Origin of the sequence: Streptococcus nidrosiense, assembly GCF_042140045.1 — a bacterium.
Lineage (GTDB): Bacteria > Bacillota > Bacilli > Lactobacillales > Streptococcaceae > Streptococcus > Streptococcus nidrosiense.
This window is the reverse complement of sequence record NZ_CP152419.1, coordinates 1181663-1239333: the sequence shown is the minus strand read 5'-3', so window position 1 is coordinate 1239333 and position 57671 is coordinate 1181663. Positions and strand designations below refer to the sequence as shown.

General features: G+C 38.8%; 55 protein-coding genes, 1 pseudogene and 1 other annotated feature (1 of these 57 cut by a window edge). Of the genes and pseudogenes, 15 read left to right on the top strand and 41 right to left on the bottom strand.

What is annotated here, in order from left to right:
* Positions 1-213 carry the 5' portion of an rRNA maturation RNase YbeY gene (gene ybeY / locus AAFQ93_RS05880; RefSeq protein WP_000275150.1) on the bottom strand. The gene continues 285 nt to the left of window position 1, outside the view, so 213 of the gene's 498 nt are visible here — the first part of the coding sequence; the start codon lies at positions 211-213; the stop codon falls past the left edge of the window.
* Positions 214-317: 104 nt separating this feature from the next.
* On the opposite strand from ybeY, the gene AAFQ93_RS05875 reads away from it, so the two are divergent.
* Both AAFQ93_RS05875 and AAFQ93_RS05870 read left to right on the top strand, forming a co-directional pair.
* Positions 318-1973, top strand: a complete 1656-nt coding sequence (locus tag AAFQ93_RS05875; RefSeq protein WP_375554912.1) for an NFACT family protein — start codon at positions 318-320, stop codon at positions 1971-1973.
* A gap of 61 nt (positions 1974-2034) precedes the next feature.
* A complete protein-coding gene (locus AAFQ93_RS05870) occupies positions 2035-2892 on the top strand; it encodes a YitT family protein (protein ID WP_375554911.1) in 858 nt (285 codons plus the stop codon).
* Between the two features lie 92 nt (positions 2893-2984).
* Here AAFQ93_RS05870 and nox read toward each other — a convergent pair whose 3' ends face one another.
* Positions 2985-4364 (bottom strand): H2O-forming NADH oxidase, encoded by a 1380-nt coding sequence (nox, locus tag AAFQ93_RS05865; protein ID WP_375554910.1) that lies wholly within the window; start codon positions 4362-4364, stop codon positions 2985-2987.
* Between the two features lie 317 nt (positions 4365-4681).
* Here nox and AAFQ93_RS05860 point away from each other — a divergent pair, with 317 nt between their 5' ends.
* The 3 genes from AAFQ93_RS05860 to AAFQ93_RS05850 are packed head-to-tail and all read left to right on the top strand — an operon-like array spanning position 4682 to position 7504.
* Entirely contained in the window at positions 4682-5602 is a 921-nt protein-coding gene (locus AAFQ93_RS05860) for an FAD:protein FMN transferase (RefSeq protein WP_375554909.1), read from the top strand.
* A gap of 34 nt (positions 5603-5636) precedes the next feature.
* Complete coding sequence (locus tag AAFQ93_RS05855; RefSeq protein ID WP_000915942.1) at positions 5637-6242, top strand: NADPH-dependent FMN reductase; 606 nt, start codon at positions 5637-5639, stop codon at positions 6240-6242.
* A 17-nt stretch (positions 6243-6259) separates the two neighbouring features.
* Positions 6260-7504, top strand: a complete 1245-nt coding sequence (locus AAFQ93_RS05850) for an NAD(P)H-dependent oxidoreductase (protein ID WP_375554908.1) — start codon at positions 6260-6262, stop codon at positions 7502-7504.
* A 90-nt stretch (positions 7505-7594) separates the two neighbouring features.
* Here the strand turns inward: AAFQ93_RS05850 and AAFQ93_RS05845 are convergent, their stop codons facing one another.
* From AAFQ93_RS05845 to rplJ, 6 genes are all read right to left on the bottom strand, one after another.
* The gene (locus tag AAFQ93_RS05845; protein ID WP_000187071.1) at positions 7595-7852 is read right to left on the bottom strand and encodes a DUF896 family protein; all 258 of its coding nucleotides are present in this window, start codon (positions 7850-7852) and stop codon (positions 7595-7597) included.
* Positions 7853-7881: 29 nt separating this feature from the next.
* Positions 7882-9918, bottom strand: coding sequence for a glycine--tRNA ligase subunit beta (glyS, locus tag AAFQ93_RS05840; protein ID WP_375554907.1), 2037 nt, complete (start codon positions 9916-9918; stop codon positions 7882-7884).
* A 208-nt stretch (positions 9919-10126) separates the two neighbouring features.
* Positions 10127-11044, bottom strand: coding sequence for a glycine--tRNA ligase subunit alpha (gene glyQ, locus AAFQ93_RS05835; protein ID WP_000038760.1), 918 nt, complete (start codon positions 11042-11044; stop codon positions 10127-10129).
* 35 nt (positions 11045-11079) lie between these two features.
* Positions 11080-11451: a GFA family protein gene (locus AAFQ93_RS05830; RefSeq protein ID WP_000912012.1), complete on the bottom strand. Its 372-nt coding sequence runs from the start codon at positions 11449-11451 to the stop codon at positions 11080-11082.
* A 398-nt stretch (positions 11452-11849) separates the two neighbouring features.
* The gene (gene rplL, locus AAFQ93_RS05825; protein WP_001196968.1) at positions 11850-12215 is read right to left on the bottom strand and encodes a 50S ribosomal protein L7/L12; all 366 of its coding nucleotides are present in this window, start codon (positions 12213-12215) and stop codon (positions 11850-11852) included.
* Between the two features lie 73 nt (positions 12216-12288).
* Positions 12289-12789 (bottom strand): 50S ribosomal protein L10, encoded by a 501-nt coding sequence (rplJ, locus tag AAFQ93_RS05820; protein ID WP_001287269.1) that lies wholly within the window; start codon positions 12787-12789, stop codon positions 12289-12291.
* Between the two features lie 38 nt (positions 12790-12827).
* Positions 12828-12963: a sequence feature (ribosomal protein L10 leader region), on the bottom strand.
* Positions 12964-13139: 176 nt separating this feature from the next.
* Between rplJ and AAFQ93_RS05815 the strand changes: the two genes are divergently transcribed.
* Positions 13140-13667, top strand: a complete 528-nt coding sequence (locus tag AAFQ93_RS05815) for an ECF transporter S component (protein ID WP_001095969.1) — start codon at positions 13140-13142, stop codon at positions 13665-13667.
* Positions 13668-13685: 18 nt separating this feature from the next.
* Positions 13686-14201, top strand: coding sequence for a transcription repressor NadR (locus AAFQ93_RS05810; RefSeq protein WP_075228334.1), 516 nt, complete (start codon positions 13686-13688; stop codon positions 14199-14201).
* Here the strand turns inward: AAFQ93_RS05810 and AAFQ93_RS05805 are convergent.
* The 7 genes from AAFQ93_RS05805 to uvrB all read right to left on the bottom strand — a co-directional run bounded on the left by AAFQ93_RS05805 (position 14198) and on the right by uvrB (position 19895).
* Entirely contained in the window at positions 14198-14665 is a 468-nt protein-coding gene (locus AAFQ93_RS05805) for an 8-oxo-dGTP diphosphatase (RefSeq protein ID WP_060955587.1), read from the bottom strand. The two genes, AAFQ93_RS05810 and AAFQ93_RS05805, sit on opposite strands and share 4 nt — an antisense overlap.
* A 22-nt stretch (positions 14666-14687) precedes the next feature.
* The gene (locus AAFQ93_RS05800; RefSeq protein ID WP_375554906.1) at positions 14688-15119 is read right to left on the bottom strand and encodes a hypothetical protein; all 432 of its coding nucleotides are present in this window, start codon (positions 15117-15119) and stop codon (positions 14688-14690) included.
* Positions 15116-15622, bottom strand: coding sequence for a hypothetical protein (locus AAFQ93_RS05795; protein WP_375554905.1), 507 nt, complete (start codon positions 15620-15622; stop codon positions 15116-15118). Before AAFQ93_RS05795 ends, AAFQ93_RS05800 begins: the two co-directional genes overlap by 4 nt.
* A 528-nt stretch (positions 15623-16150) precedes the next feature.
* On the bottom strand, positions 16151-16777 hold the full coding sequence (locus AAFQ93_RS05790) for an NAD(P)H-dependent oxidoreductase (protein ID WP_375554904.1): 627 nt from the start codon (positions 16775-16777) through the stop codon (positions 16151-16153).
* Between the two features lie 93 nt (positions 16778-16870).
* The gene (locus AAFQ93_RS05785) at positions 16871-17368 is read right to left on the bottom strand and encodes a GNAT family N-acetyltransferase (protein ID WP_375554903.1); all 498 of its coding nucleotides are present in this window, start codon (positions 17366-17368) and stop codon (positions 16871-16873) included.
* Positions 17334-17897: a GNAT family N-acetyltransferase gene (locus AAFQ93_RS05780; RefSeq protein ID WP_375554902.1), complete on the bottom strand. Its 564-nt coding sequence runs from the start codon at positions 17895-17897 to the stop codon at positions 17334-17336. Before AAFQ93_RS05780 ends, AAFQ93_RS05785 begins: the two co-directional genes overlap by 35 nt.
* Before the next feature lie 9 nt (positions 17898-17906).
* Positions 17907-19895, bottom strand: coding sequence for an excinuclease ABC subunit UvrB (uvrB, locus tag AAFQ93_RS05775; RefSeq protein WP_375554901.1), 1989 nt, complete (start codon positions 19893-19895; stop codon positions 17907-17909).
* A gap of 181 nt (positions 19896-20076) precedes the next feature.
* On the opposite strand from uvrB, the gene AAFQ93_RS05770 reads away from it, so the two are divergent.
* The 3 genes from AAFQ93_RS05770 (at position 20077) to zwf (ending at position 24837) form a co-directional block, all read left to right on the top strand.
* The gene (locus AAFQ93_RS05770; protein ID WP_375554900.1) at positions 20077-22251 is read left to right on the top strand and encodes an ABC transporter substrate-binding protein/permease; all 2175 of its coding nucleotides are present in this window, start codon (positions 20077-20079) and stop codon (positions 22249-22251) included.
* Positions 22251-22991, top strand: coding sequence for an amino acid ABC transporter ATP-binding protein (locus AAFQ93_RS05765; protein ID WP_049503260.1), 741 nt, complete (start codon positions 22251-22253; stop codon positions 22989-22991). Before AAFQ93_RS05770 ends, AAFQ93_RS05765 begins: the two co-directional genes overlap by 1 nt.
* Positions 22992-23349: 358 nt before the next feature.
* Positions 23350-24837, top strand: coding sequence for a glucose-6-phosphate dehydrogenase (gene zwf / locus AAFQ93_RS05760; protein WP_375554899.1), 1488 nt, complete (start codon positions 23350-23352; stop codon positions 24835-24837).
* A 141-nt stretch (positions 24838-24978) separates the two neighbouring features.
* On the opposite strand, the gene tnpA is transcribed toward zwf, so the two are convergent.
* The 4 genes from tnpA to AAFQ93_RS05740 all read right to left on the bottom strand — a co-directional run bounded on the left by tnpA (position 24979) and on the right by AAFQ93_RS05740 (position 28676).
* Positions 24979-25443: an IS200/IS605 family transposase gene (tnpA, locus tag AAFQ93_RS05755; protein ID WP_070458570.1), complete on the bottom strand. Its 465-nt coding sequence runs from the start codon at positions 25441-25443 to the stop codon at positions 24979-24981.
* A 189-nt stretch (positions 25444-25632) separates the two neighbouring features.
* Positions 25633-27063 (bottom strand): signal recognition particle-docking protein FtsY, encoded by a 1431-nt coding sequence (gene ftsY, locus AAFQ93_RS05750; protein WP_375554898.1) that lies wholly within the window; start codon positions 27061-27063, stop codon positions 25633-25635.
* A gap of 3 nt (positions 27064-27066) precedes the next feature.
* Positions 27067-27885, bottom strand: coding sequence for a Cof-type HAD-IIB family hydrolase (locus AAFQ93_RS05745; protein WP_375554897.1), 819 nt, complete (start codon positions 27883-27885; stop codon positions 27067-27069).
* Positions 27885-28676, bottom strand: coding sequence for an HAD family hydrolase (locus AAFQ93_RS05740; RefSeq protein WP_320692340.1), 792 nt, complete (start codon positions 28674-28676; stop codon positions 27885-27887). Before AAFQ93_RS05740 ends, AAFQ93_RS05745 begins: the two co-directional genes overlap by 1 nt.
* Before the next feature lie 333 nt (positions 28677-29009).
* Here AAFQ93_RS05740 and AAFQ93_RS05735 point away from each other — a divergent pair, with 333 nt between their 5' ends.
* On the top strand, positions 29010-29477 hold the full coding sequence (locus AAFQ93_RS05735) for an 8-oxo-dGTP diphosphatase (protein WP_000136624.1): 468 nt from the start codon (positions 29010-29012) through the stop codon (positions 29475-29477).
* A gap of 225 nt (positions 29478-29702) precedes the next feature.
* Here AAFQ93_RS05735 and AAFQ93_RS05730 read toward each other — a convergent pair whose 3' ends face one another.
* The 4 genes from AAFQ93_RS05730 to rnc all read right to left on the bottom strand — a co-directional run bounded on the left by AAFQ93_RS05730 (position 29703) and on the right by rnc (position 35430).
* The gene (locus tag AAFQ93_RS05730) at positions 29703-30281 is read right to left on the bottom strand and encodes an HD family hydrolase (RefSeq protein WP_375554896.1); all 579 of its coding nucleotides are present in this window, start codon (positions 30279-30281) and stop codon (positions 29703-29705) included.
* 172 nt (positions 30282-30453) lie between these two features.
* Complete coding sequence (locus tag AAFQ93_RS05725; RefSeq protein WP_000344918.1) at positions 30454-31113, bottom strand: trimeric intracellular cation channel family protein; 660 nt, start codon at positions 31111-31113, stop codon at positions 30454-30456.
* An 88-nt stretch (positions 31114-31201) separates the two neighbouring features.
* The gene (gene smc / locus AAFQ93_RS05720) at positions 31202-34741 is read right to left on the bottom strand and encodes a chromosome segregation protein SMC (RefSeq protein WP_375554895.1); all 3540 of its coding nucleotides are present in this window, start codon (positions 34739-34741) and stop codon (positions 31202-31204) included.
* Positions 34732-35430, bottom strand: a complete 699-nt coding sequence (gene rnc / locus AAFQ93_RS05715; RefSeq protein ID WP_000661075.1) for a ribonuclease III — start codon at positions 35428-35430, stop codon at positions 34732-34734. The genes smc and rnc overlap by 10 nt, the downstream gene beginning before the upstream one ends.
* 153 nt (positions 35431-35583) lie before the next feature.
* Between rnc and AAFQ93_RS05710 the strand changes: the two genes are divergently transcribed.
* Genes AAFQ93_RS05710 through ffh form a run of 3 tightly spaced genes read left to right on the top strand, consistent with a single transcriptional unit; the run spans position 35584 to position 37717 of the window.
* Positions 35584-35916, top strand: coding sequence for a putative DNA-binding protein (locus AAFQ93_RS05710; RefSeq protein WP_000402062.1), 333 nt, complete (start codon positions 35584-35586; stop codon positions 35914-35916).
* Between the two features lie 2 nt (positions 35917-35918).
* Positions 35919-36134: a hypothetical protein gene (locus AAFQ93_RS05705; protein WP_049508835.1), complete on the top strand. Its 216-nt coding sequence runs from the start codon at positions 35919-35921 to the stop codon at positions 36132-36134.
* Positions 36135-36151: 17 nt separating this feature from the next.
* A complete protein-coding gene (gene ffh / locus AAFQ93_RS05700; RefSeq protein WP_375554894.1) occupies positions 36152-37717 on the top strand; it encodes a signal recognition particle protein in 1566 nt (521 codons plus the stop codon).
* Positions 37718-37746: 29 nt separating this feature from the next.
* Here ffh and AAFQ93_RS05695 read toward each other — a convergent pair whose 3' ends face one another.
* From AAFQ93_RS05695 to AAFQ93_RS05670, 6 genes are all read right to left on the bottom strand, one after another.
* Complete coding sequence (locus AAFQ93_RS05695; RefSeq protein ID WP_223140831.1) at positions 37747-38637, bottom strand: RluA family pseudouridine synthase; 891 nt, start codon at positions 38635-38637, stop codon at positions 37747-37749.
* Positions 38627-39088, bottom strand: coding sequence for a signal peptidase II (lspA, locus tag AAFQ93_RS05690; RefSeq protein WP_223140830.1), 462 nt, complete (start codon positions 39086-39088; stop codon positions 38627-38629). Before lspA ends, AAFQ93_RS05695 begins: the two co-directional genes overlap by 11 nt.
* Complete coding sequence (locus AAFQ93_RS05685) at positions 39085-39993, bottom strand: LysR family transcriptional regulator (RefSeq protein ID WP_049526940.1); 909 nt, start codon at positions 39991-39993, stop codon at positions 39085-39087. Before AAFQ93_RS05685 ends, lspA begins: the two co-directional genes overlap by 4 nt.
* 151 nt (positions 39994-40144) lie before the next feature.
* Positions 40145-40750, bottom strand: coding sequence for a superoxide dismutase SodA (sodA, locus tag AAFQ93_RS05680; protein WP_126419845.1), 606 nt, complete (start codon positions 40748-40750; stop codon positions 40145-40147).
* 69 nt (positions 40751-40819) lie between these two features.
* Entirely contained in the window at positions 40820-41857 is a 1038-nt protein-coding gene (holA, locus tag AAFQ93_RS05675; RefSeq protein WP_375554893.1) for a DNA polymerase III subunit delta, read from the bottom strand.
* Positions 41858-41889: 32 nt separating this feature from the next.
* Positions 41890-42825, bottom strand: coding sequence for a dihydroorotate oxidase (locus tag AAFQ93_RS05670; protein ID WP_375554892.1), 936 nt, complete (start codon positions 42823-42825; stop codon positions 41890-41892).
* Positions 42826-43054: 229 nt separating this feature from the next.
* On the opposite strand from AAFQ93_RS05670, the gene gdhA reads away from it, so the two are divergent.
* Positions 43055-44401, top strand: a complete 1347-nt coding sequence (gene gdhA, locus AAFQ93_RS05665) for an NADP-specific glutamate dehydrogenase (RefSeq protein ID WP_375554891.1) — start codon at positions 43055-43057, stop codon at positions 44399-44401.
* 94 nt (positions 44402-44495) lie between these two features.
* Here gdhA and alaS read toward each other — a convergent pair whose 3' ends face one another.
* The 12 genes and pseudogenes from alaS to cas6 form a co-directional block, all read right to left on the bottom strand.
* The gene (gene alaS, locus AAFQ93_RS05660; protein WP_223140827.1) at positions 44496-47114 is read right to left on the bottom strand and encodes an alanine--tRNA ligase; all 2619 of its coding nucleotides are present in this window, start codon (positions 47112-47114) and stop codon (positions 44496-44498) included.
* Between the two features lie 16 nt (positions 47115-47130).
* Positions 47131-47616 (bottom strand): LURP-one-related/scramblase family protein, encoded by a 486-nt coding sequence (locus AAFQ93_RS05655; RefSeq protein ID WP_075228275.1) that lies wholly within the window; start codon positions 47614-47616, stop codon positions 47131-47133.
* Between the two features lie 403 nt (positions 47617-48019).
* Entirely contained in the window at positions 48020-48313 is a 294-nt protein-coding gene (locus AAFQ93_RS05650) for a hypothetical protein (RefSeq protein ID WP_223140826.1), read from the bottom strand.
* A gap of 22 nt (positions 48314-48335) precedes the next feature.
* Positions 48336-48473 (bottom strand): annotated as a pseudogene (locus AAFQ93_RS05645) (UDP-N-acetylenolpyruvoylglucosamine reductase); the annotation flags it as partial.
* 285 nt (positions 48474-48758) lie between these two features.
* Positions 48759-50045: a type III-A CRISPR-associated CARF protein Csm6 gene (gene csm6, locus AAFQ93_RS05640; RefSeq protein WP_223140825.1), complete on the bottom strand. Its 1287-nt coding sequence runs from the start codon at positions 50043-50045 to the stop codon at positions 48759-48761.
* 16 nt (positions 50046-50061) lie between these two features.
* Positions 50062-51222: a type III-A CRISPR-associated CARF protein Csm6 gene (gene csm6, locus AAFQ93_RS05635; protein ID WP_223140824.1), complete on the bottom strand. Its 1161-nt coding sequence runs from the start codon at positions 51220-51222 to the stop codon at positions 50062-50064.
* Positions 51219-52298, bottom strand: coding sequence for a type III-A CRISPR-associated RAMP protein Csm5 (gene csm5 / locus AAFQ93_RS05630; protein WP_223140823.1), 1080 nt, complete (start codon positions 52296-52298; stop codon positions 51219-51221). Before csm5 ends, csm6 (AAFQ93_RS05635) begins: the two co-directional genes overlap by 4 nt.
* Entirely contained in the window at positions 52295-53200 is a 906-nt protein-coding gene (gene csm4, locus AAFQ93_RS05625; RefSeq protein WP_223140822.1) for a type III-A CRISPR-associated RAMP protein Csm4, read from the bottom strand. Before csm4 ends, csm5 begins: the two co-directional genes overlap by 4 nt.
* A 1-nt stretch (position 53201) precedes the next feature.
* Positions 53202-53864 (bottom strand): type III-A CRISPR-associated RAMP protein Csm3, encoded by a 663-nt coding sequence (gene csm3, locus AAFQ93_RS05620; RefSeq protein ID WP_223140821.1) that lies wholly within the window; start codon positions 53862-53864, stop codon positions 53202-53204.
* On the bottom strand, positions 53864-54244 hold the full coding sequence (csm2, locus tag AAFQ93_RS05615) for a type III-A CRISPR-associated protein Csm2 (protein WP_223140820.1): 381 nt from the start codon (positions 54242-54244) through the stop codon (positions 53864-53866). The genes csm3 and csm2 overlap by 1 nt, the downstream gene beginning before the upstream one ends.
* A complete protein-coding gene (gene cas10, locus AAFQ93_RS05610; RefSeq protein ID WP_223140819.1) occupies positions 54245-56479 on the bottom strand; it encodes a type III-A CRISPR-associated protein Cas10/Csm1 in 2235 nt (744 codons plus the stop codon).
* Positions 56460-57191 (bottom strand): CRISPR-associated endoribonuclease Cas6, encoded by a 732-nt coding sequence (cas6, locus tag AAFQ93_RS05605; protein WP_223140818.1) that lies wholly within the window; start codon positions 57189-57191, stop codon positions 56460-56462. Before cas6 ends, cas10 begins: the two co-directional genes overlap by 20 nt.
* Positions 57192-57671: the final 480 nt, after the last annotated feature.

Genomic DNA, 57671 nt, shown 5'->3' with positions numbered 1-57671 from the left:
CGGCTTATATTCAAGACTGATGACATCTGTTGGACGATCGGTATCACGAAACTCTAGATTGAGTTCATGGCTTCGTTCGTTGGTCACAAATGTGACCGCCATTTCCTTGTCTTCTTTTCCAATTTTTTTTGCAGCAAATTCTAAAATTTCCTGTGTTTGTTCTAGTATTTCTTTTGAAACTTGTCCAGTTTCATCTACCATTTCAATATACATGTGCTTCTCGATTCTCTTTACTTGGCTTTATTATATCACATTTCTATGATTTTATTCTACCTTTTTGATATAATACTATGGAATACATTCACGAGGAGAGAACCATGTCATTTGATGGATTTTTTTTACACCACATGGTTGAGGAATTGCGATCTGAACTACTAAATGGTCGCATCCAAAAGATTAATCAACCCTTTGAACAAGAACTGGTCTTGCAAATCCGTAGCAATCGTAAAAGTCATCGTTTGCTCCTTTCTGCGCATCCAGTTTTTGGGCGCATCCAGTTAACAGAGTCAACCTTTGAGAATCCTGCTCAGCCATCTACTTTTATTATGGTATTAAGAAAGTACCTTCAAGGAGCAGTTATTGAGTCAATCGAGCAGATCAAAAATGATCGTATCGTGGAAATCACGGTTTCCAATAAAAACGAGATTGGGGACCATATCCAGGCCACACTCATCATCGAGATTATGGGCAAACACAGTAATATTCTACTTGTAGATAAGTCTAGTCACAAAATCCTTGAAGTTATCAAGCATATCGGTTTCTCTCAAAATAGCTACCGTACCTTATTACCTGGCGCTACTTATATTGCTCCTCCAAGTACAGAGGCTCTCAATCCTTTTACCATCAAGGATGAAAAATTGTTTGAAATCCTACAAACTCAAGAATTGACAGCTAAAAACCTTCAAAACCTCTTTCAAGGTTTGGGAAGAGATACAGCAACCGAGTTAGAAAAACAACTGCTTAATGATAAACTAGCCACTTTCCGGAACTTCTTTGGACAAGAAACCAAACCTTGCTTAACAGATAAATCCTTTTCTTGTGTGCCTTTTTCAACTAAAATTGAGGGACATTTTTCAAGCTTATCTCAACTTCTTGATGTCTATTACAAGGATAAAGCCGAACGTGACCGTGTGAAACAACAGGCTAGCGAACTCATTCGACGTGTTGAAAACGAACTACAAAAAAATCGGCAAAAACTAAAGAAACAAGAAAAAGAACTTCTGGCTACCGAAAACGCAGAAGAATTTCGGCAAAAAGGTGAGTTACTAACCACTTTCCTTCATCAAGTTCCCAATGACCAAGATCAGGTCATTTTGGAAAACTACTACACCAACCAGCCTATCACGATTGCACTTGATAAGGCACTAACGCCAAACCAAAATGCTCAACGCTACTTCAAACGCTATCAGAAATTAAAAGAGGCTGTTAAATACTTGACTGACCTGATTGAAGAAACTAAGGCAACCATTCTCTATCTGGAAAGTGTAGAGACAGTTCTCAATCAAGCCGGACTCGATGAAATTGCTGAAATTCGTGAAGAATTGATCCAAACAGGATTTATCCGCAGAAGACAAAGGGAAAAAATCCAGAAACGACAGAAACCTGAGCAGTATCTAGCTAGTGATGGAAAAACAATCATCTATGTGGGGCGCAATAACTTACAAAACGAGGAATTGACCTTTAAAATGGCCCGTAAAGAAGAACTCTGGTTTCACGCTAAGGATATTCCTGGAAGTCACGTTGTTATTTCAGGCAATCTCAATCCTACTGATGAGGTTAAAACAGACGCTGCAGAACTTGCAGCCTACTTCTCTAAGGGACGTCTCTCCAACCTCGTTCAGGTGGATATGATTGAAGTTAAAAAACTCAACAAACCAACTGGTGGAAAACCTGGTTTTGTCACCTATACTGGGCAAAAGACCCTCCGTGTTACACCCGACCCTGAAAAAATTCAGTCCATGAAAATCAAATAAGTCTTGTATACTGGTGGACTGTTACTGCTATAGACTCAATTAAAAATGGGAGGTGCGTTCAATGCTACGGCATATCAAATCTATTTTAACCATTATATTCGGAGCTGCCATTTATGCCTTCGGACTCACGTATTTTGTTGTGCCCCACCACTTATTCGAGGGTGGAGCAACGGGAATCACCTTGATTACCTATTATCTCTTTAACATCCCTATCTCCGTGATGAACCTCATCATCAATATCCCATTATTCATTTTAGCCTGGAAAATATTTGGTGCAAAGACCCTATACAGCAGCCTGCTTGGTACTATTTCCTTATCCATTTGGCTAGCAATCTTTGAAAAGATTCCTCTCAGCTTTAATCTTGAGGGAGATCTGGTCATCGTGGCTTTAGTTGCGGGTGTTCTTTTGGGACTTGGTCTAGGTATTATCTTCAATGCTGGTGGTACGACTGGTGGAACAGATATCGTGGCTCGAATCCTAAACAAGTACACCAATATCTCCGTTGGAAAATTACTCTTTGCACTAGACTTTCTTATCCTAATGCTTATTTTAATTATCTTCCAAGACCTTCGTCTCGTAACCTATACACTTTTATTTGACTTCATTGTCTCTAGAGTTATTGACTTGATTGGTGAAGGCGGATATGCTGGCAAAGGTTTTATGATTATCACTCAAAAGCCTATGGAAGTGGCAGATAAAATCAATGAAGAGTTAGGTCGAGGTGTCACTTTCATATCAGGGCAAGGTTACTACAGTCAAAAAGATTTAAAAATTATCTACTGTATCGTAGCAAGAAATGAAATGATTAAGATGAAAGAACTGATTCATACGATCGATCCTAGAGCCTTTATTACCATCACTGAAGCTCACGAAATTCTAGGAGAAGGCTTCACCTTTGTGAATGAAGAAAGTTCCTAACACATAGACAACAAAAATAGTAACTTCGAATTTGAAGTTACTATTTTTTGATGATAAAAACGGAAGAAGCAAATCTTCCGTTTTACAAATCATTATTTTTCAGCTGTAAGTGCAGCCATTGTGATGTAATTGTATGGTTTGTTGAAGTGTGGCAAGAAGAATAGGTCTGTCAATGCCAATTTTTCAATTGTAACATGTTCTTGGATAGCCAATGAGAACATGTGAATTCCCATGCTGATTGCTGAATCACGAGATACCATTTGAGCACCAAGGATTTCACGGCTGTCTTTATCATAGACAATCTTGATTGCTACTTCATAGTTGTCATGTTTCATAAATTCTGGTTTTTGAAGATCGTTGAAGCCTGTTTCAACAGCATTGTATCCTGCTGCTTTAGCTTTTTCAAGAGTCAAACCAGTTGAAACCATGTGAAGACCATAGATAGAGATACCGTTTGATCCTTGAACACCGATTCCTTCAAGTTCATGTCCACAAGCATTGTAAGCACCTACGATACCAGTACGTACAGCATTTGATGCAAGAGCGATGTAGCTAGTGTCTTTACGAGCATTGTCATAAACAGTCGCACAGTCACCCACAGCGAATACTCCTGGAAGTGATGTTTCTTGTTTCTTGTCTACAAGGAAGGCACCGTTGCGGAAGAGTTCAATCTTGCCATCAGCAAGAGCTGTATTAGGACGGAAACCAACTGCAAGAACAACCATGTCAACATCGAATGTTTCTTTGTCAGTGATCAAGCGTTCAACTTTACCGTCACCTTCGATAGCTTTTACAGTTTGACCAAGTGCCAAACGGATGTTGTGGTCTTCCAAGTTCTTAGCCATCAATTGAGTGAAGTCTTTGTCGTAGTAACCGTTCAAGACTGTGTCTACGATGTCTACAAGGACAACTTCTTTTCCAAGACGTTCGAATGCTTCAGCAAGCTCAACACCGATGTATCCACCACCGACAACAGCGATACGCTCAAGGTGTTTGCTCTTGTCAGCAAGTTTGCTAATAACTTCTTCTGCGTTTTGGTACAATTTAACGAATTGTACATTTTCAAGAGTTGCTTTGAATTCGCGGTTACCTTTAACAATTTCAACACCTTCGATTGGTGGCAAGATTGGAGTTGAACCAGTCGCAAAGATCAATTTTTCGTATGATTCTTTGTGTTCTTTTCCATCAACTTCAGCAGTAACAACTTTATTATCATAGTCAATTGAAAGAACTGGTGAGTTCATGTAAACTTTAGCACCTTTTGCTTCCAATTTTTCTTTATCTGAGTAGAAGAGACCTTCTGGACCATCGATTTGCTCACCAATCCAAAGAGCCATTCCACATCCTAGGAATGAAATGTTTGAGTTTTGGTCAAAGACAACGATTTCATTTTCACTTCCAAAATTGTCCAACATAGTGTTGATACAAGCAGTTCCAGCGTGGTTAGCACCCACGACTACGATTTTACTCATAAGATAATTCCTACCTTTAATTTTTTATTTACCTTTCTAGTATATCATTATCTGTGAGCGTTTACAAGCTTTTTGACTAGTTTACTGTTTTTTTGAAATTTTTTTGAAATATATATCAATTTATTTTCAACCTTTTCAAAGTTTTTTGCACATTTTTTATTTCTTCAAGCATATTTCTTGACTTTTTGTAAAAAATAATTTGTGAAAACGCTGACTTTATGATATTCTATTTATATGGAAATGAAATATAAATCTTCAGATTGCTTTCATATCTGGATTTACAACTATTTCCAATTGATTTGAAGGGAGTTGATTTTTTGCCTCTCAGTTCATTATCTGAACGGTTAATGGGAACTACGATTACTATTTCCTTGGTACATGAACAAGCGGATAATCTTCTCCGTCAAGCTTTTGATTTGCTCAAGGAACTTGAATTTCGATTTAATGCGAATAGCACCGAATCGGAATTGATGGAAATTAACTATCAGGCGGGAATTGCCCCAGTTAAGGTCCATCCTGATTTGTTTGAACTGATTTCTTTAGGATTAGAACACAGTCTAGCTCCTGGAAGTCATCTCAACATTAGTATTGGTCCCTTGGTACAAACCTGGCGTATTGGTTTTTCCGATGCAAAAGTTGCTAGTCCTGAAGAAATTTCTTCGGTTTTACCATTGATAGATCCCCGTTTTATCAAGCTTGATTCAATTGATTCTACTATTTTTTTAGAAAAAAAAGGGATGAAAATTGACTTAGGTTGTTTAGCAAAGGGCTATAGCGCAGATAAGGTTGCTACTTTCTTAAAAGAAAATGGTGTCACTTCTGCTCTTATCAATCTAGGAGGAAACATCCTCACAATTGGAAACAACCAATCAAAAGATGATCGACCGTGGCAAATCGGTATTCAAGACCCTAATCACCCACGCGGTAATCACCTGATGACCTTGTCTATTACTGGTAAGTCAGTTGTTACATCTGGAATTTATGAACGGCATCTTGAAATCGATGGAAAGGATTATCATCACATTTTCGATAGTGAAACTGGTTATCCTATTGAAACGAATTTGGCTAGTTTAACGATTATATCTGACCGCTCAGTTGATGGTGAGATATGGACCACACGATTGTTTGGTGAGCGCAACGCTTCTATCATGTGGCAAATCGAAAATATCGATGGAATCGAAGCCATCCTTATTGATAAAGATGGACATATCGCTTGTTCATCCGGTATCCAAAGATAATTAATAAATAATGCAAAAAGAGAAAGGAAAGCTCATGCTAAAACTTATTGCTATTGTAGGAACTAACTCTAAACGTTCCACAAACCGCCAACTGCTTCAATATATGCAAAAACACTTTGCTGATAAAGCAGAAATCGAATTGGTAGAAATTAAAGACCTACCAGTCTTCAACAAACCTGCAGATAAACTTATTCCTGCAGAAGCCTTAGAAATTGTTGCAAAAATTGAAGCAGCTGATGGTGTGATTATCGGCACTCCTGAATATGATCACTCAATTCCTGCCGTTCTTATGAGCGCTCTTGCTTGGATTTCTTATGGAGTATTTCCACTCCTCAACAAACCAGTGATGATCACAGGTGCTTCATACGGTACACTCGGTTCATCACGTGCTCAATTGCAACTCCGTCAAATCCTAAATGCGCCTGAAATTAAAGCAAATGTTCTCCCAGATGAGTTCTTACTTTCTCATTCTCTTCAAGCTTTTGATAAGAATGGTGACTTGGTAGATCTTGATGTAATCAAGAAATTGGATGCCATCTTTGATGACTTCCGTATCTTTGTCAAGATTACAGAAAAATTGCGTAATGCACAAGAACTTCTTCGTAAAGATGCAGAAGAATTTGACTGGGAAAATTTGTAAGATAGGAGATCGAAAGAATGAAATTTGTTGGACTTGTTGGATCAAACTATGACCAATCATATAACCGCAAACTCTTGGAATTCATCCGTCGTAATTTCAAACTTAAATTTGAATTAGAAGTTCTTGAAATCGATGAAGTTCCAATGTTTAACCAAGACGAAAAATGGGACGAAAGTTTCCAATTGCGCCTTCTTTACAATAAAATTACTCGTGCTGATGGTGTGATTATTGCTACTCCTGAACACAACCATACAATTTCTGCTTCACTCAAGTCAGTTCTTGAATGGCTTTCATATGAAGTGCATCCATTTGAAAACAAACCAGTGATGATCGTGGGGGCTTCTTACTACGACCAAGGAACTTCTTGTGCCCAAGTTCACCTTCGTAAAATCCTTGACGCACCAGGGGTGAATGCCTACACATTACCAGGTAATGAATTCCTTCTCGGAAAAGCTAAAGAAGCTTTTGATGCTAACGGAAATATTATCAACGAAGGAACTGTTAAATTCCTTGAAACTTGTTTAGATAACTTTGTCAAATACGTGGGAGTCGTTTCTAAATTGAAAAAACCAAAACCAATTGAACCAGAAGACTTGGATTGTGGAAAACCAATCGCTACAACTATTACAGAAGTTGATCCTGACGATCCAAACTGGGTAGAAAAAGTTGCAGAAATCACAGGTGCTGTTTCAGGTGATGCATATGTTAAACTTGACCATGGTATCTTGACTGTTAACCAAATTGATATGTTCTTGAAAGCTATGCCTTTTGAATTGACATACGCTGACGATAACAACCAATTCCTCTACTACAACAATGCTCACCAAGATCCTGATACAATGTTTGCAAAACGTGTACCATCTCAATCTGGTAGCCGTATGTCAACAGTTCATGGATCACTTCCACCTGCACGTATGAAAAACGTTGAGTGGGTTATTGGAACTCTTAGAAACGGTAACCAAGAATACGTACGTACCATTGTTCCAGGTTCACCTGCTGGTGTTATCAATACTCACAACTACCAAGCAATGTACTATCCTGATGGTTCATATGCTGGTATCAATGAAATTGTCTTTAACTTCCAACCATGGCTTGACTGGTACTTGAAAGAAACAGGTCAACGCTTGGTAGGAGGAAGCGGTCCGTTTGCTCCTGCTGGAGGTCACGGAGATGCAGATGCTACTTCTGGTGCATCTGACGTTGGAGGACATGGTGATGGTGGCCATGGAGATGCAGATGCTACTTCTGGTGCAAGTAACTAAAATCTAATACTAAAGGAACCTCTCTTGGTTCCTTTTTTAAAAACAAATACTCGGTTAGCATAGGCTAACCGAGTATTTAATTTATTCAACTTATGAATTTGGATCGTCAAGACTACGACCATGCAAACCTTTTTCACGTTGTACCTGACGAAGTTTTTCAGGAGTCACATCATTTCCATCTTCATCAACGATTTTGATTCCTTCAATGTGATGACGAACAGAACGACGATAGCCTTCGATATATTCCTCACGAAGTTTAGCTTGTTCTACTTTTTCTTCTGCAGTCAAGCCTTCTGTTTTTTTCTTTTTCGCAAGCTCATTAATACGAGCGATTTTTTCTGGTGTCATATTTGGACCTCCAATCTACTTTTTAATTTTTATTTTGTATTAAGAAGATTAAAAGCAGCAACTGTTTTCGCTTTATTCACAAGTTCAGTTAGAATAGCTAGACGATTATTCTTAACATCAACATCATCTGCCATAACCATGGTATTGTCAAAGAATGCATCAATCACTGGACTAAGTGCAAATAACTGCGTTAATTTATCACTAGCTGAACCTTTCAATTCTAGATTTTCTACTGCTTGAGCTAGTTCTTTTTCCTGTTCATTTTCAAAGAGACTAGTATCAACTTTGACTGAACCTTCTGCTTTTTCCGCTAGGTTAAAGGCACGAGATAAGGATTCAACAGCTGGTTTGTAGTCACTATTTAGAGATGCTTCTTTTAGTGCTTCTGCTGCTTCAATCATATCAGAAACAACAAAGTTTGAACTTGCAAGAACAGCCTCTTTAATATCTTTTGCAGTAGAACCCATCATCTTATCAACACGAGCTTTGATGAAGTTAAGCACTTCTTCTTGATTATCGTAAGTTAGGCTATCAAATGATAAAGCATAAAGGCTAGCAATCAATTCGTCCATTGGAATATTCCAGCCGAAGTCTTCCAAGATACGGACAATCCCTTGTGTTGCACGACGAAGAGCATAAGGGTCATTTGAACCAGATGGAATCAAGCCAACAGAGAAGAAGGATAAGAGAGTATCCAATTTATCAGCTAGTGCAAGGATAGCTCCGACTTTAGACTCAGGAAGAGCACCATCTGCAGAATCTGGAAGGTAGTGTTCACGAATAGCTTGTGCTACTGCTGCATTCTCACCAGCGAGAAGAGCATATTTCTCACCCATGATTCCTTGAAGCTCATCAAATTCACCAACCATACCAGTCAAGAGGTCAAACTTATAAATGGCTGCAGCACGAGCAAGGTCAACAGTTTCATCAACTGATAAACCTGCTTTTTCTGCCAAAAGGATAGCAATTTGCCCTGTACGAATCATGTGCTCACGAAGTGAACCAATCTTTTCGTGGAAAGTTACGTGTGATAACTTGGCTACAAGATCTTCAATCTTGAGTTTTTGGTCTTCACGCCAGAAGAATTCACCATCTTCCAGACGTGCCACCAAGACTTTCTCATTTCCTCGGATGACATTATCCAGATACTCTGCATTTCCGTTACGAACAGAAATAAAGTTTGGTTTTAAATTTCCATCAAGGTCACGTACTACAAAGTAGCGTTGGTGAGTTTCCATTGAAGTGACCAAGACTTCTTCTGGAACCTCTAGGTACTTAGGATCAAAATTCCCCATAAAGGCAGTTGGGTATTCAACCAAATTCAGAACTTCATTCAAGAGTCCTTCATCAATTTGTACCTGAACACCTTCTGCAGCTTCGATAGCCTTAATTTGATCACGAATCATATTTTCGCGTTCAATGCTATCTGCAATAACATAAACTTTGTGTAGATCTTCTTCATAGCTGTCAGCATGCTGAATTTCTACTTCGTGACCAAGGAAACGATGTCCACGGCTAACTCTTCCTGAATGAATATCTAAGAAATCCATATCGAGTGCCACATCATCCAAAAGAACTGTCAACGTATGGACTGGACGAATATATTCAAAGGTATTGTTTGCCCAGTGCATACTTACTGGGAAGCTTAAACTAGCCAAAACCTCTGGAATTCCAGCCAAAACTTCCTCAGCTGGTTTTCCAGCTTCATGCTTAGTTACGTAGACATATTCTTCACCTTTGATTTCACGAAATTCGATATCATCTACAGTCAAGCCTTTACCACGGACAAAGCCTTGCGCTGCTTTAGAGAAATTTCCTTCTGCATCCAAGGCAATTTTTTTAGAAGGTCCTTTAAAATCTTCAGTCAAATCTGTTTGTTGGTCTGCCAAACCAAGTACGCGAACAGCCAAACGACGTGGAGTTGAGAAGGTTTGAATTCCTTCGTATGAAAGACGGTTATTATCCAAGAAGGCTGCCATTTTTTCGCCTAGTTGTTTTTCACTTGGTGTGACAACGTAGGCAGGTAACTCTTCGAGTCCTAGTTCTACTAATAAGTTTTTTGTCATGTTTTTTCTCCGAAAAATATCTTTTTTTCCAGTTTGCCTTATGTGATTGGCACGCAAGCAACCGACTTCGTCGTTTCATTGCTAAAATTGGAGCCTAAAGTCTCCAATTTTGCCTGGTATCGTTAGTTTCTCTAACGATACCTTTATCACTGCGGCAACTGTTTTTGTAGGATTGCTCTATCAGACAATCCCATCTAATACGCTCTCTTTATTCTTCCTCTTCTGCTAGAAGTTTTGCGCGTGTAGCTTCGTCAAGAAGTGGGTACCCAAGTTTTTTGCGTTCTGCTACGAATGTTTTAGCTACGACACGGGCTAAGTTACGGATACGAGCGATATAACCAGCACGTTCTGTAACGGATACAGCACCACGAGCATCAAGCAAGTTGAAGGTATGTGAACATTTCAAAACGTAGTCATAGGCTGGATGCACAAGACCTAGTTCTAATGCACGTCCAGCTTCTTTTTCAAATTTTTCGAAGTTTTCAAGAAGCATGTCTTGATCTGAAACTTCAAAGCTGTATTTTGAATGCTCGTATTCAGGTTGAAGGAAGATTTCTCCGTATTTAACGCCTGGAGCCCACTCGATATCGTAAACAGAATCTACTTCTTGGATGTAAGAAGCTAAACGCTCCAAACCATAAGTGACCTCAGCGGTAACAGGGCCAGTTGCTAAGCCACCGACTTGCTGGAAATAAGTGAACTGAGTGATTTCCATACCGTCCAACCAAACTTCCCAACCAAGACCAGCTGAACCAGTTGATGGGTTTTCCCAGTTATCTTCAACAAAACGAATATCGTGTTCCAAAGGATTGATCCCCAATTTTTCCAACGACTCGAGGTAGAGTTCTTGGATATTTGATGGTGATGGCTTCATAACCACTTGGAATTGGTGGTGTTGGTAGAGACGGTTTGGATTTTCCCCGTAACGACCGTCCGCTGGACGACGAGAAGGCTCAACATAAGCTGCGTTCCATGGTTCAGGACCAATGGCACGAAGGAAAGTGTAAGGACTCATGGTTCCCGCACCTTTTTCATTATCATAAGCCTGCATGAGCATACAACCCTGGTCATTCCAGTATTGTTGCAAAGTAAGGATGATTTCCTGGAAAGTCAATTTTTTAGACATTGTTTACTCCTTTAATTTATATTATCTTCTTAGATTTATTTATCAAGCAACCAAGAAAAGGCTGGGTCCTGAAAAATATGACGTTTAGGAACAGTTTGTAAATTCTGATCGCACTCATCTATTGTACCTAGTTTCAAAGCACAGACTTCTGGTATATTTTCTTGAACAGTGAAAATTTGACTATGACAGTTCTGGCAGTAATAACGCTGTTTTCCTGGAGAAGAACTATAGGAAACAAGCTTTTCTTTTCCATGCAATACTAGCTTTTCACTGCTAACTTTAGCATTAACTGTATAGGCAGACGCAGTTGCTTTCCGACAAAATGAGCAATGACAAAAAACTAATTCCGATAATTCCTCATCTAGAGTGTAGGTCACTGCTTTACATAAACAAGATCCTTTAAGCATTATGCTCCTTTCTACTTAGGCATTAGACGAATTCAAAAAGAACCGAATTTCAACACCCAAGCCTTGCGACTAGGGGCGTCAGAAACGCGGTTCCACCCTAATTTATTACTTCATTGTTTTTGAAAATACTACAGAAAGCGCCACACTTATCTCTCAATCACCTGACTCTCACTATCTCAGGCTCGCTTAGGATCTACCGATAAGATATTCTTTCTTGTCGTCTATTATATCAAAAAGGAATAAAAAAGTAAAATTATTTTATCACTAGTCCTATATATTTCTTAGCCAAATTAATTTAACTGCCCCAATTTGTGCCCCATGGAACACAAAAAGAAAGACCGCTACTCTTACGAATAGCGGTTTAATCATATTTTTAAGCTACGAATGTAATTACTCTATTATTTAAGAGTAACTGAAGCTCCTGCTTCTTCCAATTTAGCTTTGATTTCTTCAGCTTCTGCAGCTGCAACGCCTTCTTTGATGACACCTGGTGCACCATCAACAAGTTCTTTAGCTTCTTTAAGACCAAGACCTGTGATTTCACGTACAACTTTGATAACGCCGACTTTTTTGTCACCAGCAGCTGTCAATTCAACGTCAAATGAATCTTTAGCAGCTTCTTCAGCACCACCAGCAGCAGCTACAGCTACAGGAGCAGCTGCAGTTACACCAAATTCTTCTTCGATAGCTTTTACAAGGTCGTTCAATTCAAGGATTGAAGCTTCTTTAATTTCAGCAATAATGTTTTCAATGTTCAATGCCATTGTTATTTCCTCCAAATAAGTTTATATTTTATGTTTATATTTTTGTAGCTAGGCTACGCTGCGTAGCTTAAGATTAAGCTGCGTCTTCTTTGTTGTCTGCAACCGCTTTGACTGCAAGAGCAACGTTGCGCACTGGCGCTTGAAGTACAGAAAGGAGCATAGAAAGAAGTCCTTCGCGGTTTGGAAGAGTTGCAAGAGCAACGATTTCTTCTTTTGATGCGACAGCGCCTTCGATTGCACCACCTTTGATTTCAAGTGCGTCAGCGTTTTTAGCAAAGTCGTTCAAGATTTTCGCTGGAGCGATAACATCTTCGTTAGAAAATGCTACAGCAGATGGTCCAACAAATACAGATGCAAGTTCTGCAAGGCCAGCTTTTTCAGCTGCACGACGTAAGATTGAGTTTTTAATAACTTTATACTCAACTTCGCTTCCACGAAGCTCACGACGAAGAACTGTATCTTGTTCAACTGTCAAACCACGAGCGTCTACAACGACGATTGATGCAGCAGCTTTCATTTTTTCAGCTACTACGTCAACTAGTTCCGCTTTTTTAGCAATAATTGCTTCACTCATTAGTGTGTTCACCTCCGTAATTATTTTGCTTGGGGAATTTTTCCAAAAGAAAAACGCGCCCAAACCTAGACACGAAAGTACAATACGCTTCTTTTTACATGATACGTTTTGTCCTCGGTAGGATATTTATGAGTCGAGCTCCCCTACTGTCTTAGGCAGTTTTTTCAAACCGTATATAAGTATACCATACTACTTTGTTTAGTGCAAGAGTTTTTTTCTTATTTTTTAAAAATTTTATTTATTTTTTAACCTTATTTCAAGATAATCTCATCAAAAATCAATTTTAGTTCTTGACTTGTTTGATTTTTTATTGTACTATACAACTGTATATACAGTTAAAAGGAGTTATTATGAATACACAAAAGAAAACACAATTCATGACCTTGACCGCATTGCTAACAGCTATCGCTATTTTGATTCCTTTGGTGATGCCCTTTAAAATTGTCATTCCTCCCGCTTCCTACACTCTAGGAAGTCACGTTGCTATTTTTATCGCCATGTTTCTCTCTCCATGGATGGCTATCTTTGTTATTATAGCTTCTAGTTTAGGATTTCTCATGGCTGGGTATCCGATTGTCATTGTACTTCGCGCCTTTTCCCACATATTCTTTGGAAGTCTGGGTGCTTTCTATCTTCAAAAACATCCTCAAACCTTGGACAATAAGAAATCTTCATTGATTTTTAACTTTGTACTTGGCTTGGTTCATGCTATTGCTGAAGTTTTGGCTTGTATGATCTTTTATGCTAGTACTGGAACTGACTTAAAAAATATGTTCTATGTCTTGTTTGTATTAGTTGGATTTGGTACTATTATCCATAGTATGGTAGACTATTACTTAGCCTTGGCTGTTTATAAAGCATTGAGAAAACGCCGTTAAGCGTTTAGAAAGAAGAATATGACAAAAAATCGAAAAGAAGCTCTTTTACAACTGTTAAAGGAGTCTCAAAAACCTCTAAATGGTCAAACATTAGCAGACCGTTTTCATGTAACCCGCCAGATTATCGTTCAGGACATTGCAGTACTGCGTGCTGATGGGGCTCCGATCTTATCAACCAATCGTGGCTATATTTATAAAGAAAATAAAACCAATCCGTATGTTCACAAACTGTTTAAAGTCAAACACGAAATGGAAGAAATTGGTCAAGAACTTCTAGCTATCGTCGATAATGGGGGACGTGTTCAGAATACCTTGATTGATCATCCTGTCTACGGTGAAATTGAAACCTTGCTCAAACTCTCTTGTCGCCGTGACGTTCAGCATTTTTTAGAGCAAGTCGAAAGATCTGACTTTAGACCACTTTCTGAATTAACAGATGGCGTCCATTATCACCTAGTCGAAGCTGAAAATGAACAAGACCTCCTCTATATCGAGAAGGCCTTGGATAAGTTAGGTTATTTAGTAAAGGATTAGAAGGTTTTCTTTTCCCATCCATCTTCTGTACGGTGACGGTAAAAAAATTCTGATTTATCAGGAGCTTCCATCATCTCCATCAAGGGTAACATATCATAGGCCAGATCCAAATTTGGAATCTGGTCTTTTTGCACCCAGGACACTTCTCCTTCTTCAGATGATTGGAGAGTACCGGTGAACTCAGTCGCTTTATAACAAAAGACTATATAGCGTTCACCGGAATCTAAAGGCCAATTTTTTATACCGACCAGTTGAGGATTTTTTATCGTCAGACCTGTCTCCTCGTATATCTCACGAATGACAGATTCAGCGAAAGCTTCTCCATTTTCAACATGACCTCCTGGGAAAGCATAGCCAGACCAGCGGTTGGTTTCAGGCGATCGATACTGCATAACCACGCGCTGATTTTCAAGGTCTTCAATCAAGCAAATATTGGTTAAAATCGTTAATTGTGCTCGAGACATACATAGACTCACTTTCTAATGTTTAATTTTCTACATACTTAACTTTAGACTTCATAATCAAAGGATTAATCAAGTCATGATATTCATGAATTTCATGGAGCAAGGATCCTCTAATGATTCTGATTTCATTATTTTCTTTATTAACGTAGTAGTCTATATTGATAGGCATAGATGAATCTGGAACCATGGAAAAGAAGAAAAATGTCATGAACCAGATCAAGAGTGCAAAGAATCCGCTAAGAGCCTGAAAAATCAGATGATGCCACTGAAAAATTCTCGTTTTATAAAAGATTGTCCATGGTTGGATAAATAAAGTCAAGCAAAGACCAAAGAACCAGAGATTCCACAAGACTGGTGTAAAGGCTAAACCAAAAAGCCCTAAGATAAAATGAATCAGTACAAATACCAGGAACAAAAGATAAATAAACCTAAATACAGTTAGATGTTTCATCATGATTGATTCCTTTTCTTTTCAATATATTTCATTACTAGAGTTATAATAGATGCCAAACTGAAAAAGATCAGATAAGTTGCAATAGGAAACCAGATGTAACGGTGATCTAGGGACAAGAGAGAAGGCAAAATTCCTTTACTATTTTTCCCGCCAATCCCAAAAAAGAGATGAACCACTAAACCGATACTATTAAGATAGATAAATAATTCTGCATATCTTTGTATTGTCATCCTTGTCCTTGACAAGTCTAAGAACCAATAGTCAAATAATCTATAGACCAGACAGAAAAGATTTATATATATTGGAAAACTATAGTTGATATCTCTGTATGGCTCAGGAATAGGAAGGCTTTTGAAAATTAGAGTCACACCTAAGCCTATTCCTAGGACAAGACCAAGGACCAGGAAGAATCCTAAAAATTTATGAGAATCCAGCCAAAACTGAAAATTTTCTTTCCTTGATAAATTCTTTTTTGTGTTTGATTTTCTTTTATGTTTTTTCATTCGAGTAAATCTTCCCGTTTTCTTTTCAATATACTTGGAAATTATAATTGTCACAATAGGCACTAGAAAGAAAATGAAATAAGTAACTAGGGGAAACCAGATATAGCGATAGTCTAATGCCCATATCGGAAGTAATCATCTTCCTGTTTTAGAGGTCATCCCAATCGTTAACTGTAATACACAAGCAATGCCGTTAGGATATAAAAACACTTCTGCAAAATTTCGCAAGGAAATCCAGTCTTTCCTAAAGGTACGAAGGGAAAGTATGATAAGATGCATTCACCAAAAGAACGATATTTAAATAAAGTGGAAAACTATAATGCAGTTTCCGATAGGGACTTGGAATAATGGTTGTTCCGTACAATAGATATAATATTCCTAGAGCAGAAAAGAACAGAACGCTTGCATCAAGGATCCAGGCAATTGTTGAATGTTGCACAAAACACAGATTCATGCGGTCCAGTAGACCAATCTTTCGCTTTGATTTCTGGTGTTTTTTTAATGTTTTCTGTCTCTTACTTTTTTGTTTCATGATAGTTTCTTCACTTCTGCTGCTACTTTTTGGAGATGCTCTTCACGCATACTTGCTGTATTCACATCCCGTCCAACTTCACCTAGTATGCACACGCGCTTGGTTTTAATCCCACAGTGATTCAAGACAGCATTTTTCAAAACAGAGATCCCATAACTATCTGGAATGTTGATAGGACCTGAAAAGATTTTGTACCACCAAGTGGGCGCCATGGAGGTTGCGTAAATACTGGCTGTTTTCCCTTTTAATAACTTTTTAAACTGCTTGCCTCTAAGGTAATTCCAGATAAAACTCCCCTGATCATTAGCAGAGTATGCAATTCCCGGTGTAAAGACCCGGTCGATCCAGCCCTTCATAAGGCTCGGCATACTACTCCACCAGATGGGATAAACAAAGATCAGGTGATCCGCCCACTGGATTAATTCTTGGGAAAGAAGGATAAAAGAATCTTCTTCCATACGTTTTCGATAGCCATAACGTAAAACAGGATCAAAGTCCTCTTCATTAAGGTTGATGACTTCAAGTTCATGGCGACCTGAGTCAATGTTTTCTACAATAGTTTGAAAAATAGCCTGACAGTAACTTTCCTTATCAGGGTGTCCATTGATGACTAGAATTTTCATTCGTTCTCACCTTCATCTTTTTGTTTCATTCAATCTCTTTCGCTCTTTACACTTGATTAATTGATAATAGTTCAAATATTGATAGATACGTCTTTAGGAATCTTTATTTGAAGAACACACCATCCGCAATTCCTTAACAGGTTTTCCAAGTTCAAGTATTTTTTCTGGGCCATCAACAGTAAAACCCATTTTTTGATAGAAAGCAATGGCTCGCTTATTATCTTTCAATACCCATAAATAAATTTCAGAGAAATGATCAAGAGCAGCAAATGCAGCATGCATTAACTGTTTACTCACACCTTTTCCATAGTAATCTTTTAAAACATATAAGGCTATGATTTCACCAGCTTGAATGGCTTCATCACGAAAATTTCCATAGCTGATAAATCCAACGACCTTCTTTCCATCCATCGCAATCAAGGTATTCTCTGGATATTTTTGACTAAAGAATCGACATCTTTCTAATGTCATCGTCTCCTGAAAATCCGCGGGTAAAAGATCGTCATAAGCCTCTCTCCACGTTTGCCAATGAATGAGGGACTTACCTTCTATCTCTTCAGAAGTTTCCATCTGTTTGATAGTGATGACCATTTGCTTCCTCCCATTCTTCTCTCAAAATACCGTATTTAATACTATCATAATAAACACCTTGATAATAACGAACTTTTGGAATATGAGCTTCTTTTTTCATTCTTAATTTTTCAGCCAATTTCATCATACCAAAATTTCCTGACCAAGTTGTCAAACCAAGATGCTCCAACTCCAAGTAATCCTGAAATGTCCGATCTATCCACTGTAGCATAGCAGCTTTTCCAATTCCAGAGTTCCAAAATTTGTTATCATAAATACAAATTCCCAATTCCATCCATCTTGTTTCTTTACATACCCAGTAGCGCGAAACAGTCCCAACTAGTTTATCATCAACAAAAATACCAAGGCGATTTGAGTTGTTTAGAGTGGATGCTAATTTTTGTAGTTTAAATTCTTGAAAATTAGGAAAATACTGATAATCGTCATAATAGGGAGCGTCATACTGCTTCCAAATTGGATTAGATTGTGAATAAGCAATTTCCCACAAAGGCACCAAATCTTCTTCTATTAGTTTTCTTAAATCGAGCATATTTATCCCTCAATCCAAAGCCTTGACTTCCAGCATCATATCACGAATCTGAGCTGCGAGTTCAAAGTCAAGCACTTCGACGGCTTCTTGCATTTGTTTTTCCAGTTTCTTAACCAATTCCTTGCGTTCTTGTTTGTTAAGGCTATTGATATCGACTTCCTTGTCCTCTTCTTTAGCCACAGTTTTGGTAACAGAAATAAGATCACGGATTTCCTTCTTAATAGTTTGTGGCACGATACCGTGTTCTTCATTATAAGCTATCTGAATCTGACGACGGCGGGCCGTTTCATCGATGGCTTTTTGCATAGATTGAGTCATAGTATCAGCATACATGATGACATGCCCCTCACTATTACGGGCAGCACGACCAATGGTCTGAATGAGTCCACGCTCATTACGAAGGAAGCCTTCCTTATCAGCATCGAGAATGGCAACTAAACTTACTTCAGGTACGTCAATCCCTTCACGAAGGAGGTTAATTCCTACCAAGACATCAAAAACACCCAAACGCAGGTCACGGATAATCTCTGTCCTCTCCAAAGTCTTGATATCTGAGTGCATGTATTTGACCTTGATGCCCATTTCCTTAAAGTAATCCGTCAAATCTTCTGCCATTTTCTTGGTCAAGGTTGTAATAAAGGTCCGTTCGTTCTTTTCAACACGGGCATTGATTTCACCCAAAAGATCATCAATTTGTCCCATAGTCGGACGGACTTCCACTTCTGGATCCAAAAGACCTGTCGGACGTATGATTTGCTCAATCACGGTGTCCGTTTGTTCCATCTCATAATCACCAGGTGTCGCTGAAACATAGACAATCTGGTGAACATGACTTTCAAACTCTTCACGACGAAGGGGACGATTGCCCAAGGCAGACGGCAAACGGAAACCGTAATTAACCAACATTTCCTTACGAGAACGGTCACCATTGTACATGCCCTTGATTTGCCCCATGGTCATGTGGCTTTCATCAATCATAATCAGGAAGTCATCTGGGAAGAAGTCGAGAAGAGTATAAGGAGGCTCTCCTTCGCTCCGCCCATCCATGTGGCGTGAGTAGTTTTCAACGCCGTTTGTATAGCCCATCTCACGGAGCATCTCAATATCGTATTCTGTTCGTTGTTTCAAGCGTTGAGCTTCAAGGAGTTTGCCTTCCTTCTCAAAGACAGCTAACTGCTCCTCCAACTCGGCCTCGATCTTAGCAATAGCTACTTCCATGTGGTCATCATTGGTCACAAAGTGAGTAGCTGGAAAAATAGCTAAATGATCCACTTCGCCCAGAACTTGACCAGTTAGAGCTTCAACTTCACGGATGCGATCGATCTCATCGCCGAAAAACTCTACGCGAAAGGCATGCTCATCACGAGAGGCTGGGAAAATCTCCACCACATCCCCACGAACACGGAACCTTCCACGCTGAAAATCAATGTCATTGCGTTCGAACTGAATATCAACCAAGTCATTCAAGAGTTTATCACGAGAAATCTCAAGACCCGGACGCAGACTTACGACGCTATCAGCGTATTCCTTAGGCGAACCCAAACCATAGATACAAGAAACAGATGCTACGATGATAACATCATTACGCTCCAAGAGCGCTGAAGTCGCGGAGTGTCGGAGTTTATCAATCTCGTCATTGACCGAGCTATCTTTTTCGATATAGGTATCACTTGATGGCACATAGGCCTCTGGCTGGTAGTAATCATAGTAAGATACGAAGTACTCAACTGCATTTTCTGGGAAAAATTCCTTAAACTCTCCATAGAGCTGACCTGCAAGAGTTTTATTGTGGGCGATGACCAAAGTAGGTTTATTAACTTGAGCTATCACTTGACTCATGGTATAGGTCTTTCCTGTACCAGTCGCACCCATCAGGATTTGAGCCTTTTCTCCACCCTCAATGTTATCTACCAACTGCTCAATAGCCTGCGGTTGATCCCCAGAAGGTTGGTATTTAGATACGAGTTTAAATTTGTTGTCTGTAATTCTATTGATCATAATTGCCTCATACATCTTTTCTATCCTTCTATTTTACCATAAAAAGGATTGACTTACTGATTCTCAACTTCTTGCCATTCAGCATCTTATGTCATATCTTCTTACATCAAAACACAAAATATTTGCCAACTTTTTTAGTTTCTGCTATAATTGGGTAAATATTCTAAAAAGGAGACTAAACATGAAGAAAAAAATCCTTGCATTTTTATTATTTTTATTTCCCTTATTCTCTCTAGGCTATGTTAATGCGGACACTATCAAGATTGTTAGTGATACTGCTTATGCACCCTTTGAGTTTAAAGATACAGACCAGACTTATAAAGGAATTGATGTCGACATCATCAATAAAGTAGCTGAGATAAAAGGATGGAACATCCAAATGTCTTATCCAGGCTTTGATGCTGCTGTCAATGCAGTCCAAGCAGGGCAAGCAGATGCGATCATGGCTGGTATGACAAAAACCAAAGAACGTGAAAACGTCTTTACTATGTCTGATACTTACTATGATACAAAAGTTGTCATCGCAACGACTAAATCTAACAAAATCACTAAGTATGAAGAACTCAGTGGTAAAACTGTTGGTGTTAAAAACGGTACTGCGGCACAACGTTTCCTAGAAAGTATCAAAGATAAATATGGTTTCACCATCAAAACCTTTGATACTGGTGATTTGATGAACAACAGTCTAAGCGCAGGTGCTGTAAATGCCATTATGGACGACAAACCAGTTATCGAGTACGCTATTAACCAAGGACAAGATCTCAGTATCAACATGGACGGAGAAGCCGTTGGAAGCTTTGCTTTCGGTGTTAAAAAAGGTAGCAAGTACGAATACCTAGTTACAGAATTTAACGAAGCTTTAGCACAAATGAAAAAAGACGGTAGCTTGAACAAGATTATCAACAAATGGACAAGTTCCTCTAAAACTAGTTCACAAGTGACTTCTCTCACTTCTACTACAAGCGCAGGGCAAAAAGCTACTCCAGTTAAATCAAAATATGTTATCGCGAGTGATTCTTCATTTGCACCATTTGTTTTCCAGAACTCAAGCAACCAGTACACTGGTATTGATATGGATCTAATCAAGGCTATTGCCAAAGATCAAGGTTTCGAGATTGAAATCACCAACCCAGGATTTGACGCTGCTATTAACGCGGTTCAATCTGGTCAAGCTGATGGTATGATTGCTGGTATGTCTGTTACAGACGCCCGTAAAGAAACCTTTGATTTCTCAGATTCTTACTATACAGCTAATACGATTCTTGGAGTTAAGGAATCAAGTACGATTTCTTCTTATGAAGATTTGAAGGGTAAAACCGTTGGTGTTAAAAATGGTACTGCTTCTCAAACCTTCTTAACTGAAAATCAAAGCAAATATGGTTATAAAATTAAAACCTTTGCAGATGGTTCATCTATGTATGACAGCTTGAATACTGGTGCAGTTGATGCTGTGATGGATGACGAACCCGTTCTTAAATACTCTATCAGTCAGGGTCAAAAATTAAAAACACCAATCGAAGGTACTCCAATTGGTGAAACTGCTTTTGCAGTTAAAAAGGGAAGCAATCCTGAATTGATTGAAATGTTCAACAACGGTCTTGCAAATCTTAAAGCAAGCGGTGAATTCCAAAAGATTCTTGATAAATACCTTGCAACTGATTCAACAAGTGAATCATCAACTGTTGACGAAACTACTATTTGGGGCTTGTTGAAAAACAACTATAAACAACTCCTCAGCGGACTAGGAATTACCCTTTCTCTAGCTCTAATTTCCTTTGCAATTGCGATTGTTATTGGGATTATCTTTGGTATGTTTAGCGTTAGTCCTTATAAATCACTTCGTCTCATTTCGGAAATCTTTGTCGATGTGATTCGTGGTATTCCATTGATGATTCTTGCTGCCTTTATCTTCTGGGGAGTTCCTAACTTTATCGAATCCCTTACAGGTCAACAGAGTCCAATCAACGACTTTGTCGCTGGAACAATTGCACTGTCTCTAAACTCAGCTGCCTACATTGCTGAAATTGTTCGTGGTGGTATTAAGGCTGTTCCTATCGGACAAATGGAAGCCAGTCGAAGCCTTGGTATCTCTTACAGTAAAACCATGCGTAAGATTGTCTTGCCACAAGCAACCAAACTCATGCTTCCAAACTTCGTCAACCAATTTGTTATCGCTCTTAAAGATACTACTATCGTATCTGCAATCGGTCTGGTTGAACTCTTCCAAACTGGTAAGATTATCATTGCTCGTAACTACCAAAGTTTCAAAATGTATGCAATTCTCGCAGTCTTCTATCTTGTGATTATCACTCTTCTTACTAGACTTGCAAAACGCTTAGAAAAGAGGATTCAATAATGGCTAAATTAAAAATCGATGTCGATAATTTACATAAACAATATGGAAAAAATAAAGTCCTTAAAGGAATCTCAGCAAAATTCTACGAAGGAGATGTTGTTTGTATCATTGGACCTTCTGGTTCAGGTAAATCGACTTTCTTGCGTAGTCTGAATCTCCTTGAGGAAGGTACAAAAGGTCATATCACGGTTAATGGTTATGATTTGACGGATAAAGCAACCAACGTGGACCACGTTCGTGAAAATGTCGGAATGGTTTTCCAGCACTTCAATCTTTTCCCACACATGACGGTATTAGAAAATATCACTTTCGCTCCAGTAGAGCATAAGTTGATGACTAAGGCTGAAGCTGAAAAATTGGGAATGGAACTCCTTGAAAAAGTTGGACTTGCTGATAAGGCTAATGCAAATCCTGAAAGTCTATCAGGTGGACAAAAACAACGTGTGGCTATCGCTCGCGGTCTAGCCATGAACCCTGATATCATGCTCTTTGACGAACCAACTTCTGCCCTTGACCCTGAGATGGTCGGCGACGTTCTTAACGTTATGAAGGAATTAGCTGAACAAGGCATGACCATGATCATCGTAACCCACGAAATGGGATTTGCCCGCAAGGTTGCCAATCGTGTGATCTTTACTGCTGACGGAGAATTCCTCGAGGACGGAACACCCGACCAAATCTTTGATAACCCACAACATCCTCGTCTTAAAGAATTTTTAGACAAGGTTCTAAACGCCTAGAAGAGATAGGGCTAAAAGTCTTTATAATCAAAAAAACGCATTGTATCAGGTATAAAAAACTTGATATTATGCGTTTTATTGTGGAAAGATTTACTTCGGTTTCTCCTAATACTCAATGAAAATCAAAGAGCAAACTAGGAAGCTAGCCGCAAGCTGTACTTGAGTACGGTAAGGCAACCCTGACGTGGTTTGAATTTGATTTTCGAAGAGTATGAAATTGAGTTTTGCCTAACCTCTTAGTATAGACGTATTGGATTTTTGGATTTTTTAGAAAATTATGATAAAATAAAGGATATGAAAAATGGGGACTCCTCATGCCTAGTTTAACTAGGAAACAAAATAGAAATTAGGTAGCTAGATGTCATCAAAAGTTATTGTTACAATTTTCGGTGCAAGTGGGGATTTGGCCAAACGTAAGCTCTACCCTTCACTTTTTAGACTTTATAAATCAGGTAATCTTTCTGATCATTTTGCTGTTATTGGAACTGCTCGTAGACCTTGGAGTAAGGAGTATTTCGAATCTGTCGTTGTCGAATCTATTTTAGACTTGGCAGATAGTGTGGAAGAAGCTCAAGCATTTGCGAGTCATTTTTACTATCAAAGCCACGATGTTAATGACACTGAGCACTACATCGAATTACGTAAACTTCAGGCTGAATTAAACGAAAAATATCAGACTGAACACAACAAACTCTTCTTCCTCTCAATGGCACCACAATTCTTTGGTACCATCGCCAAACACCTCAAGTCTGAGCAGATTGTTGACGGTAAAGGCTTTGAACGTTTGATCGTTGAGAAACCTTTTGGAACCGACTATGAGACTGCAAGCAAATTAAACGAAGAACTCCTAGCTACTTTTAACGAAGAGCAAATCTATCGTATCGACCACTATCTCGGTAAAGAAATGATTCAAAGCATTTTTGCCATTCGTTTTGCTAATATGATTTTTGAAAATGTTTGGAATCGTGAACACATCGATAATGTTCAAATTACCTTTGCAGAACGTCTAGGTGTTGAAGAGCGTGGTGGCTACTATGATGAGTCTGGTGCCCTTCGTGATATGGTTCAAAACCATACACTCCAACTCCTGTCGCTCTTAGCTATGGATAAACCAGCAAGCTTTACGAAGGATGACATTCGTGCAGAGAAAATCAAGGTCTTCAAGAACCTTTACCACCCTACAGATGAGGAACTTAAAGAGCAATTCATCCGTGGTCAATATCGTTCTGGTAAAGTTGATGGTATGAAATACATCTCTTACCGTAGTGAACCAAATGTTAACCCTGAATCTATGACAGAAACCTTTGCATCAGGTGCTTTCTTTGTTGACACTGATCGTTTCCGTGATGTACCTTTCTTCTTCCGTACAGGGAAACGCCTCACTGAAAAAGGAACACACGTGAATATTGTCTTCAAGCAAATGGATTCCATTTTCGGAGAGCCTCTAGCACCAAACGTGCTTACCATCTATATCCAACCAACTGAAGGTTTCTCTCTCAGTCTTAACGGTAAAAAGGTAGGGGAAGAGTTTAGCCTTGCGCCAAATTCTCTTGACTATCGAACAGATGCAACTGCAACAGGTGCTTCGCCAGATCCATATGAAAAACTCATCTATGATGTTTTGAACAATAATTCAACTAACTTTAGCCATTGGGATGAAGTGAGTGCCTCATGGAAATTGATTGACCGTATTGAAAAGCTTTGGGCTGAAAACAGTGCTCCACTCCATGACTACAAGGCTGGCACTATGGGACCTCAAGCTAGCTTTGATTTACTTAAAAAATACGGAGCTGAGTGGACTTGGCAACCAGATATCGCCTATCGTAAAGATGGTCGTTTAGAATAATCATGACCACCCGTCTAACGGGTGGTTTGAACCAGGGCTATAAGCCCAAATTACCAGCCAGCGCCTAAAGACGCTGGCTTTCACGTTGTTCAAGCCTCATTGCTCTTGACTCGTCACTTACCTCTTAAAGAGGCGTGAGTATTACTTACCACTATCCCTAAAGGGATCCTCATATTCTTTTACACTCAATTTATCTAGTGCTATATCATACTTTTCCTGATCTTGAATATATTTCTTAATTGTGGCTTCATTAAGCCCTACTGTACTCACATAGTAACCTTCTGCCCAGAAATGCCGATTCCCAAACTTGTACTTGAGATTAGCGTGTTTGTCAAACATCATGAGTGCACTTTTACCTTTTAAATAACCCATGAAACTTGAAACACTTATCCTCGGTGGAATACTGACTAACATATGTACATGATCAGGCATTAAATGGCCCTCGATAATCTCAACACCTTTATAACTACATAATCGGCGGAATATTTCTCCCAAACTACTTCGATATTGATTATAAATGACTTTTCGTCTATACTTAGGGGTGAACACAATGTGATACTTACAGTGCCACTTTGTGTGTGATAAACTATGTGTCTTTTGTGCCATGGTTTTCTCCTTTCGCTTTACAATTGGCTTGAACACCTTTATTGTATCGCGTTTGGAGTTTTTTGGGTATAACCTTCGACGCGCACCCGCATAGCGGGTGGTTTATTTGTCTCGCACCTAACGGAGCGAGACGGACTGAAAGTCGCATAATCAAAAACAATCCTGCAAGAATTCTTGCAGGATTTTCTTTTATATCAAACCTTCTAGAAGGCCCTTCATAAAGTTCTCAGAATTGAATTCACCGATATCATCGATTTTTTCACCAAAACCAATCAACTTAACAGGAATATTGAGTTCCTCACGGATAGCCAAAACAACACCACCTCGGGCAGTCCCATCAATCTTGGTTAAGACAATTCCTGTAACAGGAGTAATTTTTGAAAACTCTTTGGCTTGTACAAGAGCGTTTTGACCTGTTGAGGCATCCAGAGCTAGGAAGGTTTCATGAGGGGCTTCAGGCACGACACGTTTAATGATCCGACCAATTTTTTCCAACTCTGCCATCAAGTTTTCCTTGTTTTGTAAACGGCCAGCTGTATCAATCATGAGAATGTCAACACCTTCTGCTACTGCACGTTCCATCCCATCAAAGACAACACTAGCTGGATCTGCTTTCTCCGGACCAGTTACGACTGGAACATCTACTCGACGACCCCATTCTGCTAACTGAGCAACTGCACCTGCACGGAAGGTATCCGCAGCAACAAGCATGACTTTCTTGCCTGCTTGCTTGTAGCGATGCGCTAATTTACCGATTGAAGTTGTTTTCCCGACACCATTAACACCTACAAAGAGCATGACTGTCAAACCATCTTGGAAGTTAATGCTTTCATTGTATTGTCCATCTTTTTCGTAAAGCTCTACCAATTTTTCGATGATCACACGACGGAGGACATCTGGTTTCTTGGCATTTTCAAGTTTTGCTTCATAGCGCAATTCTTCAGTGAGATTTGAAGCTACCTGTACACCAACGTCACTCATGATTAAGAGTTCTTCTAGTTCTTCGAAGAATTCTTCATCAACAGAGCGGAAGTTAGCAAAGAAGGCATTCAAACGAGCACCAAATCCCGTACGAGTTTTCTTGAGACTACGGTCATATTTTTCCTGTACAGTCTCTTGAACTTGAGGAATTTCTTCGATTACTAAATCTTCTTCCACTTCTTCAGAGGTATCTGACTCCGTCTCGTCTGGTTGAACTTGATCAGCTTCTTCATCGTCGCTATCACTTGAAGGTACTTCTTCGACTGGTGACTCAGGTTCTTCTGCAACAAACTCTGCTACCTCTTGAGCTCTTTCTTCAGTTTCTTCAACTTCTGTTGACTCTTCCTGACAACAATGGCACTCAGTTTTCTCTTCAAACTGAGTTGCTTTCGGTTCAACTGTTTCTAGAGTAGCTTCTGCCTCTGGTTCTGCAGACTCACTAGCTTCTTTAGAATAAGTTTCCTCAACTTCTGAACGTTGATCGATTTCCCCAGTATTTTTCACTTCAACTTCTTCAGTTCCAAGTGCTTCAACTTCCTCGCTAGGTTCTGTCAGATCCAAGTTTTCCAAAGCTTCTTTAACAACTTCTTCGATTTTTGGTTCTTCTTTTCTCCCAAATAAACGGTCAAATAATCCCATGCTTTAGTTCTCCTTCAGTACATATTTTTCAATGGCCCAGGCAACAGCTTCCTCGTCATTGGTCATAGGGGTTACTACATTTGCAACTTCCTTGACCTCAGGCACAGCATTTTGCATAGCAACACCGAGTCCTGCCCATTCAATCATGGAAAGGTCATTGGCCTCATCTCCACAAGCCATCACTTGACTTCGGTCAATTCCCAGATGTTCAATTAGTTTAGATAATCCTGTCGCCTTATGAACGTTCTTTGGTGACCATTCCAAAAGCATGTCGCGAGATTTAAAAATTTCATAATTGTTAAACAAGTCTGGTGAAATATTAGCAATTGCGGCATCCAGTGGTTCTTGGGCAAAAGCGGTCACACATTTGTTGTAGGTCATCTGACTAGACAAATCTTCAAAGTCAATTGGAACAAAAGTCAGAGCAGGATTAAATTTAGCATACAGACTTTCTTGATCTGATTGGATTTGGTAAACTGTACCTTCTGAAATGGCATCTAAAGGAATGCCTAGTTTTTCAGTTTCCTCGTAAATACGTGTCACATCATCAATAGAGAATACTGTCTTATCGAGGATTTCACCTGTATTTTTCTGAACCAATCCACCATTAAAGGTGATAGTATACTCGTCATCATGGCCGTCTGTTCCAAGCTCTTTAAGGAAGAAATCCATAGCCTTGAGGGGACGTCCAGTTGTCAGTACCACTTTGACTCCCTGATCACGCGCAGCCTTTAAAGTTGCCTTAGTACGATCAGTCAATTTCTTGTCTGTCGTCAGCAAAGTCCCATCTAAGTCTAGGGCAATTAATTTAATATCTGCCATTACAATCCCTCCATATAAGCAATAACTGATTGATCTTTGTGATGTCCGATAACTGTTTCAGCTAGTTCTAAAATCTCTGGACGAGCATTTTCAGGTGCTACCGGGTGCCCTACAACTTGCATCATGTGCAGGTCATTAAGATTATCACCAAAAGCCATCACTTGATCCATATCTAGATTCAATTTCTTAGCTAATTCGACAATAGCGACTCCCTTGTCAACATGGTCTAAAACGATGTCAATGGATTCAAAGCCTGTCGTCATAGCCTTGACCCCAGGAACATGTTCATTGACCCAAGCTTCTCCAGCGTCAACCGTTTCTTCAGTAAAGTTAGTTGTGAATTTGAAAATCTCATCGGTAATATCTTCAAGACTGGCTACTTTTTTGATATTTTCATTGTAATGATGGCTAAACATAAGATAGATTTCATCTACTGTATCTAAGACATAGCAAGCCTCTTTGCCAGTCAAGAGCATTTTCTTCTCATCAAAATAAGGTGAAGTCTTTAGCTTTTCAAATGTTGATAGGTAAAAATCACGAGGCATGGTTGCTTCATAAAGGTCCTCTCCATGAAAACGAACCAAACTACCATTTTCAGCAATAAAGATTATCTCATCTTTGACATCCGCAAAATGCTTTTCAAGTGACAAAAGCCCACGACCAGATGCAACAGCAAAATAGATTCCTTTTTCTTTATAAGAATGGAGCAACTTTTTCAGACGCTCCATATCAAATTGACCGGCACCATCCAAAAAAGTACCGTCCATATCCGTCGCTACTAATTTAATCATAAAATTCTTCATACTCCAATTAATAAATCTACCTTCTATTATACCATAGAAAAAGTAAAAAAAGACGTGCTGAATTGACACGTCTTTGTCTTCTATAAATAATTCCGTAGGGCCAATTTAAAGGCCAGGCTGATTTGCTTACCTTCTTTTATATCCAACCTCTCAACACTTTTCTTCCAAAGTTCTTGATTGAAGTCTATTCTGATAGTTCATCAGCTATTGCGTAAAAATTGTCAATCTTTGACTGAGATACATTTGTCACAATCATAAATAGCAAATAGTTCTTGACATATAATCTTGCATATGAAAAAATACTTGTTGGAGGTTGATAATATGACTGAAAAAATCAAAAACTGGGTTAATATTTGCGTTTTGAAAAATCAAGAAATTTTATTACTTAATAGACAGCACGATAATTTTCCTGGCTGGATTCCACCGGGGGGAAAAGTTGAATTCCCTGAAAGTTTTTTTGAAGCTGCATTACGGGAACTTAAGGAAGAAACTGGACTCACTGCATTAAATCTTGAATTAAAAGGAATTTCAGGCTTTACTAATTCAATTGGTAATGAGAGATTTGTCTTCTATGACTTTTTATGTACTCAGTTTACTGGTGAACTAAGTACATCTGCTGAAGGTGAGCCAAAATGGTGGAATCTAAAAGATATTGATAAAATACCAATGCAAGATGAAATAAGAAAAAGGCTACCACTTTATTTAAGAAAAGGAAGCTTTGAAAGTATTAACTATTGGGATGATAATAAGAAATGCATTAGTGAAAACAAAACAATTTTATTTGACTAATATTCTCTACGGTATAATCAAGGGTATCTAATAAAAATCATCTACTCTAACAACTTTTTCCTTATATCTATAGATAGCTAAAAAGCCTTGGAAACAGCTTATTCCAAGGCTATCTTTGTCTTTTATTGTATCAATTTCCTTATTCCGATTTCAGTTGTGACAAGTTTAATCATATATATTTCCATTCTCCGGTTAAAATTCTATCTTCTATTGGGCTAACTGTTATTAAAAATATAAGCCTTTTTCCACACTTTCCTGAATCAAGTCTTCCGTCAGTTTCCATAATTCTTCTGATTCACTTTTTATGAACTTTTTCTTTTCTAATACCATGTCTGCACTGATATTATCAGGATTATAATTGAATTCTGACACTTCTAAGTGATTAATCAGTGGTACCAAGGCATCGATCACTCTTGCATATCTTGCTTCAGCACTCTGCCCTTTTTCAAATTCCAACCACAAATTTTTCATATTCAAATATTTCTCTTCTGGAAGGAGGCTCATTGTTTTTTCTATAGATTCTAACTCTCTATCATGAGAATGAAGCTTTTTTTCATCATCAAAAACCCAAGTATCTCCGGCATAAATCTCACCTAAATCATGAATCAATAACATAGAAATAACTTTTTCCATATCCAATTTTTTAGGATAATAATCTTGAAGAACCATTGCAGCTATGGCACCCTGCCAGGAATGCTCGGCACTATTTTCAAATCTGCCATCAAGAGTTCTATTAAATCTTGTCACTGACTTTAATTTCTCTATTTCTTTAATAAAATCAACTGAATATTTCAAATTACTCATTGCCATTCCTACCTTATTCTAAATTACAAATATAATAGCAAAAATTAATCTTTACATCATTAATTTCCCGTATTTGCAAAAAAATAACGCCTAATCCACATGAGATTAGACGCTGATAAAATGACTATTTTAAACTTATTTACGGGTTTAGAATCAAACTTTCAGCCATTCATCAATTCAAGGTTCTCTTATCCATATTTGGCAAAGAGAGTCGGAATTTAATGATGCAGAGTCGAATCACAAAACCAACAATAGAAACAATGATAAAGACAGTGATTCTTGGAAAGTGAAGGACAAAGGCCAACCAATAATAAATAACTCCAATTACGAAAGATAGAAGGGCATAAATATCTTCTTTTAGAACACTCGGTACTTCATTGATCAGGAGGTCTCGGATAATTCCACCACCTGCACCCGTTAAACAGGCCAAAATCCCAGCCGACATCAAGTTCAATTTACTATCAGCTAAAGCTGTGGCTCCGATTAGAGAGAAGATAATTAACCCAATCGAATCAAAGATGAGGTAGGCTTCTCTCAACCACTTATAGAACTTTTTTTCATGACTAGCATTGGCCTGTTTTGAAGTTACAAAGACATACATGATAACCGCTACAAGGATAGAGACATAAATCGGGCTGGGATCAGCAAGAGAGGAAGGAAAACGACTGATAATAGAATCTCTCAAAATCCCTCCGCCTACTGCCGTTACAATTGCCAATAAACTAATTCCAAAAATATCTAATCGTTTACCAAATCCTTTGATGGCTCCTGAAGCCGCGAAGGCTATAGTCCCAATATAATTACAGATCATTAGGAATAGGTCAAAATCCATATAAGCTCCTCAATTTATTTTTGTAACCCTCCGACTTCTTGAAGGTCATTCTAAATACTTTAGCTTGAATTGTTGTATCGAAAACAAACTAAGCATCCATATTTTCTAAATCTTTTAGTTTAACAGAAACAATCTTAGAAACACCAGATTCTTGCATGGTCACCCCATAAATAGAGTCTGCGGCCGCCATTGTACCCTTACGGTGGGTAACGACGATAAACTGGCTATCCTTGTCAAATCGGTTGAGATAATCCCCAAAGCGTTTAACGTTTGCTTCATCGAGTGCAGCTTCTACTTCATCCAAGATAACAAATGGAATGGTCTTAACCCGAATGATTGAGAAGAGCAAAGCCAGAGCTGACAAGGCCTTCTCTCCACCACTCATGAGGTTGAGAGATTGGATTTTCTTACCTGGCGGTTGAACAGAGATTTCAACACCTGCTGTCAACAAATCACCTTCTGTCAGGATTAGGTCCGCTTGACCACCACCAAACATCTGCTTGAAGGTCACCTTAAAGGACTCACGAATAGCTTCGAATGTTGACTTAAAGCGTTCTTTCACTTCATCATTCATCTCTGTAATGGTTTCAAGAAGAAGATTTTTGGCAGAAAGAATGTCATCACGCTGACTATTTAAGAATTCCAAGCGTTCGTGTACTTCGTCAAACTGTTCAATGGCATCCAAATTGACTGGACCAAGTGAACGAATGGATTTTTCCAAATCCTTGACCTCTTGTTCAGCGACAGCTAAGTCTTCCAATTGGTTGGCTTGTTCTAATGCTTCAGTATAACTAATCTGGTATTCTTCAGTCAGTTGACCTTGAAGATAGCGAAGGCGGTCCGTAATCTTCTCTTTAGTTGCTTCTGCACGTGTTTGCTTACGAATCCATTCTTCATTTTGCTGACGAGCTTGTTCTAAATGACTGGCTATATCATCCAATTGACCTTCAATATCATCCAGTTCAAACTGCTTACGAATGAGCCCTTGTTGAATTTCTTCCTTCTGACTCTTGGCTTCTGTTTCCTGCTTGGTCAAAAGTTCTGTATCAACCTTTTCAAGATTGTCTACCTTTTCTTGCAAAAGACGTTCAATCTCTTCTTGCTCCACATCAAGGTATTCAAGCTCTTTGTTAATCCGTTCAATATCTGCAACTTCGTAACGCTTTCGCCCTATCATTTCTGTTTTGAGCAGACGTTCTTGAGAAAGTTTATCCTGCAAGCTTTGATAACGTTCTTGAATCGCATTTTTATTGGACTTGATTTCTTCAATCTCAGACTCCAGCTTTTGCTTTTCAGTTGCGATGATTGAGAGACGTTCTTGGCATTTTTCTTTTTCAGCCTGCCAATCTCCACCTCTTAGATTGTTTAATTCTTTTTCCTGAAGTTCTAAAAGTGTTTCAAGTTCTTCGACTTGTTGGCAAGTTTGTTGATAAGCCAGATACAGGCCTTGCTCTTCTATACGAGCTTGCTCTCCTTTGGACTTAATGGTCTCCAAAGTCTGAGTGAGGTTATCTAAGTTTTCTTGAACTGTTTTCAGATTTTCTTCTTCCTGACCAAGAATCTTCTCTTCCTGAGCAATTTCTTTTTGCAATTGCTCCAATTCAGGCTTGATGAAAATACTGTTATTTTGACGATTTGCACCACCAGCATAAGAACCACCTGTTCGCAATTCTGTACCATCAAGAGTTACCATCCGAACTTGATAGCGCACTTTACGAGCTGCATCACGCACATGCTCTACCGTATCAAAGATTGCTGTTGTAGCTAGCAAGTTTTTAAATATAGCTTCATGCTTTGCATCAAAGGTAACCAATTCATCTGCCATGCCAAGAAAACCTGGACTTGAGGCAATCACATCTTGATTCTGCCCAGAAATGCTACGTGCCTTAATCGTTGTCAAAGGTAGGAAGGTAGCGCGACCAGCTCGGTTTCTCTTAAGAAAATCGATGGCCTTTGTTGCTGCCTGTTCATCTTCAACGATGATATGTTGGCTACTTGCACCAAGGGCAATTTCAAGGGCTGTCTGATAACGAACATCAAAGGTTAAATGTTCACTAACAGCTCCAACAATACCTCCTAGGCGATTTTTCTCTTGTAAAACACTCTTAACACCTGCATAGAAATTACTATGGTTTTTAAGAATGTTTTCCAAACTTTGCGCCTTGGCCTGCTTGTTTTTCAGACTATCCAAACGGTCAAAAAGTTGATTTTGCTGACTTTGATAAGCCTGCTTTTGTTCTTCTTCCTGTTTAGCATGCGTCTGATAGTCAGCAAGCAAGGTCTGTACTTTTTCTTTTGCTGATTTTAGATCAGCCTCTTGTTCACTTGCCTTAGACTTGGCAGTAGCCAATTGTTCCTTCAAGGACTCCAATTGTTCTTCTTGCTTTTGAGTCTGTTGGCGACTATTTTCAAGATCATTTTCAATCCGTGTCAACTGGTTAGAGACATCCGCTTCTTCCTGCAAGAAAGCTACGAAACGTTCACGCAATTGCTCAATCATTTGGTCTGGATCATCAGAAAAAGCTAACAACTCAGCTTCTAAACGATTAACTTCCTTAGTATTGACAGCTAAATTTTCTTCTAACTGACTGAGATTTGTTTCTTTTTCTTCCCTCTCTTGAATAAGAGCATTTCTCTTTTCATCCAAACTAGCCAAACGAGCCTGCGCTTCTTGTTGATTGAGAGCAACCTGCTTAGTTTCTAGTTTAGATAAAGCTAACTTACGTTCTAAATCACTGATTAAACTAGTCAAATCCATCAAGCTTGACTGGTCTTTTGCCATCTCAGCCTGCAAATCATGACGTTTCTTTTTGAGAGTTTGGTTTTCTTCTTCTAAGTCTTGACGTTTTTGATAATAACTAGTCAACAGTTCTTGGACTTGGTTTAATTCTTCTTCTGTCACATCCAATTCAGCCTTATTGGCTTGAATTTGTGCAACTAAAACATCTAAGTAGATGGCTTTACGCTGACCGTCCAAGTTCATAAATTTACGAGCTGTAGCTGCTTGCTTTTCTAATGGTTTGATTTGATTATCTAACTCATAGATGATATCTTCCAAACGATCCAAGTTGTCCTGAGTTTGTTGGAGCTTACTTTCAGTTTCTTTTCGACGAGTTTTATATTTCAAGACTCCCGCCGCTTCTTCAAAGATAGCGCGGCGTTCCTCAGGTTTGGAGTTAAAGATTTCTTCGACCTTCCCTTGGGAAATAATAGAGAAGGAATCGCGCCCAAGTCCAGTATCTAAGAAAAGATCATGAATATCACGAAGACGGACTTTTTTCCCATCAATCTTGTATTCACTATCTCCAGTACGATAGATATGACGCTCCACCTTGATTTCCTGGCCTGCATCCTTGATAAAGCCATCTTGGTTATCCAAAGTAACAATAACAGAAGCGTAATTTAGAGGTTTCCGACTTTCTGTTCCTGCAAAGATGACATCAGGCATCTTCCCGCCACGAAGACTCTTGACACTAGATTCACCAAGTGCCCAACGGAGGCTTTCAGTGATATTTGATTTCCCAGAGCCATTTGGTCCTACAACCGCCGTCACCCCTTGGTCAAAAATAACCTTGGTCTTGTCAGCAAAGGACTTAAACCCTTGGATCTCAATTTCCTTTAAATACATGAATCCAGCCCTTTCTCAACTGCATTTTTAGCGGCTTCCTGCTCGGCCAATTTTTTAGAGCGTCCTTTACCTGAACCTAGACTTTGCCCCTCAACAAGGACTTCAACCTCAAACATCTTATCATGGGCTGGCCCAATCTCTGAAATCACCTGATAACGAATATCAACATCTCCATTAACTTGGAGCAATTCTTGAAGGTGAGTCTTATAATCCTTGATCATCTCAAAATCGCCAGCTTCAACCTTAGGAATCATGACTTGGTAGATAAAGGTTTTTACAGTTTTTATATCCTTGTCTAAAAGCAGAGCACCCAAAAAGGCTTCAAAAGCGTCGCCCAAGATCGTGTCTCGGTTACGACCACCAGACTTTTCCTCCCCCTTACCAAGCTTGATAAACTGGTCAAACTGACAATCACGGGCAAAACCAGCCAAACTCTCCTCACGGACAATCATAGCACGGAGTTTTGACAAGTCCCCTTCTGGTTTTTTAGGGTATTTTTTAAACAGATATTCTGAAATTAATAATTGCAGAACAGCGTCTCCTAAAAATTCCAAGCGTTCGTTGTGTGAAATTTTTAAGAGGCGGTGCTCATTGGCATAACTGGTATGGGTAAAAGCTGTTTCAAGTAAGCTTTTATCTGTAAAAACAAGTTCAAAACGGTCTTGTAACACTGATTCTAATTCTTTCATGACTACCTCTTTCTAAAGCATTATAATCCTATCCATTATATCAAAAAAAGGCTTCATAGTCAGAAAAGAACAGTGAAAAGCTCATTTTCTAACTTCTAGCTAAAATCAGCCCCCAGCTAGCGAATTGGGCTTTTTTTTGGTATAATAAATCTTATGGAAATTGAAAAAACCAATCGAATGAATGCTCTGTTTGAATTTTATGCAGCCCTTTTGACTGATAAGCAGATGAACTATATTGAGCTCTACTATGCAGACGACTATAGTTTAGCTGAAATTGCAGAAGAGTTCGGTGTCAGTCGTCAGGCCGTTTATGATAATATCAAACGAACTGAAAAGATCCTGGAAGACTATGAGATGAAGCTCCATATGTACTCTGACTACATTGTTCGCAGTCAAATTTTTGATCAGATTTTGGAGCGTTATCCAGAGGATGCTTTTCTGCAAGAGCAAATTGAGATTTTGACCAGTATTGATAATAGGGAGTAATCATGGAAAATCTTGTTGTCTATAAAGGAATACCTTGCAAACTATTAGCTGCAGAGGAACCATTTCCTACAAGACTACAAATTCTCTCACCTGATTCTATTCCTCAAGCCCTTAAAGAAGGATTTAGCTGTTGGGGATATCCAAATGAAATCATGAAAGAAGTCACAACCGAAGAACTAGAGAGTTTGCAACATTTCGGACGATTTCCACTGAATTGAAGAAATAGGAGAAAAAAATGGCATTTGAAAATTTAACAGAACGTTTGCAGAACGTCTTTAAAAACCTACGTAAAAAAGGAAAAATTACAGAGAGCGATATCCAAGAAGCAACCAAGGAAATTCGTCTAGCTCTTTTAGAAGCCGACGTTGCTCTACCAGTTGTCAAGGATTTTATCAAGAAGGTTCGTGAACGTGCCGTCGGACATGAAGTGATTGATACCCTCAATCCAGCCCAACAAATAATCAAGATTGTCAATGAAGAATTGACAGAAGTTCTTGGTTCAGACACAGCTGAGATTATCAAGTCACCAAAAATCCCAACCATTATCATGATGGTCGGTTTGCAAGGGGCTGGTAAAACAACTTTTGCAGGTAAACTTGCTAACAAACTTAAAAAGGAAGAGGATGCTCGTCCTTTGATGATTGCGGCCGATATCTATCGTCCTGCTGCTATCGACCAATTGAAAACACTTGGACAACAAATTGATGTACCTGTCTTTGCTCTTGGTACTGAAGTTCCTGCAGTGGAGATTGTTCGCCAAGGTTTGGAGCAAGCGAAAGCTAACCATAACGACTATGTTTTGATCGATACGGCAGGTCGTTTGCAAATTGACGAACTTCTCATGAATGAGCTCCGTGATGTCAAAGCTCTAGCTCAACCAAATGAAATCCTTCTCGTCATCGATGCCATGATCGGTCAGGAAGCTGCTAACGTTGCGCGAGAATTTAACGCTCAATTAGAAGTTACCGGTGTCATCCTTACCAAGATTGACGGGGACACTCGTGGTGGTGCGGCCCTTTCCGTTCGTCATATCACAGGAAAACCAATCAAATTCACTGGTACTGGTGAAAAGATTACCGACATTGAAACCTTCCACCCTGACCGTATGGCTAGTCGTATTCTCGGTATGGGGGATATGCTGACTCTGATTGAGAAAGCTTCCCAAGAATACGATGAGCAAAAAGCCCTTGAAATGGCTGAAAAGATGCGGGAAAATACTTTTGACTTCAATGATTTCATCGATCAGTTGGATCAGGTGCAAAATATGGGGCCAATGGAAGATTTGCTCAAGATGATTCCAGGTATGGCCAACAATCCTGCCCTTCAAAATATGAAGGTGGATGAAAAACAAATCGCTCGCAAACGTGCCATCGTCTCATCTATGACTCCAGAAGAACGTGAAAATCCAGATTTGTTGACTCCAAGTCGCCGTCGCCGTATCGCTGCTGGTTCTGGTAATACCTTTATCGAAGTCAACAAGTTCATCAAGGACTTCAACCAAGCTAAACAACTCATGCAAGGTGTCATGTCTGGTGACATGAACAAGATGATGAAACAGATGGGCATCAACCCTAACAACCTTCCTAAAAATATGCCTGGGGGTATGGATATGTCTGCCCTTGAAGGTATGATGGGACAAGGTGGTATGCCTGACTTGTCAGCTCTTGGAGGAGCAGGAATGCCTGACATGAGACAAATGTTTGGTGGAGGTCTCAAGGGAAAAATCGGGGAATTTGCTATGAAGCAATCCATGAAACGCATGGCTAATAAAATGAAAAAAGCTAAGAAAAAACGCAAATAAAAAGGGACTCGCTTGAGTCCTTTTTCTGTCTAGTTATTTCGAAGTTTTTCCAGAGTCCCTTTAAAGATATCTGGGATTTCGGAAGTAAATTCCATAGTTTCCCCTGTTCTTGGATGGGTAAATCCAAGAGTCTTGGCATGGAGAAATTGCCCATGTCCTTTCAAGGTTTTACGAGGGCCATATACCTCATCGCCAGCGACAGGATGACCGATATAAGCCATGTGTACACGGATTTGGTGAGTTCTTCCAGTTTCCAGTTGCAATTCCAGCAAGGTATAATCACAAAAGCGCTCCAACACTTGGAAACGTGTCACTGCTGGTTTTCCTTTAGCAGTTACTGCTTGTTTCTTGCGGTCTTTTTCACTACGTCCGATCGGCGCTTCAATCACACCACGGTCATTGGGAAGATTACCATGAACAATAGCCAAATATTTACGAAGAGACTTCTTGTCCTTCAATTCTTGAGCTAGTGCTAAATGGGCATCATCGTTTTTAGCAATCATCAAGAGACCTGAAGTATCCTTATCAATACGATGGACAATCCCTGGACGCAACACACCATTGATGCCTGATAGGTCCTTGATGTGGTACATAAGGGCGTTAACCAAGGTACCACTGGTATGTCCAGCACTTGGATGAACAACCATCCCTTGAGGTTTATTGACTACTGCTACATCCTCATCTTGATAAATGATTTCTAGAGGAATATCTTCAGCTACATACTCCAAAACTTCTGGTTCTGGCACCTGATAAGTAACGACATCGCCCTCTTGAACCGTATACTTGGCTTTTTTGACCTGACCATTAACCAAGACTTGACCTGATTTGATTTGTTCATTGGCGAGACTTCGCGACAGTTCTGTTAAATCTGACAAAGCCTTATCTAAGCGTAGTCCACCTGTTTCAATTTTAATTTCCATTCATTTCCTCTTTTAGCATTGCAAGCAATAATACAACCACTCCGACCGTCAGATAGCTATCAGCCACATTGAATATGGCAAAATTAACAAAGTCTAAGTGAAACATATCCACGACAAATCCTTGACTGATACGATCGATAAAGTTTCCCAGACCACCTGCAATAATCAAAACTAAACCAAAAACTGTCCAGAAGGAATCCTCTATATGCTTATGAAGATACCAGATAGCTCCAACCATGACTACTAGAGTTATCACTGCAAAAAACCACTGTTGATCTTGAAGCATAGAAAAGGCTGCCCCCCTATTTTGCAGATAGGTTAAACTAACTAGATTTGGGATCCATGACTTGATTTCACCAAGAGCAATATTTTGAACGACGTACGCCTTTACCAATTGATCTAAGATAATCAAGGCTGCTATAATCCCTGCAATTATTCCTCTTTTTTTCATGCTTTCCTCTTCTGATCAAAATACTCTTGCATAACCTCTACAAATAAAGTCCCTGCTTGGCTCAAGTCTACTTCTTCACGTTTCACATAAACCATGCGATTATTGAGATTATCATTTAGCGGAATAACGGTGATCCCGTTCACACTATCGCTATCTAAGAATCCAGATCCAGTCGCATAAGCATTTGTTCTTTCAAGGATTCCATTTAAGGTAGCGCGGTCAGTTACGTTAAACATTTGAGAGCTAGCACTTGTATCTACAAAGTTCTCTGAGTAATAAAGATACTCATCCTTTTCCTGTGTGAATCGAACTGTTGGTAAATCAGCCAAATCCTCCATGACCAACTCTTTTTTCTTGGCTAAAGGATGCCCTTCACGCAGATAGATATGCGTCTGGAAAGGAATCAACTCAATCACTTCAAGTCCTAACTTTTCAACCCGCTGCATAATTCCCTTTTGGTTTTGATTGTTGAGGTAGATAATTCCAATCTCACTATGTCCTTGGGCTACTTCATCCAAAATCTGAACAGTTGTTGATTCAAAAATACGGAAATTTTTATAGTCAGGATATTGTTGCGAAAAAGCTGTAATAGTTGGTGGCAAGAAATCATAGTGCTGGCTGGCTATTGAAAACTCATCTTTCTCCTCTTCAGGATTGGCATACTGATTTTGGAAAACATCAAATCCTTTAACCAACTCTTGTGCCTTTTCATAAAATTCCATCCCACGACGTGTAAGAAAAGTTCCTGAACTGGTTCTGCGAAAAATCTTGAAGCCGAGCTCTTTTTCCAAGTCTCTTACAGAAATAGATAGACTAGGTTGGCTAACGTACATCTTCTCAGCCGCTTCACGAAAAGTACCACTATTAGCAATAGCTACAACGTAGCGTAATTGTTGAATATTCATGATTTCTCCTTCGATTTCTATCTTATCATTATACCATAAATCAAGCCTATCCAACAAAGGAAAATCATAAGACAGTTACTTCTAAGAAAAGCAAACAAAAAACACCTTTCAAGTTAGATGAAATTCTAACCCCAAGGTGTCGTTATTAAGATTATTTAGCTGCTGCGTAGAGTTCGTCTACTTTATTCCAGTTGATAACTGAGAAGAAAGCTTTGATGTAGTCAGGACGAACGTTACGGTATTTCACGTAGTAAGCATGTTCCCAAACATCCAAGCCCAAGATTGGTTTTTTACCTTCTGAGATTGGTGTGTCTTGGTTTGCAGTTGAAGTTACTTCAAGTTTACCTTCTTGGTTAACAACCAACCATGCCCATCCAGAACCAAAACGAGTTGTTGCTGCTGCAGTGAAGGCTGCTTGGAATTCTTCGAATGAACCGAAAGTTTCATCGATTGCTGCTGCAAGTTCTGCTGAAGGAGCTGTTTTTTCAGGAGTCATCAATTCCCAGAAAAGAGCGTGGTTCAAGTGTCCACCACCGTTGTTGATAAGCGCTTGACGGATATCAGCTGGGATAGATTCTACATCAGCAAGCAAAGCTTCAAGGTCTTCACCGATTTCTGGGTGTTTTTCAAGAGCTGCATTTGCATTGTTAACGTAAGTTTGGTGGTGTTTGTCATGGTGCAAGTGCATTGTTTCAGCATCGATGTATGGTTCCAATGCATCGTAAGCGTATGGAAGATCTGGTAAGATAATAGCCATCTGTAATACCTCTTTTTCTTTCTATATAAAGATGATAACGCAATCATCCTATTTTTTCAAGTTATTTGCTCAATTTGACTGGCTAGCAATCTGCAATAAAGCCTTCTCAAACAGGTAACCTTTCTCATAAACTCCTGTCTTAATTTGATAATCAGCTTGGATGAGATAACGAATAGAATTCTGGAGAAAATCAAGAGATAGTCTTCGAGAATCACGAAGGGCAAATTTGATTTGGTAGGGATTCGGATTGCGACCAAGATAGTGACCTAAACTGCTGACCATCTGAGACTCTGTCTGACCAGACTCTTGCAATATTTTCACTTGTGTATAGAGTCTGAACTGCGCCAACATAATGGCAATCAGTTTAATCTCATCTTCTCCCTGCAAAGTCAAATCTTTGACTAAATCACGTGCCTGATCAATCTTCTTAGTCAATATTAACTGAGTTAAATCAAAGATATTATCCTGCAAAGTCTTTGGTATGGCTTCAACAATGTCTTCTTCGGTAATCCGGTCATCATCCTTATAAGACTGTAAGAAGAGTAGGTTTTTCTGAATTTCACTGAATTGAAAACCTGATTTGATAAGTAACTGTTCGAAGGATTTTCCATCAAAGGAAAGTCCTTGGTCCTGAGCACACTTTTGAAAATAAGCTCGCATCTCTTGTTCTTTTGGTTCAAGAGCTTCAAAAATCTTGGCATCCCTCTTTAGAATTTTAACTAGACGTCGCTTGCTGTCTAGTTTACCTTCAGCAAAAATAACTAATTTACTCGTCGGAGATGGATTTTCCAAATATTCTTCAAAAGCCTTAAGCTCGTCATCAGATAGATAGCGCTTTTTAGCTGTTGTTATATCGAGAAAATGATCTAAAATAACAATTTTTTCATCCGCAAAGAAAGGAAGACTGACCAGCTCTAGTTCCAAGCTTTTGTATTCTACTTCTTTCATATCAAAATAAGCAAAGTTCAAATCAGCAGAATCGTAGCCGATTTGCTTTAGCACCTGAGTTTTCATGACTTCATACTGTCCTTGATCAGCGCCTGTAAACAAGGTCAAACTCGGAAGGTTAGCTAAGGACAGTTTTCGGCTTTCTTCTATTGCTAGCATCATTTCTCCTTTCTTTTTAGTTTCGCTTTTATTTAATCAATATAATTCAATTTACCACGGAAATCTTCAAGGTTTTCATAACCTTTTTCCGTCATAATTTTTTTGAGTTCCTTTGTAATGCGTTCAAAAGAACCTACTCCTTCTTTATGAAGAGTAGTTCCTACTTGCACCATGCTGGCACCACATAGGATATGTTCAAAGGCATCACGTCCTGTTAATACTCCACCTGTTCCGATGATTTGAATTTCTGGATTCAAGCGTTGATAAAAAGCATGGACATTTGCAAGGGCTGTTGGTTTGATGTATTCTCCACCAATCCCACCAAAGCCATTCTTAGGACGAATCACGACTGACTCATCTTCAATATAAAGACCATTTCCGATAGAGTTGACACAATTGACAAACTTAAGTGGATATTTGTTGAAAATAGCTGCTGCTTGATCAAAATGTACAATATCAAAATAAGGTGGAAGCTTAATTCCTAATGGTTTTGTAAAATACTCAAAGACTTCTGATAAGATACGATCAGTAGTTTCAAAGTCATAGGCAATCTGAGGTTTACCAGGTACATTTGGACATGAGAGATTGAGTTCAGTTAGACCACGAAAATCACTCTCTTGAACTTTTTTCAAGATGGTATGAGTTTCCTCTGGAGACATTCCAACTAATGATAAAAAGAAGGTACGGTTTGGTTCCTTGTCTTGCAATTCCAATAGATAGTTTAAGTAATAGTCTAAACCATTATTTGGTAGACCCATAGAGTTGATTGAACCGAGTGGAACATCTTGATAACGTGGTTCAGGATTCCCCTGACGAAATTCCAAGGTTGCTGTCTTAGTGACAAAGGTTCCTGCTGCCGAGTTTTTGACACCTTCCAACTCCTCAACCGTCATACAAGCAACTCCTGCCGCATTCATCAAGCAATTGTCAAACTCAAAACCAGCAATCTGTGTTTTAGTTGATACCATGATTCTGTTCCTCCAGATTCCTTTTTATGTTTAATATTATACCATACTTTGACTTTTGCTTTTCAATAAAACCATTTCCATAGAAAAGGTTCGTTTTTTAGCAAGTTCTGAATCAGTTGTGTCAAATTGAAAGAATTTTTAGAAAATTTGTGTTTTTTTCTTTACACTGAAAAAATTTTCTGCTATAATGACTCATGTAATAAAATATGACAACAAAAAGGAGAACGATATGACATCTGCTAAAGAATATATCCAAAGCGTGTTTGAAACTGTAAAAGCTCGTAACGGGCATGAGGCTGAATTTCTCCAGGCGGTTGAAGAATTCTTCAGCACTTTGGAGCCTGTCTTTGAAAAACACCCTGAGTATATTGAAGAAAATATCTTGGCACGTATCACTGAGCCAGAACGCGTAATTTCTTTCCGTGTTCCATGGGTTGACCGTGATGGAAAAGTTCAAGTTAACCGTGGTTACCGTGTTCAATTCAACTCAGCTGTTGGACCATATAAAGGCGGACTTCGTTTCCACCCAACTGTAAACCAAGGGATTTTGAAATTCCTCGGATTCGAACAAATCTTTAAAAACGTTTTGACTGGACTTCCAATCGGTGGTGGTAAAGGTGGATCAGACTTCGATCCTAAAGGCAAAACTGATGCTGAAGTGATGCGTTTCTGCCAAAGCTTCATGACTGAATTACAAAAATACATCGGACCATCTCTTGACGTACCCGCTGGTGATATCGGTGTTGGAGGACGCGAAATTGGTTACCTTTACGGACAATACAAACGTCTTAACCAATTTGATGCTGGTGTCTTGACTGGTAAACCTCTTGGATTTGGTGGTAGCTTGATTCGTCCAGAAGCAACTGGTTACGGTTTGGTTTACTACACTGAAGAAATGCTTAAAGCTAACGGCAACAGCTTTGCTGGTAAGAAAGTTGTGATTTCAGGTTCTGGTAACGTAGCTCAATACGCTCTTCAAAAAGCAACTGAACTTGGTGCAACTGTTATCTCAGTATCTGACTCAAATGGTTATGTCATCGATGAAAATGGTATCGACTTTGACCTTCTTACAGACGTTAAAGAAAAACGCCGTGCTCGTTTGACTGAGTACGCTGCAGAAAAACCAACTGCTACTTACTACGAAGGTTCTGTATGGACTTACACTGGTAACTATGATATCGCTCTTCCATGTGCGACTCAAAATGAGATCAATGGTGAAGCTGCTAAACGCTTGGTTGCTCAAGGAATTATCTGTGTATCTGAAGGAGCTAACATGCCTAGCGACCTTGAAGCTATCAAAGTCTACAAGGAAAATGGAATCCTTTACGGACCTGCCAAAGCTGCCAATGCTGGTGGTGTAGCTGTATCTGCTCTTGAAATGAGCCAAAACAGCCTTCGCCTTTCATGGACACGTGAAGAAGTTGACGGTCGTTTGAAAGATATCATGACTAACATCTTCAACACAGCTAAAACAACTGCAGAAACTTACGGTCTTGGAACTGACTACCTTGCAGGTGCTAACATTGCAGCCTTTGAAAACGTAGCAAACGCTATGATTGCACAAGGGATTGTTTAATTCCTAGTAACTACATAACTCCTCACATCTCTTGTGAGGAGTTTTTTCTTATACATAAAAAAAGACCTATCCGAATGGATAGATCTTTATTTTCTTACAATTTACCTGCTACTGCATCCAACAATTCTTGGATTTTCGCTTGATTACTTCCTCCCGCCATGGCCATGTCTGGTTTACCACCACCACGTCCATCAACGATTGGAGCTAATTCTTTGATCACATTACCTGCGTGTACCTCTTTTGTCTTGCTGGCTACAAGGACATTGACTTTGTCACCAATGGCTGCGACAAGAACAAGGACATCAGAGTAGTCTTTTTGCTTCCAGTTATCCGCAAAGGTACGAAGGGCTCCTGCATCTGATACAGATACTTGGCTGGCAATGTAACGGTGACCGTTTGCTTCTTGAACATTCTTGAAGACATCGCCTGCTGCAGCTGCTGCCGCTTTTTCCTTCAATTCTGCATTTTCTTTTTGCAATTGACGGAGTTGTTCTTGAAGACCTTCCACCTTGTGAGGTACTTCTTTGAGTTGAGGTGCTTTCAAGGTTGCTGCGACTGCTTTCAGAGCGTCTTCTTGTTCACGATAAGCTTCAAAGGCTTCCTTACCAGTCACTGCCAAGATACGACGAGTTCCTGATCCGATACCTTCTTCTTTGACAATCTTGAAGAGACCGATTTCAGAAGTATTGCCAACGTGAGTACCACCACAAAGCTCTACTGAATAGTCCCCGATAGTGACTACGCGAACTTCCTTACCGTATTTCTCACCAAAGAGGGCCATAGCTCCCATTTCTTTAGCTGTGTCAATATCAGTCTCAACTGTTTCCACTGCGATGGCTTCCCAAATCTTCTCATTGACTTGTTGCTCAATAGCACGCAATTCTTCAGGAGTGACAGCTTGGAAGTGAGTGAAGTCAAAACGAAGGAATTCTACTTCATTAAGTGAACCTGCTTGAGTTGCATGGTGGCCAAGGATATTATGAAGAGCCGCATGGAGCAAGTGAGTGGCTGTGTGGTTCTTCATGACACGATGACGACGATTGCTATCGATAGCCAAAGTGTATTCTTGGTTCAATGCAAGAGGAGCAAGAACTTCAACGGTGTGCAATGCTTGTCCGTTTGGTGCTTTTTGAACATCTGTTACTGTAGCTACAACATTTCCTGCAGCATCCAAGATTTGACCATGGTCCGCAACTTGTCCACCCATTTCAGCGTAGAATGGTGTTTCCGCGAAGATGAGAGAGGCAGTTCCTTCAGCTACAGCTTCTACTTCTGCATTATCCGCTACAATAGCAACCAACTTAGAAGACAATTGGCTAGCATTGTAGTTAAAGACACTTTCAACTGTAATGTTTTGAAGGGTTTCGTTTTGCATCCCCATAGATCCGCCTTTAACAGCCGACGCACGCGCACGTTCTTGTTGTTCCTTCATGGCTGCTTCGAAACCTTCACGGTCTACAGTCATACCAGCTTCTTCAGCGATTTCTTCTGTCAATTCCACTGGGAATCCGTATGTATCATAGAGTTTAAAGACATCTTGACCGGCGATGACAGATTGACCTTTTTCTTTCAAGTCTGCTACGATACCTTGGGCAAAGTGTTGACCTGAGTGAAGAGTACGAGCAAATGACTCTTCTTCGCTCTTAACGATTTTCTCAATAAACTCACGTTTTTCAAGCACTTCTGGGTAGTAGCTTTCCATGATTTTTCCAACAGTTGGAACGAGTTTGTAAAGGAAAGGCTCATTGATACCCAATTTTTGACCATGCATAGAGGCACGACGAAGAAGACGACGGAGGACATAACCACGACCTTCATTTCCAGGAAGGGCACCATCACCAATCGCAAATGAAAGAGAACGGATGTGGTCGGCAATGACCTTGAAGCTCATGTTGTCGCCATCTTGGTCGTAAACCTTACCAGACAATTTCTCAACTTCACGGATAATTGGCATGAAGAGGTCTGTTTCAAAGTTGGTCTTAGCACCTTGGATCACTGCTACCAAACGCTCCAAACCAGCGCCCGTATCAATGTTTTTGTGTGGCAATTCTTTGTACTCGCTACGAGGAACAGCAGGGTCTGCGTTAAATTGTGATAATACAATGTTCCAGATTTCGATATAACGGTCGTTTTCGATATCTTCTGCAAGAAGACGAAGACCGATGTTTTCTGGGTCAAAGGCTTCTCCACGGTCAAAGAAGATTTCTGTATCAGGTCCAGAAGGTCCCGCACCAATTTCCCAGAAGTTGTCTTCGATTGGGATCAAATGACTTGGATCTACTCCCACTTCAATCCAGCGGTTGTATGAATCCTTGTCATCTGGATAATAAGTCATGTAAAGTTTGTCTTTAGGGAAGTCAAACCACTCAGGACTTGTCAAAAGCTCATATGCCCATGTAATTGCTTCGTCACGGAAGTAATCCCCGATTGAGAAGTTCCCCAACATTTCAAACATAGTATGGTGACGAGCAGTCTTACCTACGTTTTCGATATCGTTGGTACGGATAGCCTTTTGAGCATTGGTAATACGTGGATTTTCAGGAATGATGGTTCCATCAAAGTATTTTTTAAGAGTGGCAACCCCTGAGTTGATCCACAAAAGTGTCGGGTCGTTTACTGGAACCAAGCTAACGGATGGTTCTACTGAGTGGCCTTTTGTAGCCCAGAAATCAAGCCACATTTGGCGGACTTGTGCACTAGATAATTGTTTCATATGTATCTCCTTTTTACTAATTTGATTGGCTTTCTAGCATTTCCACATAGTCGATAGCGACACAGAGGGAAATGACTAGGTCTGCATAAGATTCGTCATAGACGGTTACGGTATAGGTAGAGGTTAAATGGAAAAGTTCCTTGGTAATCTCAGCAATCACTTGGTCACGGTCGTCCAGCAATTTAAAATTCAAATCCCAGACATTTCCTTCGATGCGAAGGCCGAGATTGTCAAACTCATACTTATCCTTCCAGAAAGTCAACTTCTTCCGAATATAAAAATGATCGCCGTTAGTAAGTTGAATTTCAAAACGAGGTAGGAAAGTTAAGACTTCCTTACTAATCTCACTGACCTGTTCACCAGCAACATCGTAGATGGTAAAGGTTTTAGGAATCTTAAAAAATGAACCTTCAACCTGATAGGCGACATTGCCCATTTCATCCTTGATATCAAAGCGTTCACCACCTAGGCGAAATTTTTGTTTGACAAGAAATGTTCTCATAAACACCTCCAAAAATAAAAGACAAATCCATATCACGAAGGGCGAAAAACCGCGGTACCACCTTCATTCAATGAACTTGTCATTCTTTGATTCTTATGCAATTGTTGGATTGAGTAGCATGATTTTCTATCTTAGATGGCTCGCAGCACCGCCAATTCTCTGAACTAAGATGGAGAGAAAATCAATTCTCAACTTTCTTATTATATCGTTTTTTTAAGCCTGCGTCAACTGGAAAATTAAGCTATATAAATGCACATAATTACTTCCGAAGTAACTCTGGTATTTCATAATTATTTATTCGAGAACATGCAAAATAGCTATCATTACTATCGAAGGTATCCTGTAAGATAAAACCAAAAGTGATCAAGGTACTCTTTGAAAATCTATCAAGTTTCATATAAATTTAGTCTATATCTCCAAATCTTATTCTTTCCCACTCAACTTTGTCTAAATCATGGACAACAGGTTTCTTTATCTCCTCATCCCAAACGATGATATAGTAACCGTCGTTTGTATAGTATTTACCCAGTACAATACCATCTTTTAATTGAACTTTCAACTCAGTATCTAATACACTTTGAGGTAGTCCTATAGGGGGCTGCTCTTTAATTGGTTCATTAACATGAAAATTTACACCTATGATAACAAAAATCAAAAAAGCTAATGTAGCATAACCCAATATTTTTAATTCCCTCATTTTTTCCTCCATTTTTTTGTTTGATATTTTCTATGATTAAGGTCTTTGGAATCTTTAAAAATAAACCTTCTACTGATAAGCATTATTGCCCAATTCATTCTTGATATCGAAGCGTTCACCACCTAGGAGAACTTTTTTGTTTGACAAGAAATGTTCTTATAAGAAACTCAAAAAAACAAATTCATCACACGAAGATCAAAAACTCATGATACCACCTTCATTCAATGAACTTGTCATTCTTTCGTGGTTAGCAATTATTAGATTGGGTAATATGTTTTGCTATCTTAGATGACTCGTAGAACCGTTAATTTTTTAAAATAAGAAAAGGAGAAAATCAATTCTTAACATTTTTAATTTTAGATTGAGTCAACTGTGAAATTAGCTATGTGAACATACAAACGAGATAAGCTACTTACAATTAAAATTTTTTAAATGTATATAATTACTAACGAAGTAGATCTAACATTTCTTGATTCAAAGCCCGATAACAAGTAAAATAGCTATCATCAATATCGAAGGTATCCTGTAAAATAAAGCGCAAAGCATCTATTGTCTGTTGCAATTTTCTAGAATTAACTAGTTTACTATCAATTTCTGACAAGCCATGTGCAACCTTATTTCTCTCACCATTTAAGCTATTTATTAGCTTTATCGACTTAAGTAATTCAGGAGAAACTTCATAATAAGATAAAATATTTTCAAAAGACAAGAGATTTAAGGTTGACTGAGGGGAATAGATTCTTTTCTTCTCATCTTTTATACCCTTGGCTTTTTTAAATTCTAGATCAATAAAACCTAAAATAGCTTCAAAATCCTTGTATTCTTCATTTAACTTTGGAAAAGTCCCATCATATTTTATCAAATCAGGATAATCTTTCTTTATCTTTTCCTCGATGATAAATTCAACATAAGACTTTGATTTGATTAAGACATCAGCAACCTGCCCTCTCTCTTTCAAAACTTCAATCATTAAAAAGTAATTAAGAGCTTTTTTCTCAACTTCTGTGAGTGAATATCCCTGAATATCTTTTAAAATCGCTTGAGTTTTAAACACTTTTACAAAATCATTTAATATTTCTCTCAAACGAGATAATTTCTTTTTAGAAAGTAATTTATTGTATTCTTTTCTAGTAACTAACTCTTCTGCAGCAAGATAATCATAAGAAGAAATTAAATTTCTTAAGTGGCGCTTGATAAGAGAATGATTAAATTTTTCAGCTTCATCTTTGATTGTGCGATCTTCGTAATCCTTTTGGTTATCCTCGTTCTCGTCAAAAAGCTTCTGTTCACATTCACTTGAAAGTGGCATATACTTTCTATTTGCTGATTTGTTAGGTGTTGCAACCTGTATGGCTTGCGTATTATAATCATTAATTCGATTTAAGGCAAATAAAGCAGAAATAATTTGAGGTGTACCTGAAGATAGATTTAAGATCAATTGATGATCTGTTCCAGAATATTTTTCGATAATCTGTCCCATCACTTCATACATTTTATCAAAAAGGTAGACCTCATCATTTTTCAATATGATCGGTTCAATAACCACATCAGGATGATAACTTTCGATTGAAAATAATGCCCTCTCAATAAAATCTCTTTTTATCAACATTTCTTCACTATAAACTAAAACAATCTGTTCGGGTCTGAAAGTTCGAGCAATATGTAATAAAGCTGCATCTCGATTATTGCTTATCGGATCTGTCGTTCCAACTGCTGAAATTAAAATTTCCAAGATATTCTTCCTCTCATTATTTCAGTAATTCTAATAATTCCTTATTAAAATCATTGTAAAAATTTAGATCCTTCTCAGTGAGTTGATACTGTTCCTTGATTAGCCCTTTTAAGGTTTTTAGAACAGGACCTAACTGTTTTAATTCCTCAGAATCTAATGGATCCAATTTGTGAGCTACAGTATTTCGAGTTGAATTCATGTTAATAATGGGTTTGATTTTTTTATATTGATTCCACTCATTTTTTTCTTTTAATATCTTACGATAATCCCAAATTCCGAGGTAATATTTCTCTGATTCATTCACGTAATTATCTAGAAATCCTGGATAACGATTTTCGATATAGTCTTCTAAGATGAACTCTGTAAGGTTTTTAATTCTAATCAGACTTTCACTAAAATTGCCACGTTCTTTTTGTAAATCAATAGTCAAATAAGCATTTACTACTTTTTTCTGTTCTTCGCTCCATTTTTTCTTTTGGAGGATTTGAGGTACAGCTTGCCTATCTAATGAATCCACAATATCCTGCAACTTCTTGCGACATTCTTTCAAACCAGGAAAGTCTTCTAATTGATTAGCAACCTCTAAACTTGCTTTGTAATCATATTTCGCAATAAAATCACGTAAAGTTTTTTTCATTAAGCCTTGTTTAAACTTCTCAGAAGTATCTTCAATAGTTCGATCGACAAAGTCCTGTTTGTTATCTAAGTTCGTATCAATTAGTGCGTCAATATCTTCTGAATCATCATGTCCAACTCCTGCATTTGAATCATTTTCAGGACTTGAAACTTGTACTGCCTTGACATTGATTTCACTAAGTCTATTAATAACAAACAAAGCTGATTTTACTTGAGGAGTCGCACTTGAAAGATTGAGAATAAATTCGTCATCTTTTGTATAATACTCTTGTATAATAGAATCTAATTGACTATACATGGTATCAAAAACATATACATCTTCATTTAAGATAATTGGTTCATGACATACAATCTCTGGGATGTATCCAATATCGATAGAATAAATTACTTTCTCAATGCTTTCCTTCTTACCGATTGTTCTCTCAGAACAAACAATAATAATCTTATCTGGACGGTACTTTCTAGCAATATGAACTAAGGCTCCATCGTGAAAATTTCGTATAGGATCTGTATCTCCTACTGCTGATATTAAAATTTTCATCGACTAATCTCCTTAATTATGAAATTAGCTTTGCCCATTTCATAGAAAGACTCATCATTCATTATCAGTTTTCGAGTTGCTTGTGTTGTTTTAACACTTTTCATTGGTGCTTTTGTTAATTTCAACACTCCCTTACCAACCATCTTGGTCTTCATTCGACTATACCGTTTTTGTAAGATTCCATCCGATTGTTTAAACAAGGTTTTTGTCCAGGCTCCACTTCCGGCCCCCAAATAGATTGGATATTGAAGATTTGGCTGAATCTTATTTTCAGGAAAATCTAATAAGAAAAATTCTTTATATTCTTTGTAAAAAGCTTGCGCTCTCTGTCCTAATTCCTCAATTAGGATTCCAGCTTCCTTAGTGGTTGTAGTAATGGTGAAACTGATTCTAGTTAAGGGTACGATTGCTTCTCTGTATAAAGGAAGAGGCTTGGCAGTTAAAGACTTGGCTGAATAATCCCATTTTTGAACTAGAATAATCTGCTCATTGTTAAATGGCTTACTATCACCAACACGAATAGCATTGAATAAGTCATTAAATTCTTGACCCTTTTTGACACCCCAGGGAATCATCTTTTTGTTTTCTTTAGGACTTCTACCACGAAAATCGACTGCATTCTTATTGTTCCAGTCAGGATTTGTATTCAATAAAATAGTCCGAATAGCTCCCTTTAAAGAACTACCTGGAATATACGGACTCCCAAAAGGGTCTCTCATAAATTTTGCTACTTCATTTATCGTACCTAATTTGGAAGCGCGATTATTCTTTTCAATTTCCAAACCGGTCTCAACAATCCGGTATCCACCAAAATCACGATTAAATATCCGGTTATCATCTAAGAAGGAAATCAAGCGATTATTTCTGGCATTTGGTTTTGTCTCTTGTAAAAAACGCTCAAACTTTTGATCGTATCCTTCCTCAACCACACGATTATAAAATTTTCCCATATCAGGAAAATAATAATAACCATTTTCATAGATAAATTCTCGAGAAGTATATTTCTCACCATTCCCAATATGAATAGGGGCCATGGCTAGGAGGCTAAATTGAAAAGTTCTATATTCTGTTTTCATCTTTCTACCTCCATCTTGAAAAATAGTGGTTTGGCATAGTTTAATACTTCATGTGGGAAATCTAGAGGCCTTACATCCACAATCCGTCCTGTAAAAGTTTCAGAGAAAGTAGATCCAGAAGCAAATTTATATAAATCCTGCTTACGATAATTTTCATTAGTTTCTGTACTAAAGGCAAAACCACTTGATTTACTTACTAAGTAGGAACCATTTTCTATAGCATGTTCAAGTTCCTTTTCAATTGGTAAAGAAGTTGTTAAGGCCATGACTGTTCCTTGATGGACCTTAGTAAGACGATTTTTAAGGGCATCAGGTATGTCTGTAATGGTTAAATCAAACCGTCCATAGCCACTGGAACGTTTACCCCCAATTCCCGCGTACTGCAAGCTTGTCATAAGTTCATTCAAGAGGTCTGATTCGGTAGCAATCACATAGAGAGCAGACTTATCAGCAAATCGAACGGTAGAAACTTGATAAAGAGCTCCATCAACGTGGGGTTGGTTTTTAGTAACGATGTTTGTTTGTGCATGCTCTGCGTCTTCAAAAAGCGTTCCTTCTACATAAGAATCAAATTTATCCAAGGGTATAAACTGAAGTTTCTTCGCCATTTTCGCTTGACGTCTTACTTCTTTGACATCCGTTGTTAAGTCAGGCTGATCAAACTTTGGAAATCCTATCGGCTTAGGTAAAAATGGACCTGACAGATAGGGAAATGCATCTGTCAAAACAAATTCATCTTGAACTGCTAATGATACAAATTCCTCCATTTTTCCCATTTTTTTCGCCTCAATAGCTAAGGCAGAAAATAAACGATCTGCCGAAAATGTCATTTTTGAACTATCGAGCGTACCTGCTCCAAAGTGGGCAGTATGAAAGTTCATAATATACATCTTATAGGTCATACTAGACCTCCGTAGTTAAAAGTTCATTCAATGTACTAGCATCATAGTTTCCGAAAACTGTATTTGCTTTAAGATTCTCAAAAACAACTTTACCATAACCACGAGAGCCAGAACCACCCAAATAATCAAGTTCTAGAAGTTTTAATCCATCAAGAATTACTTTGAAGTCTTCTTCTACTTGAGCTTGACTCTTGTCTGTCACCTCATAGATCAACTCAAATCCAAAGATACTGTCTCGGATAGCACGTTCAATTTGTCTTGGATTTGCTTCAGCAGTGATACGATCAATAGTATTTTCAAACTTAACTTCAGTATAACCTTTGACAGCTCGTGAATCTAAATCTTTTTTGTTAGTTAGAAAGGCATCTCTAAAGATGAGTCTTCCTACTTTATAGTTTTTGTCTGAACTATTCCCAAAAAGTCGACTTAGAATTTCTCCATCTTCTCCTGGTTTTTCTGCTAATTTAGTATTATATACTCTTGCCAAAAGGGTACGCATTTTCCCTTTGATACTAGATCCTGGAATAATGGGTAAGTTTGTAATTGGATCTTTAATCACAGGTGAGTCCGTAGCACCAATCGCCGCAAAAGCATTACTTGTCCCAATATGAAGTCCTGTCTCTAGACGGATTTGTGCTGTTACTTGAATTTTTGCAAATGCCATTAATCTTTTCCTCCATAAAATTTAAAATAAGCTACTAGCGCTTCCATATAGCGACAAAAACGTTGGAGACTTTCCCTACTATTAATTTCTTTTAAAATTGGTATAATCTCACCTTTTTGAACTAAGTCCAGTACCGCCTCTTCACGACCCGATTGATAAACGAATTGAACCCTCAAATAGGCAATTTTATCCTTCAATTCTTCGTACTCGCGAACCTTACTTTCATCAAAGAGGGTACTCGTTAAACTCAATAAGTTTCGTAGTTTACTCATGGATAGAACATCTGAATTTCTATTTTTAAAATTACGCTTATCAGTTACTAAATTTTTAATGGTTTTTTCTGCCTTATCTACGTAATTATCATCTGTTAAAATTGCCATCTATGAATCCTTTCTAATCTCATAAATATATAGAAGTAAAGCTATCTCTGCTTCCTTACGTTCATTATCGCTACCTGTATACCAAGAAAAGAATAAATCTTTAAACTCTTCTTTTTTATCCTTAGAAGTTTGATCTTCTAAGCGGGTCAAATAATAGGCTAATCGAGCAATATTCATACGATCGTAGTTACGAAGGAGCTCAATCAGTCTGTATACAAAACTCTTTCCGCGCTCATCTTGAATATTAAAATAGTAACGAATACTCTTAAGTTTCCCATTATAGACTTTGTCAATAAATTGGTCGAACTTCAAGGTATAGGCTTTTTCAAAAAGGGAAATACTATCCTTGTCGTTCTCCTTCGCTGCTCCTTCTAACTTACCAGTTTCTTCAGCCATCAGGCTAACTGGAGTTTTATCTGGAAAGAGACCAATCCCTGCTGATAGGGTTAATTTGCCATTTGTCCACTTGATAAAGTTTTGTCGGAGACAAATAGTAAACTCAATAACATCCTGCCAGGAACCGATAGCAAATACATCATCTCCACCGGCATAAATGATCGATAGTTTTTTCTCTTTCGCAAACTGGTTGATATAGACCTTAAAGAAGAGACTCATACTTCTAGAGAAGGTTGCCGAGCGTGCCAGAGTATTATATTTGCCACCATCTTGATAGGAGAACCCAGCCATAAAGGCTGCTCCTAGATCATCCACATCTAGTCGAACAACTGCTAATCGCTTAATCCCTTGTCCAGTTTCCCTATCCTGAGATAATTTGGCATACTCGTAAATCTCATCATACTTGTAATCTCCGACAAAGACATGGGTTGCTTTTAGGATATCTGTACTATAGCTATTCTTTACATAAATACGGTCCCACTCTTCATTGGCAAGGTTGGCTTTTGAAATACCACTAATATAGGCTCCCGGACCTATCGGCAGGCCTTTTTCTTTTGTAACAATATAGTTGTTTTCTTGTATTTCCTTGGCAAAGCGATACATCCCTGCACAGATATGGCAGACCTCTTGATCTTTATACTTGGTAAGCTTTTCGACTGAGTGGCAAATAGCACATTCTCTCTGAGAACTTTTTCCTCCTTGGTTGAGTTCAAGGAGAGTTTTGGCATCGTAACGAGAAATTTTCTTTTGAGAAATCATTCGACTAGTTGTTTGATAGACTTTTCGATAGTCGGCCAGTGTCGTCGTCATATCATTGGCAGAAAATGGACTCCAACCAAATGCTACGTATAAGCCTGTCTGGAAATGTTTGACCAAAAACTGATTAAATTCTGCTTCAAAGCTAGCCAAGGTTCCTCTAGTTTTTTCAGTGTTTGGAAGGATAAAGTAGGCATGCCCTCCACCGACGTAGAGGAGATTAGCCCTTGTCAGCTCTAACTTCTCCAGTAAGCTGTCTACGATATGCTCCCCCATAAAATCTAAATACAAGGAACGTGCTTTTAGTTGCTTGGCAGCACCAGCCGTTGCGATATTGTAGATAAAATCCTGAATCCCTGACAGGTCAAAACTTGCTAATAAAAAGGCCTTCTCGCTATAAAAAGCTTCTAAATCTTGCCCTAGTATCTTCTCATAGTCACGACAATTCTTATCTGCTAAATAGTCCTCTATAGCTAGGGCAAAGCCTGCTGTCAGACGACTGTAAGTTGCTAGAGAAATATCTGATAATCCCTTGGTTCTTGTCGAAACAGGTACATAGGAAAGATTAGACTCAAGGAGATTCAAAAGGGCATCTATCTCAGACTGGCTAAAGTCCAATCGCTCAAACTCTTTTTCTAAGGTCGCTACTATCAAGTCATAGTCTGACTGGTCAGACGGGTTACTAGATTCCTTGGCATAGTTTGGCTCCCCGTCAAGCTCTAATGGCCGCGCATCAAGATAACGCAGACTAGGGATATCTGAAAATACATTGAAGATATCCGATTGTTTACTTAGGAAATCTTCTTTCCCTTCATGAGTGTCTGCTGCCCCTTTTAGACCTGAAGCAACCTTTGCCGCAGCTGACGTAATATAGACCAAACTATCAGGAGCTAAATCCGTCGGCAAATCACTAGAAGTCGCCTTGGCTATCTGCTGGGCTATTTTTTCATTGTCCGAAAAGCGTCTAAACCATTCGGACCCAATGGTACCCAGGTCTTTTTCCTCATACCTGGAACCTTGAATCACCCTGCCGATACCTTGCAAAAGTGATCCATAAACTAAATCAATCTTTTCTTTCTTCAAGTTCTAAACCTCCCATCCCTAAGCTGGTTTTCATACCGATACCTGAGTACTCCCCAAATTTTAGAAGCATATTAGCGTATGCTTTCAAGGTATTTGGACCTGTAATCTTAAAGGTCAACCTTCCCCTGAATCCAGGGATTTTTTTGCCATGGACTTTAAAATAGCTGGATTCCAATCGATAGCTGGTAATCCTACTGTGCTTGACCAAGTAGTCCAGGGTTTCCTCTTCGATGTCCTGACGATTCTCGACCAGACGTGCATACTTCATCATCAAACTCTGAAAGATGAGACGCATGCTAGGAAAGAGCACGTACTCTCCCTGGGAGCGAAATCCTGTCGGAGTTTGAAAATGGATAGTGTAGAGTGACCGATCTTGGTTTTCATTAAAAAACTCAAAGAGTTGCTCCGAACTGAGATCTTGCATGGACACAGACTCTACCATGAGAGTCGGTAAATCATGAAGTTCTACTCTCTTTAGCTCCAATAGAAAAGGCATGATCTGCTTGACCGCCTCATCCGTCAGGAGATGAAGGGACCATAATGTCTTGTCCTTTTGATGGATGATTTTTAGTGAATAGGGGTTGGTCTCCTGCTCATGTAGCCAAGTCACATAGTCTGGTTCTAGCTTTTCCATGAGAAAACCTTGGAATTTTGTCGACAGGTCGCTCGGTGATTGGTCAATCCGCTTAAATGATAGTTCGATGCGTTTCATATGCCTCCTTTATTGATACAATGGCGCTTTTTCTTTCTCATGAGCGCTTTTTTCATTTACTTTTGGAATCCTTTGCCCTTATGAAACTGTCCCCTCTCGAGGTAGATTGGTAGATATACTTGAAAAGAATGGATATATTGACAAGGAATCAGAATACCAGTTTCCGGCCCCTCTCGAGGTAGATAGGTATATATACAAGCACGGAATAGTGGCTAGCATCATCCGTATGGGCGACAAGTTTCCGCCCCCTCTCGAGGTAGATTGGTATCTATACGTACGAACGCAAAAGAGAAACAGATTGAGCCTATAACAGTTTCCGGCCCCTCTCGAGGTAGATAGGTATCTATACGGATGGTGGTGGGAGGAGTCTGATGGCTCTTATCCGTTTCCGGCCACTCGCGAGGTAAATAGGGTTCTATACTTTACCCTACATTAACAACAATCCCATTCAAATCTGGTTTCCGGCCACTTTCGAGGTAA

Excerpts from the sequence above, each read along its gene's own strand:
- AAFQ93_RS05850 (WP_375554908.1), top strand. The coding sequence starts at position 6,260 with ATGAAATTTGTTGGACTTGTTGGATCAAACTATGACCAATCATATAAC.
- AAFQ93_RS05765 (WP_049503260.1), top strand. The coding sequence starts at position 22,251 with ATGGCTAAATTAAAAATCGATGTCGATAATTTACATAAACAATATGGA.
- sodA (WP_126419845.1), bottom strand. The coding sequence starts at position 40,750 with ATGGCTATTATCTTACCAGATCTTCCATACGCTTACGATGCATTGGAA.
- AAFQ93_RS05730 (WP_375554896.1), bottom strand. The coding sequence starts at position 30,281 with ATGAGTAATTTGAAATATTCAGTTGATTTTATTAAAGAAATAGAGAAA.
- glyS (WP_375554907.1), bottom strand. The coding sequence starts at position 9,918 with ATGACAAAAAACTTATTAGTAGAACTAGGACTCGAAGAGTTACCTGCC.
- AAFQ93_RS05785 (WP_375554903.1), bottom strand. The coding sequence starts at position 17,368 with ATGGTCATCACTATCAAACAGATGGAAACTTCTGAAGAGATAGAAGGT.
- AAFQ93_RS05655 (WP_075228275.1), bottom strand. The coding sequence starts at position 47,616 with ATGAGAACATTTCTTGTCAAACAAAAATTTCGCCTAGGTGGTGAACGC.
- AAFQ93_RS05705 (WP_049508835.1), top strand. The coding sequence starts at position 35,919 with ATGGAAAATCTTGTTGTCTATAAAGGAATACCTTGCAAACTATTAGCT.
- AAFQ93_RS05795 (WP_375554905.1), bottom strand. The coding sequence starts at position 15,622 with ATGAAAAAACATAAAAGAAAATCAAACACAAAAAAGAATTTATCAAGG.
- cas6 (WP_223140818.1), bottom strand. The coding sequence starts at position 57,191 with ATGAAACGCATCGAACTATCATTTAAGCGGATTGACCAATCACCGAGC.
- AAFQ93_RS05670 (WP_375554892.1), bottom strand. The coding sequence starts at position 42,825 with ATGGTATCAACTAAAACACAGATTGCTGGTTTTGAGTTTGACAATTGC.
- csm2 (WP_223140820.1), bottom strand. The coding sequence starts at position 54,244 with ATGGCAATTTTAACAGATGATAATTACGTAGATAAGGCAGAAAAAACC.
- glyQ (WP_000038760.1), bottom strand. The coding sequence starts at position 11,044 with ATGTCTAAAAAATTGACTTTCCAGGAAATCATCCTTACTTTGCAACAA.
- csm6 (WP_223140824.1), bottom strand. The coding sequence starts at position 51,222 with ATGAAAATTTTAATATCAGCAGTAGGAGATACAGATCCTATACGAAAT.
- rplJ (WP_001287269.1), bottom strand. The coding sequence starts at position 12,789 with ATGAGTGAAGCAATTATTGCTAAAAAAGCGGAACTAGTTGACGTAGTA.
- AAFQ93_RS05875 (WP_375554912.1), top strand. The coding sequence starts at position 318 with ATGTCATTTGATGGATTTTTTTTACACCACATGGTTGAGGAATTGCGA.
- alaS (WP_223140827.1), bottom strand. The coding sequence starts at position 47,114 with ATGAAACAATTATCTAGTGCACAAGTCCGCCAAATGTGGCTTGATTTC.
- AAFQ93_RS05725 (WP_000344918.1), bottom strand. The coding sequence starts at position 31,113 with ATGGATTTTGACCTATTCCTAATGATCTGTAATTATATTGGGACTATA.
- rnc (WP_000661075.1), bottom strand. The coding sequence starts at position 35,430 with ATGAAAGAATTAGAATCAGTGTTACAAGACCGTTTTGAACTTGTTTTT.
- AAFQ93_RS05780 (WP_375554902.1), bottom strand. The coding sequence starts at position 17,897 with ATGCTCGATTTAAGAAAACTAATAGAAGAAGATTTGGTGCCTTTGTGG.
- AAFQ93_RS05810 (WP_075228334.1), top strand. The coding sequence starts at position 13,686 with ATGACAAAAAATCGAAAAGAAGCTCTTTTACAACTGTTAAAGGAGTCT.
- AAFQ93_RS05800 (WP_375554906.1), bottom strand. The coding sequence starts at position 15,119 with ATGATGAAACATCTAACTGTATTTAGGTTTATTTATCTTTTGTTCCTG.
- smc (WP_375554895.1), bottom strand. The coding sequence starts at position 34,741 with ATGTATTTAAAGGAAATTGAGATCCAAGGGTTTAAGTCCTTTGCTGAC.
- zwf (WP_375554899.1), top strand. The coding sequence starts at position 23,350 with ATGTCATCAAAAGTTATTGTTACAATTTTCGGTGCAAGTGGGGATTTG.
- AAFQ93_RS05695 (WP_223140831.1), bottom strand. The coding sequence starts at position 38,637 with ATGGAAATTAAAATTGAAACAGGTGGACTACGCTTAGATAAGGCTTTG.
- csm3 (WP_223140821.1), bottom strand. The coding sequence starts at position 53,864 with ATGGCATTTGCAAAAATTCAAGTAACAGCACAAATCCGTCTAGAGACA.
- AAFQ93_RS05845 (WP_000187071.1), bottom strand. The coding sequence starts at position 7,852 with ATGACACCAGAAAAAATCGCTCGTATTAATGAGCTTGCGAAAAAGAAA.
- AAFQ93_RS05790 (WP_375554904.1), bottom strand. The coding sequence starts at position 16,777 with ATGAAAATTCTAGTCATCAATGGACACCCTGATAAGGAAAGTTACTGT.
- AAFQ93_RS05815 (WP_001095969.1), top strand. The coding sequence starts at position 13,140 with ATGAATACACAAAAGAAAACACAATTCATGACCTTGACCGCATTGCTA.
- holA (WP_375554893.1), bottom strand. The coding sequence starts at position 41,857 with ATGCTAGCAATAGAAGAAAGCCGAAAACTGTCCTTAGCTAACCTTCCG.
- AAFQ93_RS05870 (WP_375554911.1), top strand. The coding sequence starts at position 2,035 with ATGCTACGGCATATCAAATCTATTTTAACCATTATATTCGGAGCTGCC.
- AAFQ93_RS05770 (WP_375554900.1), top strand. The coding sequence starts at position 20,077 with ATGAAGAAAAAAATCCTTGCATTTTTATTATTTTTATTTCCCTTATTC.
- nox (WP_375554910.1), bottom strand. The coding sequence starts at position 4,364 with ATGAGTAAAATCGTAGTCGTGGGTGCTAACCACGCTGGAACTGCTTGT.
- tnpA (WP_070458570.1), bottom strand. The coding sequence starts at position 25,443 with ATGGCACAAAAGACACATAGTTTATCACACACAAAGTGGCACTGTAAG.
- ftsY (WP_375554898.1), bottom strand. The coding sequence starts at position 27,063 with ATGGGATTATTTGACCGTTTATTTGGGAGAAAAGAAGAACCAAAAATC.
- lspA (WP_223140830.1), bottom strand. The coding sequence starts at position 39,088 with ATGAAAAAAAGAGGAATAATTGCAGGGATTATAGCAGCCTTGATTATC.
- AAFQ93_RS05735 (WP_000136624.1), top strand. The coding sequence starts at position 29,010 with ATGACTGAAAAAATCAAAAACTGGGTTAATATTTGCGTTTTGAAAAAT.
- AAFQ93_RS05710 (WP_000402062.1), top strand. The coding sequence starts at position 35,584 with ATGGAAATTGAAAAAACCAATCGAATGAATGCTCTGTTTGAATTTTAT.
- AAFQ93_RS05650 (WP_223140826.1), bottom strand. The coding sequence starts at position 48,313 with ATGAGGGAATTAAAAATATTGGGTTATGCTACATTAGCTTTTTTGATT.
- rplL (WP_001196968.1), bottom strand. The coding sequence starts at position 12,215 with ATGGCATTGAACATTGAAAACATTATTGCTGAAATTAAAGAAGCTTCA.
- AAFQ93_RS05740 (WP_320692340.1), bottom strand. The coding sequence starts at position 28,676 with ATGATTAAATTAGTAGCGACGGATATGGACGGTACTTTTTTGGATGGT.
- AAFQ93_RS05805 (WP_060955587.1), bottom strand. The coding sequence starts at position 14,665 with ATGTCTCGAGCACAATTAACGATTTTAACCAATATTTGCTTGATTGAA.
- csm5 (WP_223140823.1), bottom strand. The coding sequence starts at position 52,298 with ATGAAAACAGAATATAGAACTTTTCAATTTAGCCTCCTAGCCATGGCC.
- csm4 (WP_223140822.1), bottom strand. The coding sequence starts at position 53,200 with ATGACCTATAAGATGTATATTATGAACTTTCATACTGCCCACTTTGGA.
- gdhA (WP_375554891.1), top strand. The coding sequence starts at position 43,055 with ATGACATCTGCTAAAGAATATATCCAAAGCGTGTTTGAAACTGTAAAA.
- AAFQ93_RS05830 (WP_000912012.1), bottom strand. The coding sequence starts at position 11,451 with ATGCTTAAAGGATCTTGTTTATGTAAAGCAGTGACCTACACTCTAGAT.
- AAFQ93_RS05855 (WP_000915942.1), top strand. The coding sequence starts at position 5,637 with ATGCTAAAACTTATTGCTATTGTAGGAACTAACTCTAAACGTTCCACA.
- ffh (WP_375554894.1), top strand. The coding sequence starts at position 36,152 with ATGGCATTTGAAAATTTAACAGAACGTTTGCAGAACGTCTTTAAAAAC.
- uvrB (WP_375554901.1), bottom strand. The coding sequence starts at position 19,895 with ATGATCAATAGAATTACAGACAACAAATTTAAACTCGTATCTAAATAC.
- AAFQ93_RS05685 (WP_049526940.1), bottom strand. The coding sequence starts at position 39,993 with ATGAATATTCAACAATTACGCTACGTTGTAGCTATTGCTAATAGTGGT.
- AAFQ93_RS05745 (WP_375554897.1), bottom strand. The coding sequence starts at position 27,885 with ATGGCAGATATTAAATTAATTGCCCTAGACTTAGATGGGACTTTGCTG.